This is a genomic window from Streptomyces sp. LaPpAH-108 (assembly GCF_000373625.1).
Classification (GTDB): Bacteria; Actinomycetota; Actinomycetes; order Streptomycetales; family Streptomycetaceae; genus Streptomyces.
On record NZ_KB891995.1, the window covers coordinates 625,642 to 682,366 of the forward strand.

Sequence of the window (56,725 nt, forward strand, 5' to 3'; positions counted from 1 at the left end):
CGGCCTCGCCCGCGGCTCCGGCATCCGCTCCCTGTCCGGGATGGCCGCGGTCTCGGGGGCCGGCGGCCGTTACCGGCGCCCCTTCCTCCAGCTCGACCGGCAGACCGCCCGCAAGGCCTGCCTGGTCCAGTCGCTGCCGGTCTGGGACGACCCGCACAACGCCGACCCGGCCTACACCCGCTCCCGGCTGCGCCACGAGGGCCTGCCCGCCCTGGAGAAGGCGCTCGGCAAGGGCGTCGTGGAAGCCCTCGCCCGCACCGCCCAGCTCTCCCGCGACGACGCCGACGCCCTGGACGCCTGGGCCGGTCAGGCCGAGTCCTCCGTACGCGACGCGGCGGGCCGCCTGGAGTGCGCCAAGCTCTACGCGCTGCCCCCCGCCGTGCGCCGCCGGGTGCTGCGCCGGGCGGCCATCGAGGCGGGCGCTCCGGCCGGTTCCCTCTTCGCCCGGCACATCGAGGAAGTCGACCGTCTGATCACCGGCTGGCGCGGTCAGGGAGCCATCAACCTGCCCGGCAAGGTCGTCGCCCAGCGTCAGGGTGGCAGACTGGTGATTCGGCAAGGCTGAGTTCCGGCCCCGGGAGCGATCCTCCCAGGCGGCCGGGGCCGCCGGCCGCCACAGTGCGGCCGTAAGTGCGGGACGACCGAAAGTGATGCGGGTGGACGCGAAAGACATGGGTGCGGACCTCAAGTCGGTGCTCATCACCAAGGAAGAGATCGACGCGAAGCTGGCCGAGCTGGCCGCGAAGATCGACGCGGAGTACGCGGGCAAGGACCTGCTCATCGTCGGTGTCCTCAAGGGCGCGGTGATGGTGATGGCGGACCTCGCCCGGGCGCTGTCCACCCCCGTCACCATGGACTGGATGGCCGTGTCCTCCTACGGGGCGGGCACCCAGTCCTCCGGAGTGGTCCGCATCCTCAAGGACCTCGACACCGACATCAAGGGCCGTCACGTCCTGATCGTCGAGGACATCATCGACTCCGGTCTGACCCTGTCCTGGCTGATCTCGAACCTCGGCTCGCGCGAGCCCGCCTCCCTCAAGGTGTGCACGCTGCTGCGCAAGCCGGAGGCGGCCAAGGTCGCGATCGACGTGGAGTGGGTCGGCTTCGACATCCCCAACGAGTTCGTCGTGGGCTACGGCCTCGACTACGCCGAGAAGTACCGCAACCTGCCGTTCGTCGGTACGCTCGCGCCCCACGTCTACGGCGGCTGACCCGAGCGGATCAGCTCGGCCGAAGATCGGGAACCCCGGCGGGGCTCGCGCCGTTGGAGCAAGGAGAGGCGGACCACAGTCCGTCCGTACCGCTCCGTGCGGCTGCGGGCGTCCATGCTGGGGTACCGTCAGAAGAACTGTCTTATCAAACTCACTATGGCAGGAGGGACGGGGCGACACCGCTCCGTATGGATGGACGTGAAGCGATACTTCCGTGGGCCGGTCATGTGGATCGTGCTGGCCGTCCTTGCCGTGGTCGTGTTGATGACGGTCGTCGGCCAGTCCGGCGGCTACAAGACGGTGGACACAGGCCAGGTCGTCGCCGCGATCAACGACAACAAGGTCCAGTCGGCCAAGGTCACCACCGGTGACGAACAGACCATCAAGGTCAACCTCAAGCCCGGCGTGAAGGTCGAGGGCAGCTCGAAGATCCAGGCGAGCTACATCGGCGACCAGGGCGTGGCGATCGCCCAGACCCTGCAGAACAAGTACCAGGACAAGCAGATCGCGGACGGGTACACCGTCTCGCCCTCGAAGCAGAACCCGTTCGTCGGCGTCCTGCTCTCGCTGCTGCCCTTCGTCCTGATCGTCGTCGTCTTCCTGTTCCTGATGAATCAGATGCAGGGCGGCGGCTCCCGGGTCATGAACTTCGGCAAGTCCAAGGCGAAGCTCATCACCAAGGACACGCCGAAGACGACCTTCTCCGACGTGGCGGGCTGCGACGAGGCCGTCGAAGAACTCCAGGAGATCAAGGAGTTCCTTCAGGAGCCGGCCAAGTTCCAGGCCGTCGGCGCCAAGATCCCCAAGGGCGTGCTGCTCTACGGCCGTCCCGGTACCGGCAAGACGCTGCTCGCGCGTGCCGTCGCCGGTGAGGCCGGGGTGCCGTTCTACTCGATCTCCGGCTCCGACTTCGTCGAGATGTTCGTCGGTGTGGGCGCCTCCCGCGTCCGCGACCTCTTCGAGCAGGCCAAGGCGAACGCCCCGGCGATCGTCTTCGTCGACGAGATCGACGCGGTCGGCCGCCACCGCGGCGCCGGCCTCGGCGGTGGTCACGACGAGCGCGAGCAGACCCTGAACCAGCTCCTGGTCGAGATGGACGGCTTCGACGTGAAGGGCGGCGTCATCCTGATCGCCGCCACGAACCGGCCCGACATCCTGGACCCGGCGCTGCTGCGTCCCGGTCGTTTCGACCGGCAGATCGCGGTCGACCCGCCGGACCTCCAGGGCCGCCTGGAGATCCTGAAGGTCCACCAGAAGGGCAAGCCGGTCGCGCCCGACGTCGACCTGGCCGCCGTCGCCCGCCGGACCCCCGGCATGACCGGCGCCGACCTGGCCAACGTGCTCAACGAGGCCGCCCTGCTCACCGCGCGCAGCGATCAGAAGCTGATCGACAACCAGGCGCTGGACGAGGCGATCGACCGTGTGGTCGCGGGCCCGCAGAAGCGGACCCGGATCATGTCGGACAAGGAGAAGAAGATCACCGCGTACCACGAGGGCGGTCACGCCCTGGTCGCGGCGGCCTCGCCGAACTCCGACCCCGTCCACAAGATCACCATCCTGTCCCGGGGCCGCGCCCTGGGCTACACGATGGTGCTCCCGGACGAGGACAAGTACTCGACCACGCGCAACGAGATGCTGGACCAGCTCGCCTACATGCTGGGCGGCCGGGCGGCGGAGGAACTGGTCTTCCACGACCCGACCACCGGCGCCGCGAACGACATCGAGAAGGCCACCAACGTGGCCCGCGCGATGGTCACCCAGTACGGCATGACCGAGCGGCTCGGCGCCATCAAGTTCGGCGGCGACAACAGCGAGCCGTTCCTGGGCCGTGAGATGGCTCACCAGCGCGACTACTCGGAAGAGGTCGCCGCGCTGGTGGACGAAGAGGTCAAGAAGCTCATCGAGACCGCGCACAACGAGGCGTGGGAGATCCTGGTCGAGAACCGCGACGTGCTCGACAACCTGGTCCTGGCCCTCCTGGAGAAGGAGACCCTGGGCAAGGAGGAGATCGCCGAGATCTTCGCCCCGATCCACAAGCGCCCGCCGCGGCCCGCGTGGACCGGTTCCTCCCGCCGTACGCCCTCCACCCGCCCGCCGGTGCTCTCCCCCAAGGAGCTGGCACTGACCAACGGTGCGAACGGCGCCACGGCCGCGATCAGCACGGTCAAGTCCACGGCCGCCGAGGCGGCCCCGGTCACGGAGCAGTCCCCCGAGGACCGCACCGACAGCTGACCCTTCGGCCAGCTGGCCGGAATGTATGCCGCGCCCCCCGGGTTCTAGCCTGGGGGGCGCGGCATTTCGCCATGTCCGCGCGGGCGAGACGTACAGGAACGAGGCAACAGATGACCGACCCCGTGACGCTGGCCGGAAACGGCCCCGTCGGCGAGTTCGACGAGAAGCGCGCCGAGAACGCGGTCCGCGAGCTGCTGATGGCGATCGGCGAGGACCCGGACCGCGAGGGCCTGCGGGAGACTCCGGGGCGGGTGGCGCGGGCGTACCGGGAGATCTTCGCGGGGCTGTGGCAGCAGCCCGAGGACGTGCTGACGACGACGTTCGACCTGGGGCACGACGAGATGGTCCTGGTGAAGGACATCGAGGTCTACAGCACCTGTGAGCACCATCTGGTCCCGTTCCGGGGCGTGGCCCACGTCGGGTACATCCCCTCGGTCTCCGGGAAGATCACGGGCCTGTCGAAGCTGGCCCGCCTGGTGGACGTCTACGCCCGCAGGCCCCAGGTGCAGGAACGGCTCACCACGCAGATCGCGGACTCCCTGATGGAGATACTGGAGCCCCGGGGCGTCATCGTGGTCGTGGAGTGCGAGCACATGTGCATGTCGATGCGGGGCATCCGCAAGCCGGGCGCGAAGACCATCACCTCGGCGGTACGCGGCCAGCTGCGGGACGCGGCGACCCGCAACGAGGCGATGAGCCTCATCATGGCGCGCTGAGCGCGCCGAGCGCGGAACGGATCAGGCGCCCCCCGGCCCGGTGTGCCGTCAGGCCACCGGGTGCGGGCGGCCGTTGTTCTCGTCGTCGTCCTCGGGGAGGCGGCAGACGCGCTCCAGGAAGATGGCCGCCGCTATGACGGCGATGCCCGCGAGGACCGCGAAACCGGCGTAGACGGCCTGGTCGCGGCGGGGCGGAAGGTCCAGCAGCTCCAGCAGGAAGACGCCCGTGCCGCCGTAGATGCCGCAGACCAGGGCGGCGACCAGGGCGCTGGCGTGGCCGAAGACCACCGCGCGGGCGGCCATCATCGGGTCGACCCCCTTGGCACCGGGACGGCGCTCGCGCTGGGCCTTGAAACGGCCGCGCAGCGAGAGCGCCGTGGCGAAGAGCACCACGGCGATCAGCGCCAGGACGATGGGGGCGGCCAGCGGCACGCCGGGCAGCGTCCCGAGCGAGTTCCACAGGCGGGCGCCCGCCCAGGACAGGACGCCGGCCGCGACGAACACGCCGGCCAGCACCCTGATGCGCAGCTGTTTCACGGTGTCCCTTCAGCTCCCCCCGGACCCGTCCCGGCCCGCGGTCGTCCTGACCTTAACGACTACTCGGGCAGTCGGAGTTCCAGATCCCCGCGCGGGGCGACGCCCTCCCGGGTGACGGCCGACAGCAGCTCGGCCACCGCGCCCCGGCCCGGCAGTTCGGCCGCGGGGTCCACGTCGTGCCAGGGGGCCAGGACGAAGGCCCGCTCGTGGGCGCGCGGGTGGGGGAGGGTCAGCTCGGGGTCGTCGGAGGTGACACCGGCGTACGAGACGATGTCCACGTCCAGGGTGCGCGGGCCCCAGCGCTCGTCGCGGACCCGGTGGAAGGCCTCCTCCACGGCGTGGGCCCGCTCCAGCAGGGAGGACGGGGGCAGCGTGGTCTTCAGCAGGACGACCGCGTTGAAGTACGCGGGCTGGCTGCCGGGCGCGACGCCCCACGGCTCCGTCTCGTACACCGGGGAGACGGCCTTCACCCGGACACCCGGGGTGTCCTCGAAGGCGTCCACGGCGGCCTGCAGGGTCTCCAGGCGGTTGCCCAGGTTGGCGCCGAGGGAGAGCACGGCCCACTGGGGGTTGTGCAGGGTCGAGTCGGCCTCGTCCACCTTCTGGACGACGGACGCGGGGACCGGCTGGACGGTCGGGTCGCTCTGCCCCTGGGCGAAAGGTCGGGTCATGCTCGGCTCCGGAGGATGGTGACGGTCACGTCGTCGAAGGGCACGGTGATCGGTGCGTCCGGCTTGTGGACGCACACCTCGACCTCCCGCACCGCGTCGTGCTTCAGGCAGGTCTGGGCGATCCGCTCGGCCAGCGTCTCGATCAGGTTCACCGGCTCGCCCTCGACCACGGCCACGACCTCCTCGGCCACCAGGCCGTAGTGCACGGTCTTCGCCAGGTCGTCGTCGGCCGCGGCCGGCCGGGTGTCCAGGCCGAGGACGAGGTCCACGAGGAAGGTCTGGCCCTCTTCGCGCTCCCTGGGGAACACGCCGTGGTGCCCACGGGCCTTCAGGCCGCGCAGCGCGACACGATCCACGCGAATCACTCCTGCAATCGTCGGGAACGGCCGGTCGGTGCCGCGGGCGGGCGGCGCACCGGCCTTGGACGAATCTACCTGCGGGCACCGACAGGGCCGGGCCACGGGGTGTCGGCCGGTGCCGGACCGGGATCGTTCACCGGGAGGGAACCCCGTGAATTCCGGCCGCGCCGCCGACTGGTGTGCGCACCTACCCGGGCCGGGGTGATTCCAACCACTCCCGCCGGGGTGTTCAGGCCAGGGTGCCGTCGTCGTCCGGGTGGGAGCCGTTGTCCTCGTCCTCGTCGTCGTCGGAACCCGCGAGCACCGGGGAGGCGTGGTGCGACCAGAGCTTCCAGCCCGCCGGGGTGCGCCGGAAGGCGTTGGTGGCGACGACCAGCTGGCCGACCAGCGGGCCCAGCTCCTCGCCCTCCTCAGGGGCCGGGCCCCCGCTGAGGATGTTCTCGGTGCAGGTGACCAGCGCCGTGTCGCCGGTGACGGAGACATGCACGTCGGTCAGGAAGAACTGGATGTAGTCGGTGTTCGCCATGATCAGCGCGTACGACCGAAGGACCTCGCCGCGCCCGGTCAGCACCGGCCAGCCCGGGTGCACGCAGGAGATCACGCCCGCGTCGGCGGGGTCGTGGTACTCCTCGTCCACGCCGAGGTCGGCGGGGGTGAGCCAGAGACCGGCCAGCTCCTCGAAGTCGCCGCGCTCCAGCGCCTCGTAGAAGGCGGTGTTGGCGGCCGAGACCTGTTCGACGTCCAGATGCGGCGCGCTCACCGCGCTCCTTCCGCCGACGTACCGGCCGACGTACCGGCTGCGGGGCCCCGCTCCCGGGCCGACTCGACCGCGCGGGCCACGCGCACCGCGTCGGCGGTGGCGCGCACCTCGTGCACCCGTACGGCCCAGGCGCCCGCCTGGGCGGCCAGCGCGGAGACCGCGGCGGTGGCCGCGTCGCGCTCGCGGGCGGGCGGGGTGACGCCGTCGGGCCCGGCCAGCACATGGCCGAGGAAGCGCTTGCGGGAGGCGGCCACGAGCAGCGGGTGGCCGAGCGCGCGCAGCCGGTCCAGGTGGGCGAGCAGGGCGAGGTCGTCGTCGGCGTCCTTGGAGAAGCCGAGGCCCGGGTCGACGACGATCCGGTCCGGGGCGACACCGGCCGCGAGGACGGCGTCCACCCGCGCGCGCAGCTCGTCCACGACCTCGGTGACGACGTCGGCGTACTGCCCCCGGACGTTGCCGCCCGCCAGCAGGCCGCGCCAGTGCATCACCACGAAAGGAGCCCCCGCGGCGGCGACCACCGGGAGCATCGCGGGGTCGGCGAGACCCCCGCTGACGTCGTTGACGAGCGCGGCGCCCGCCGCCAGGGACTGCTCGGCGACCGAGGCGCGCATGGTGTCCACGGAGACGACCACGCCCTCGGCGGCCAGCCCGCGCACCACGGGGATGACCCGGCGCAGCTCCTCCGCCTCGTCCACCCGGGTGGCGCCGGGCCGGGTGGACTCGCCGCCCACGTCGACCAGGTCGGCGCCCTCGGCCACCAGGTCGAGACCGTGCTTGACGGCGGTGGTCGTGTCGAACCAGCGGCCACCGTCGGAGAAGGAGTCGGGGGTCACGTTGACGACCCCCATGACCGCGCACCGGTCCCGTTCCGGCAGGCCCGCCACCCGGCCGCGTCCGCTGTGGTTGTTCATACGTTCAGCGTAGGCCCCGAAGGGGGCGGGGCCGTGTCAGGCGGCGCGTACGTCGTGTTCGACGGCGGCGTGCCCGCAGGGGCGCGGGGTGGTGGCCCGGCGTCCGCGCAGAAAGCGCGGCAGGGGCAGCGCGAGGTTGACGAAACCCTCCGCCTGCATGGCGGCGAAGCCGATGCGGGGCAGATCGCCGGAGGCGCGGTAGACCAGGAAGCGGGGCTCCCAGCGCGGCTGGAACTTGGCGTTGAACTTGTACAGCGACTCGATCTGGAACCAGCGCGAGAGGAACACCAGGAGCCCGCGCCAGGCGCGCAGCACCGGGCCCGCGCCGATCTTCTCGCCGCGCGCGAGGGCGGAGCGGAACATCGCGAAGTTGAGCGAGACCCGGGTGATGCCGAGGCGGGGCGCGGCCTGGAGGGCGGCGACGATGAGGAGTTCGTTCATGCCGGGGTCGGCGGAGCGGTCGCGGCGCATCAGGTCGAGCGAGGCGCCGTCGGGGCCCCAGGGCACGAAGTGCAGGATCGCCTTGAGGTCGCCGTAGGGTCCGGGCACCTCGTCCTGCTTGTGGGCGGTGGCGATCAGGCAGTCGCCGTCGGCGGGGTCGCCGATGCGGCCGAGCGCCATGGAGAAGCCGCGCTCGGTGTCGGTGCCGCGCCAGTCCTCCGCCGCGCGGCGGATCCGCTCCAGCTCGGCGTCGCCCAGGTCACGCACCCGCCGTACCCGGGTCTCGTAGCCGGCCCGCTCGATGCGCTTGACCATCTGGCGCACGTTGCGCATCGCGCGTCCGGCGAGCGAGAAATCCGCCACGTCGACCACCGCCTCGTCGCCCAGCTCCAGGGCGTCCAGGCCGGTCTCGCGGGTCCACACCTCGCCGCCCGTCTCCGAGCAGCCCATGACGGCCGGGGCCCAGGAGTGGGCCTTGGCGACGTCCATGAAGCGCTCGATGGCGCCGGGCCACGCCTCCACGTCGCCGATCGGGTCGCCGCTGGCCAGCATCACGCCGGAGACGACGCGGTAGGTGACGGCGGCCTTGCCGCTGGGGGAGAAGACGACGGCCTTGTCGCGGCGCAGCGCGAAGTGGCCGAGGGAGTCGCGGCGCCCGTGCCGCTCCAGGAGGGCGCGCAGCCTGCTCTCGTCCTCCTCGGTGAGGCGGGCGGCCGGGTGCTCGGGGCGGAAGGCGAGATAGCTGGTGGTGGCGGCGGTCAGCCAGCCGAGCGCGCCGAGCGAGAAGGCGACCGTCCAGGAGGTGCTGCCCTGGTAGTCCACCGGGCCCTCGAAGCCGAACAGGCCGTAGACGACGTGCGTCAGCCGGTCGGCCAGGCTCGGGTCGCCGATCGTGCGGCCGGGGTGGACGCTGACGATGACCAGTCCGAGGGCGAGGGAACCGGCGCCCATGAGCACGAGGTTGGCCAGCGCCCACCAGCGGCTGCGCGGGTCGGGCAGCGCGGCGAACTCACGGCGGTAGCAGAGCAGGACCGTGAAGAGCACCAGCGAGATGAACATGCCGATGAGCGAGTGCCGGTACAGGAACTGGGCGACCGCGCCCGCGGGCAGCAGCGCGACGGCGGCCCGCCAGGCCCGCCGCTTGCGCCGTTTGAGCCCGTGTCCGAGCAGCAGCAGAAGCACCCCCGCGCTGAGCGAGAGCGCCGCCGCGAACGGCCCGAAGGACCCGGGCAGCACCTCGGCCAGCGCGTGCATACGGCTGTGACGGAAGCGCGGGAACACGCCTGCGGCGATGTCCACGATCCCCACGAGGGCGCACGCCCGGCCCGTCAGGACGGGAACGGCCTCCGGACGCGGGCCGCGCGGAAAGCGCCGCGCCCGGTTCGGTCGGCCCGGAACCTGGCCTGACTTTTCCCCATCTATCCTGACAGACATCGCATCCCGTAGTTCTGCGAGAGACCTTGAAGCCCGGTGCCGATCGGGGCATCCGGTCACATTGCGCCTTCTAGGACGGTGTGCCGGTCTCAGAGGTTCACTCCTCTTCGGAAAGCCGGGTCAAAGGTCAAGGAAAGCCCCGGGCAAGACCGCGTGACGAAGCGTGGCGGCCGGGGCTGAAACGCGGACAGGAATTCAGCCCATGGGTCTCACGAGCAACAAACTGCTGCTGCTGGCGGTCGTGTTCGCCGTCGCGTTCTTCGGCGCGACACTGTGGCTGTGGCCCCGGCTGGCCCGGTCCACCTGGCGCACCCTCGTCGGCCGCGCCGGGCTCCTCCTGGCCACCCAGCTGGCGCTGATCTGCTCGCTCGGGCTCGCCGCCAACCAGGCGTTCGGCTTCTACGCGGGCTGGGCCGACCTGTTCGGCACGGAGACCGACCAGGGCATCGTGATCGACCAGTCCACCGACAGCTCCGCGGGCGGCCCGCTCCAGGTCGTCTCCACCTCGCGGGTGAAGGGCGGTTCGGGCTCGGACGCCGATCCGCAGACGGCGGGGCAGATCCAGAAGGTGGACATCGTCGGCCGCGTCTCCCACCTGGCCACCCCGGCGTACGTCTATCTGCCGCCCGAATACTTCCAGCCGCAGTACCGCACCCGCACCTTCCCCACCACCGTCGTGCTGACCGGCTACCCGGGTACGGCCCAGGCACTGATCTCCAAGCTGCACTATCCGCGCACCGCGCGGGAGCTGGCCAAGAACGGCCGGATGCAGCCGATGATCCTGGTGATGCTGCGCCCGACCCTCGCACCGCCGCGCGACACCGAGTGCGTGGACGTGCCGAACGGCCCGCAGACCGAGACCTTCTTCGCCACGGACCTGCCCGAGGCCGTGCTCGCCCACTACCGCGTGGGCAAGCGCCCCGGCAGCTGGGGCATCGTCGGCGACTCCACCGGCGGCTACTGCGCGCTGAAGCTGGCGATGCGTCACCCGGGCACCTACGCCGCCGCCGCCGGGCTCTCGGCGTACTACTCCGCGCCTCTCGACCCGACCACGGGCGACCTCTTCCACGGCGACCAGAACCTGCGCGATCACGCCGACCTGCACTGGCTGCTCAAGCACGAACCGGCGCCCGACACCTCGCTGCTGGTCACCAGCAGCCGGGTCGGCGAGCACAACTACAAGGACACCCTGAACTTCATCAAGGAGGTCCGGGCCACCGACCGGACCAGGATCTCCTCCATCATCCTGGACAGCGGCGGCCACAACTTCAACACCTGGCGACGGGAGATCCCGCCGGCCCTCCAGTGGCTCAGCGGACAGCTCACCGACCGCTGAAACCGGACAACCTGACACTCTGTGACGCGAGCGGTGTGGCCGGATTTTTAGGCCACCCGGGTCCACCAGCCGCCTACGCGCGGTAAGTTTCTGGCCATGCCACGTGGACGCCACCGTCATTCCCCGCCTCTGCACCGGCTGCTGCCCTCGACGGCGATCGCCGGGGTCTCCGTCGTCTGCGCGCTGGCCCCCTGGGTGTTCGCCGGTACGGGGGTGCTGCGGGCGCTGTCCGCCGTCGTCGCGGTGACGGCCGTCGCCGGTGCCGTCGTGATGCGCCGCTGGGACGCCCAGGCGGGCAAGCAGGTCGCCGACCTCACGCGCGCGCGGGCCAGCGACGAATGGCGTTTCGAGGAACGCGTCGCCGAACTGGAGACCGACCTCGAAGAGGCACGCGAGGTGCGCGCCAAGCTGGAGCGGCGGCTGCGGGCCAAGCGCGCCGAACTGGCCGGGCTGCGCAACGAACACGCCTCCCTGCTGCGCCGGTACGCCACGGCCGAGACCGAGCGCGCCAGCGCCCTGGAGGGCCGACGGCTCCTGGAGCTGGAGTCGGGCGACTCCGCCGACGCGCTCGCGCTGCCGCCGGGGACGGGGGCGGAGTCCGAAGAGGGCGCCGCTGCCGAGGAGCCGACGGAGCCTCAGGTTCAGGAGCGGGACGACGACGTGGTGGCGTCCCGTCCGGAGCCTGCCGCCTCGGTGTTCTCCGCCGAGGGCGCGGAGCTGTTCCGGCGGGCCGGTACGGCGCTGGCGCGGCTCGACCGGGACCGCGAGCGGGAGCGGGCGGCGGCCAAGTCCGAGTCCGCGAAGTCCACGGCCGCCCGGAGCGAGACGGCCAGGGCCGCGTCCATACCGGCCGAGACGGCGACGTCCGAGACCGTCGAGTCCGAGCCCGCGGACCCCGAGCCGGTCGACGCGGAGGCCGAGGCGGACAGCGCCTCGCAGGCGGACAGCGGTGAGGTGACCGGCGCGGCCGACACCGAGACCGGCGTCGAAGCCACCACCGAGACCGCCCCCGATCCCGACGCCGACACCCACACCCGCGCCGAGGCCACGCCCGAGCCCGCCGCCGAGGCGCCCGTCTCCGCGCGCCATGCCCGCCGCGCCGGCCACTTCACCGTGCCGACCGCCGTGGCCGTCGTCTCTCCCCAGCCCACCCGGCGCCCGGGCGTCGAGGGCGGGTTCGACTTCTTCGGCACCCAGAAGCAGACCGCGACGCCCGCCCTGGGCGCCGTGCAGAACGAGGACCTGGCGGACGTCGTCGGCCAGGAGGCGCTCGCGCTGCACAAGGCGGACGCGGAGTCCGGCTACAAGCCCGCCGTCGGTGAGGCCGGGCAGGTCATCGACCTGACCGCGCACGACGAGACGGAGCACATCGACGTACAGGGGCTGCGCAGCGTGGTCTCCTGACCGGCGCCGCAGCGTCCACGAGCCCGGCCCTCCCGACCAGGGAGCGCCGGGCTCGTCCGTTTCCGCCGCCCGCGCGCGCGTGAGGGAGACTGGGACCATGACAGCGACCCAGACCACGGTCGGGATCGGCGGCGCCGCCGAGAGCACCGACATGGTGCTCAACATCGGCCCCCAGCACCCGTCCACGCACGGTGTGCTCCGGCTGCGGCTCGTGCTGGACGGCGAGCGCATCCAGCGCGCGGAGCCGGTGATCGGCTATATGCACCGGGGCGCCGAGAAGCTTTTCGAGGCCCGCGACTACCGCCAGATCATCATGCTCGCCAACCGCCACGACTGGCTGTCGGCGTTCTCCAACGAGCTGGGCGTCGTCCTCGGGGTGGAGCGGATGCTCGGCATGGAGGTCCCCGAGCGCGCGGTGTGGACGCGCACGCTGCTCGCCGAGCTGAACCGGGTGCTCAACCATCTGATGTTCCTCGGCTCCTACCCGCTGGAGCTGGGCGGGATCACGCCCGTCTTCTACGCGTTCCGCGAGCGCGAGGTGCTGCAGAACGTCATGGAGGAGGTCTCCGGCGGCCGGATGCACTACATGTTCAACCGGGTCGGCGGCCTCAAGGAGGACCTGACCGACGGCTGGACCGGACGCGCGCGGGACGCGGTGGCCGCCGTGCGCTCCCGCATGGACGTCTTCGACGACCTGGTGCTCGGCAACGAGATCTTCCGGGGGCGCACCCGGGGCGTGGGCACGCTCGCACCCGAGGCCGTGCACGCCTACGGTGTGAGCGGACCCATCGCGCGCGCCTCCGGCGTGGACTTCGACCTGCGCCGCGACGAGCCGTACCTGGCCTACGGCGAACTCCAGGACACTCTCGAGGTCGTCACCCGCACCGAGGGCGACTGTCTCGCCCGCTTCGAGGTCCTGCTCGCGCAGACCCACAACGCCCTGGACCTCGCGGACGCCTGTCTTGACCGGCTCGCGGAACTGCCGCCGGGCCCGGTCAACCAGCGGCTGCCCAAGGTGCTCAAGGCACCCGAGGGTCACACCTACGCCTGGACCGAGAACCCGCTCGGCATCAACGGCTACTACCTGGTCAGCAAGGGCGAGAAGACGCCGTACCGGCTCAAGCTGCGCTCGGCGTCGTACAACAACATCCAGGTGCTCGGGGAGCTGCTGCCCGGGACGCTGGTGGCGGACATGGTGGCGATCCTGGGGTCGATGTTCTTCGTGGTGGGGGACATCGACAAGTAGGGCTCGCTAGAGGGGGGTTCCGTCCAGTCCGACCGGCTGGAGGAGCCAGCCGAAGTCGCCGAGGCCACCCGGCGCGGTGAGTTCGGCCGCCTCCCCGGCGCGCGCGAGGGCGCGGACGTATCCGGCGGGGTCCGTGGTGGCGAGTGCGAGCGGGGGGCGTACGCCGGTCACGTCCAGGGCGCGGAGGGCCGCGCGCTGGGTGAGCGGGCCGGGCGCCTCGGTGTTCGCCGCCGCCGCTCCGGCCGCCGCGCACGCGTCCAGCGCGACATGCGCCGTGATGTCGCACGTGCCGTCCGGCACCGGGGCCGTCTCCCGGCCCTCCCGGAAGCCGGTGAGGGTGCCGAACGGGGGGCGTGCGCCGAGCGCGTGGGTGTAGTCCACGGCCACCGCGAGCCCGCGCTCGACCCGGCGTACGGCCGCGGCCCAGGCGAGGTCACGGGGGAGCCCGATCTCCGCGCGGGCGCCCGGTTCGGCGGGCAGCGGCCACCAGCGGGCCAGCCAGTCGGCCGCCGGTCCCTCGAGCGGTTCCCCGAGCCGTTCGGTGCCGTCCGGGGCGACCAGGACGCGCCGGGGCACGCCCGCCGGGTCCGTCTCGGCCACGTCCACGGGGACGTTGTCCAGCCACTCGTTGGCGAAGAGCAGCCCGGTGAGCGCGTCCGGCAGCTCGTCCCGCCACTCGATCCGCCCGTCCAGGTCCGCCGGACGGTCCGCGAGTTCCACGGCGTACGCGCGCGTGCGGGCCGCCACCTCGGCGGGCAGGGCGGCGAGGACCCCCGTGACCAGCTCGCCGCGCCCCGCCCCGAGGTCCGCGAAGTCCAGCCGCTCCGGCCGCCCCAGCGCCTCGTCCACCCGGCACAGCAGCCGGGCCACCGCCGCCGCGAACAGCGCCGAGGCGTGCACGGAGGTGCGGAAGTGCCCGGCGGGGCCCTCGGGACGCCGGTAGAAGCCACCGGGGCCGTAGAGCGCGTCCTCGGTCGCCGCCCGCCAGCCGCGCCACACGTTCTCCGCGCCGGGTTCCTTCGTCACCGGGACAGCCTAGGTCCCCCCCCGGATCAGCCCTTCCGGAAGTCCCCGGCATGATCCTCGGCCCACCGCCCGAAGGTGCGGGCGGGAACACCGGTGATCTTCTCCACCGTGTCGGTGATCTCCGGGGCCACGCCGACGGTCGCGGCGAAGCTCTTCAGCAGGGACTGGACGAACTCCGGCGGGGCGTGCGGGAACAGCTCGGGCCCGGCCTGCTCGGGCGACACCTCCACGAAGGTCAGTTCGCGTCCGGTCGCCCGGCCGATCGCGGCGATCTGGTCGGTGTTGGTGGTCGCCTCCGGCCCGGTCAGGCGGTGTACGGCGCCTTCATGGCCGTCGTCGAGCAGCGCGCGTTCGGCCACGGCGGCGATGTCGTCCTCGTGGATCGGGGCGGTGAGCGCGTCGGCGAAGACCCCGCGCACGGTGTCGCCCTTGCGCAGCTGAGGCGCCCACTGGAGGGCGTTGGTGGCGAACGCGTTCGGGCGCAGGAACGTCCAGGCGAGGCCGCTGTCGCGGATCTGCCGCTCGGCCGTGGCGTGCAGGACGTGGATGGGGTGGCTCTCGTCGGCGCTCCCGCCGACGATGCCGGAGGAGAGCAGCACGACGTGCCGTACGCCCGCGGCCCGGGCGGCGGCGAGCAGGCCCGGGCGGTCGTCGCCCCCGGCCTGGACGTAGAGGAAGAGCCCGGTCACCCCGTCGAACGCGGCGCCCGGATCGTCCGGCCGGAAGCGGACCACCTCGGCGCCCTCGGGCAGCCCCGCGTTCTCCGGGTCGCGGGTCAGGGCCCGTACCGGTTCGCCCGCGGCGACGAGCCGTTCGACGAGGGCACGTCCGACGTTGCCGGTGGCGCCGGTCACTGCGATCACGATGGCCTCCTGGGGCTCGGGTGGAGCGTCCTTCCCTGGCCCGGCCGAGCCTAGGGGGACGGACCGGTGGCGGGCATCGGCCGGAAGGACCGGTGCGCCCTCCTGCCCTGGCCCTAGGGCCACGGCATCCACCTTGCGGCGTACACGTATCGCGTACGGATCGCCCCTCCGGCTGACCCCGGGTGCGTCCGCCCTACCTACTCTGGGTTACGTGCAGCGTCTCTATGACTTCCTCCGCCGCCACCCGACGTGGGTCGACTGCTTCTGGGCCGTCGTCCTGCTCGGGCTCTCCGGTGTGAGTGTCGTGAACATGGACGGCACCCCGAACCACCATGGCACCTACGCCGAGGCATGGGCCGTCTCCGTGGTCCTGTGCGCGGTCCTGGCCCTGCGCCGGCGCCTGCCCGAGATGATGCTCCTCGTGGTGCTCGCCACCGGAGTGGCCCAGCTGATCCTGGACGTCCAGCCGGTCGCCGCGGACTTCGCGATGCTGGTGATCACCTACACGGTCGCCGCGACGGGCGCCCGCTGGGCCTCGCGGCTCTCGCTCGGGGGCAGCCTGGTCGCGGCCTCGCTGGCGCAGCTGCGCTGGCCGAACGAGCACACCAGCGGGCTCGGGCAGATCGCGCTCGCCGTGTTCCAGACCGTGCCGTTCGCGCTCGCCTGGGTGCTGGGCGACTCGATGCGCACCCGGCGCGCGTACTTCGCCCAGCTGGAGGAGCGCGCGGCCCGGCTGGAGAAGGAGCGCGAGGCGCAGTCCAAGGTCGCGGTGGCCGCCGAGCGCGCCCGGATCGCGCGCGAGCTGCACGACGTGGTCGCGCACAACGTGTCCGTCATGGTGGTCCAGGCCGACGGCGCCGCCTACGTCCTGGACGCCGCCCCCGACCAGGCCAAGAAGGCCCTGGAGACGATCTCCTCCACCGGCCGCCAGGCCCTCGCCGAGATGCGCCGCCTGCTGGGCGTGCTGCGCACCGGTGAGCACCAGGAGAGCGGGGAGTACGTCCCCCAGCCCGACGTCGGCCAGATCGACGACCTGGTCGCGCAGTGCCGTGACTCCGGCCTCCCGGTGGACTTCAAGGTCGAGGGCACCCCGCGCCCGCTGCCCAGCGGGGTCGAGCTGACCGCGTACCGCATCGTGCAGGAGGCGCTGACCAACACGCGCAAGCACGGCGGCCCCGAGGCGGGCGCCAGCGTGCGGCTCGTCTACTTCGACGACGGGCTCGGCCTCCTGGTCGAGGACGACGGCAAGGGCGCCCCGCACGAGCTGTACGAGGAGGGCGGCGCCGACGGGCAGGGCCACGGGCTCATCGGGATGCGGGAGCGGATCGGCATGGTCGGCGGCACCCTGGACGCCGGACCCCGCCCCGGCGGCGGCTTCCGCATCAGTGCCCTGCTGCCGCTCAAACCGGCCAACTGATCCCCTCGTACGCCCCACTCCCCCCGCTACCGGAAGAGGACCCATGACGATCCGCGTGATGCTCGTCGACGACCAGGTGCTGCTGCGCACCGGGTTCCGGATGGTGCTCGCCGCCCAGCCGGACATGGAGGTCGTCGCGGAGGCGGGCGACGGCGTGGAGGCGCTTCAGGTGCTCGCCGCCACCGAGGTCGACGTGGTCCTCATGGACGTGCGGATGCCCAAGCTGGACGGCGTGGAGACGACCCGGCGGATCTGTCTGGAGCCCGACCCGCCGAAGGTGCTCATCCTGACCACGTTCGACCTGGACGAGTACGCCTTCTCCGGGCTCAAGGCGGGCGCCTCCGGCTTCATGCTCAAGGATGTGCCGCCGGGCGAGCTGCTGAGCGCGATCCGCGCGGTGCACAGCGGCGACGCGGTGGTGGCGCCGTCCACCACCCGGCGGCTGCTCGACCGCTTCGCGCCCATGCTGCCCGCCGCCGGACCGCAGCCCCGGCACAAGGAGCTGGGCCGGCTGACCGACCGCGAGCGCGAGGTCATGATCCTGGTCGCACAGGGGCTGTCGAACGGGGAGATCGCCGCGCGCCTGGTCCTGTCCGAGGCGACCGTGAAGACCCATGTGGGCCGCATCCTGACCAAGCTCGGGCTGCGGGACCGGGTGCAGGTGGTCGTGCTGGCGTACGAGACGGGGCTGGTGCGGGCGGGCGGGAACGGCTGAGGGGGCGCGGCCTGGCGGATCGTTGCGGCGAAGGATCGTTTCAGCGCAGGACGCCCTCCAGGAAGTCGCTGCCGAGGCGGGCCACCGCCGAGAGGTCCAGCTGGTGCCGTACGTACCGGCCGTGGCGGCAGCTGGTGATCAGCTCGGCCTTCTTCAGGACGGCCAGGTGGCGGGAGATCTCCGGCGCGGACATGCCGTGCGCGTCGGCCAGTTCGCTGGTGCTGTACGGGCCGCGGGCCAGATGGCGGCACAGCCGCAGCCGGGTCGGGTGGGCGAGCGCTTCCAGGCGGCGGGTGAGCTGTTCGACGGTGGGCGCCTGCGGGCGGGGCGCCTGGGCCGGGTAGATGATCACGGGCTGCCAGCCGTGGCGGTGCAGGACCAGGACGTGCGGCCAGCCGATGCCGGTCGGGACCAGGACCAGGCCGCCGTCACCGGTGGCGGTACGGCCCACCAGGAGCTTGTCGACGGTGACGGTGCGCGTCTCCTCGTCCACCGTGACCGCGTTGGACAGCGAGGAGAGCGCGTCGGCGGGGCCCTTGCGGTTCAGCAGCTCGGTGCGGTGCCGGGCGTCCGCCGCCAGCTGGGTCTGGGTGCGGGCCCACAGGTCCGCGAAGAACGCCTCCTCGCAGTCGAGCACCAGCCTGCGGAACCAGGCGCGGACGGCGGGCGGATCGTCCAGGATGCGCCGGGTGAACCGTTCCTGGCGTGTCCCGCGCGCGGCGGCCAGCTCCAGGGCGCGGCAGCGGGCCACCGGATCGGTGAGCGGGCTCGCCTCCGGGCGGCCGGGCCGGTAGGGCATGCAGCTGAACTCCGTCGCCGCCAGCACGAACTGGTCGTCCGTCAGCTGGTCCAGCAGCTCCAGCTCGTCGAGCAGCGTGGCCCCCGGGAGCGCGCGCCGCCCGGGAATCCCGGCGAACGGCCAGAAGATGTCCGCGATCGACGTCCGCCACAGGAACTCCGCCTCGCACAACCGGTCCGCCAGACACGCCTCGAGCCGCCCGCTCACCCCGGTCGCCCAGCCGTGCAGCTGCGGATGATGGCCCGTCTCGCTGAGGGCGTGCAGGGCCATCCCCAGCTCCGCCAGCGGGGACGGCACAGCGGTGATCCGCTCCGCGGCCAGCCCGTCGATGTCGATGGTCACGCTCATGACGTCCATGGTGCCGGTCGCCTCCGGCGGTCCGGCGATGGATTGACGCGGGCCGTCAATCGACGCGACACCCCTCGGTCCTGGCAGGCCGCCCGGTGAGGGGCCGCTGGCGCGCCGCGCTGACCGGGTGGTCGGGGCGCCGGTCCCGGACGTCGTAGGTCCAGGGGCGGGCCCAGAGCCTGGCTCAGTCCTTCAGTAGCCGTACCCGCTCCGCGAACTCCGTCACCGCCCGCTTCACGTCCTCCGGGGTCCAGATGAGGCCCGCTTCGGTGACCGTGACCTCGGTGGTCGTGAGGCCCGGGCCCGCTGTGTCCCAGGCGTTGGCGAAGAGCATCGTCCCCGTTTCCTCGGCCTGGCGGATCGCGGCTTCCGCGGCCGTGTCGGGGTCGTACGGGAGCCAGACCTGGAACTCGTGGGTGTGGGGTTCCTCGGGGTGGACGCGGGACCAGGGGAGGCCGGCGGTGGCGAGGGCTTCGCGGAGGGCGGTGGCGATCACGCGCGCGTGATGGACGTATTCCGGGAGGCGGGGGAGTTCACGGTCCAGGCCGACGAGGGCGGACAGGACGGTCGGGAACTGCTGGAAGACGGTGCCGCCGTAGCGGTGCCGCCAGGTGCGGGCCTCCTCGATCAGGCTCGTGGGACCGGCGAGGGCGGCGCCGCCGAAGCCGCCGAGGGACTTGTAGAACGACACGTAGACGCTGTCGGCCAGGCCCGCGATCTCCTCCAGCGGGCGGCCGAGACGGACCGTCGACTCCCACAGGCGCGCGCCGTCGAAGTGCACCACCGCGTCCCGTTCGCGCGCCGCCTCCACGGTCTCCGTCAGCTCCTCCCAGGTCGGCAGCAGGAACCCGGCGTCCCGCAGCGGGAGTTCGAGCATGAGGGTGCCGAAGGGCTCGGGGAACTCCGCGACCTCGGCGGCCGTGGGCTGCCGGTGTTCGGTCGTCAGGATCACCGGCCGCAGCCCCGCGACCTGGCTCAGCGCATGGCGTTCGTGCCGCTCGGGGTGGCCGAGGGCGTGCAGAGCGACGACGGGGTTGCCGGTGCGGGCCGCCCAGCAGCGCAGGGCCACCTGCTGGGCCATCGTCCCGGTCGGGAAGAACGCGGCGGCCTCCGTGCCGAGCAGCGCGGCCACCCGCTCCTCCAGGGCGGCCACGATCCGGTCGCCGTACAGGTCCGTGGGCTCGTCCAGGTCGTACACCCCGGGCGCCGCCTCCTGGAGGTGCGCGAGGCGTTCGCGGAGCGTGCCCCGCCAGCCCGCGCGCGAGAGCACCCGCCGCGCCCCGCGCAGCGCCGCCGCGCGCCGCTCCCGCAGCGAGGGCTCCTCCGAGGCACCCGGCCCCTCGCCCTGGAACCCGCCCGGCTCCCCGCCCCGGAACCCGTCCTGCGCCCCGTCCCGGAACCCGCCCCCGCCGCCCTGCCCCGCCGTATCCGTCATACGGCCGATGATGCCCCGCGCCCCCACCCCCGGGCACCGGAGTTTTCCCGCCCCCGCCGCCCACAGCCTGTGGACAACCTGAGCCGCTTCCCCGGATAGCGTTAACATGACGAGAAATCGTCCGGTACCCAGATGCGGACTGGAACGGGAAGGCCACCGTCGCGTGAGTACAGTCCACCAGCCAGACAGCAAGGACCGCCCCGCGCGGCTCACCGTGGGCGTCGTCGGCGCCGGACGCGTGGGCCCCGCGCTCGCCGCGTCCCTCCAGCTCGCCGGGCACACCCCGGTCGCCGTCTCGGGGGTCTCCGACGCCTCCCGCAGGCGCGCCGAGGCGATGCTCCCGGGCGTGCCGCTGGTGCCGCCCGCCGACGTCCTCGGCCGCGCCGACCTGGTGCTGCTGACCGTCCCCGACGACGCGCTGCCCGGCCTGGTCACCGGCCTGGCCGAGACCGGCGCCGTCCGCCCCGGCCAGCTCCTGGTGCACACCTCGGGCCGGTACGGCGTCTCCGTCCTGGAGCCCGCCCTGCGCGCGGGCGCGCTCCCGCTCGCGCTGCACCCGGCGATGACCTTCACCGGCACCCCCGTGGACGTACAGCGCCTGGCCGGCTGCTCCTTCGGCGTCACCGCGCCCGAGGAGCTGCGCCTTGCCGCGCAGGCCCTGGTCATCGAGATGGGCGGCGAGCCCGAGTGGATCGCCGAGGAGAACCGCCCGCTCTACCACGCGGCCCTCGCCCTCGGCGCGAACCACCTGATCACCCTGGTCGCCCAGTCCATGGAGCTGCTGCGCACCGCCGGTGTCGACGCCCCCGACCGGATGCTGGGCCCGCTGCTCGGCGCCGCCCTGGACAACGCGCTGCGCTCCGGCGACGCGGCCCTGACCGGCCCGGTCGCGCGCGGCGACGCCGGTACGGTCACCGCGCACCTCGACCAGCTGCGGAAGCACGCGCCGGACGCGGTGGAGGGCTACCTCGCGATGGCCCGCGCCACCGCCGACCGCGCCCTCGCCTCGGGCCTGCTCAAGGCCGAGCTGGCCGAGGACCTGCTGGGAGCGCTCGCCCCCACCGCCGACGGCCCCGGCGGAACGAACGGAACGAACGGCCCCGAGGGGAACGCCCGATGACCACCACCCTGCTGAGCACCGCCGACGAGCTGCACGCGCGCGTGCGGCGCGGCCGACGTGCCGTCGTGATGACCATGGGTGCCCTGCACGAGGGCCACGCCACGCTGATCCGCGCCGCGCGCGCGATCGCCGGGCCCGAGGGCGAGGTCGTCGTCACGGTCTTCGTCAACCCGCTCCAGTTCGGCGCGAACGAGGACCTGGACCGCTACCCGCGCACCCTGGAGGCCGACCTCGCGCTCGCCGGGCGCGCGGGCGCCGACGCGGTCTTCGCGCCCTCGGTGGACGAGGTCTACCCCGGCGGCGACCCCCAGGTCCGCATCACGGCGGGCCCCATGGGCGAGCGCCTGGAGGGTGCCACCCGCCCCGGCCACTTCGACGGCATGCTCACCGTCGTCGCCAAGCTGCTCCACCTCACCCGCCCCGACGTCGCCCTCTACGGCCAGAAGGACGCCCAGCAGCTCGCCCTCATCCGGCGCATGGTGCGCGACCTCAACTTCGGTGTGGAGATCGTCGGCGTGCCGACCGTGCGCGAGGAGGACGGGCTCGCCCTCTCCAGCCGCAACCGCTACCTCTCGCCCGAGGAGCGCGACACCGCCCTCACGCTCTCCCGCGCGCTGTTCGCGGGCCGCGACCGGCACGCCGCCCAGGAGGCGCTGCGCGCCCGCGCCCGCGAGGTGCCCTCCACCCAGGCGCGCGCCGAGGCGCTGAGCGCCATAGGCGAGTCCCGCGCGGCGGCCGACGCGCACGCCGTGGCCACCGCCGTACCCGGCGGTCCGGCCGCCGTCCGCGCCGCCGCCCGGCAGATCCTGGACGAGGGCGTCCACTTCGAACCACCGCTCGTCCTGGACTACCTCGCCCTGGTCGACCCCGCCGACTTCACCGAGATCGGCGACGGCTTCACCGGCGAGGCCGTCCTGGCCGTCGCCGCCCGGGTCGGCTCGACCCGGCTGATCGACAACATCCCTCTCACCTTCGGAACCCCCGGAGCCGCCTCGTGACCAGCACCGGTATACGACTGCACGCGCCCGCCCCCGGCTGGGCCATCCCGGCCGACGTGGTGGTCGTCGGCTCCGGCGTGGCCGGGCTGACCGCCGCCCTGCGCTGCGAGGCGGCGGGACTGACCACGGTCGTCGTCACCAAGGCCCGCCTGGACGACGGCTCGACCCGCTGGGCCCAGGGCGGCGTCGCCGCCGCGCTCGGCGAGGGCGACACGCCCGAGCAGCACCTGGACGACACCCTGGTCGCGGGCGCGGGCTTGTGCGACGAGGAGGCCGTACGCCTCCTGGTCACCGAGGGCCCAGGGGCCGTACGGCGGCTGATCTCGACCGGCGCCCGGTTCGACACCGACGACGCGGGCACCATCCAGCTCACCCGCGAGGGCGGCCACCACCGCCGCCGTATCGCGCACGCGGGCGGGGACGCCACCGGCGCCGAGATCTCCCGCGCGCTGGTCGACGCGGTCCGTACGCGCGGGCTGCGCACCATCGAGAACGCGCTCGTGCTCGACCTGCTCACCGACGCCGAGGGCCGCACCGCCGGGGTCACCCTGCACGTCATGGGCGAGGGCCAGCACGACGGCGTGGGCGCCGTGCACGCGCCCGCCGTGATCCTCGCGACCGGCGGCATGGGCCAGGTGTTCTCCGCGACCACCAACCCGGCCGTCTCCACCGGCGACGGCGTCGCGCTGGCCCTGCGCGCGGGCGCCGAGGTCAGCGACCTGGAGTTCGTCCAGTTCCACCCGACCGTGCTCTTCCTCGGCCCCGACGCCGAGGGCCAGCAGCCGCTGGTCTCCGAGGCCGTGCGCGGCGAGGGCGCCCACCTGGTCGACGCCGACGGCACGCGCTTCATGGCCGGGCAGCACGAGCTGGCCGAGCTGGCCCCGCGCGACATCGTCGCCAAGGGCATCACCCGGCGCATGCAGGAGACGGGCGCCGAGCACATGTACCTCGACGGCCGCCACTTCGGCGCCGAGATGTGGGAGCGGCGCTTCCCGACCATCCTGGCCGCCTGCCGCGCCCACGGCATCGACCCGGTCACCGAGCCGGTCCCGGTCGCCCCGGCCGCCCACTACGCCTCCGGCGGCGTCCGCACCGACGACCGGGGCCGTACGACGGTCCCCGGCCTGTACGCGTGCGGAGAGACCGCCTGCACCGGCGTCCACGGCGCCAACCGGCTCGCCTCCAACTCCCTGCTCGAAGGGCTCGTCTACGCCGAGCGCATCGCCGCCGACCTCGCGGCAGCTCACGCCGACGGCACCCTCACCGCGCGCGTGCCCGCCCCCGTGCCGTACGCCGAGCGGCCCGCGCACCCGCTGCTCGCCCCCGAGGCCCGGTACGCCGTCCAGCGGATCATGACCGAGGGCGCGGGCGTGCTGCGCTCGGCGGACTCGCTCGCGCGCGCCGCCGAGCGCCTGGAGCGGCTGCACGCCGAGGCGCGCGAGGCCCTGGAGACCGACGGCAAGACCCCCGAGCCCGGCGTGGACACCTGGGAGGCCACCAACCTCCTGAGCATCGCCCGGGTGCTGGTCGCCGCCGCGCGGCTGCGCGAGGAGACCCGGGGCTGCCACTGGCGCGAGGACCGCCCCGAGCGCGACGACGACCACTGGCGCCGCCACATCGTGGTGACGCTCCGCCCGGACCGTTCCCTGGCCGAGCGCGTCACCGAGACCGCAGACTTCCCCCCGACCCGGTGACACCGGCCCCAGGCCCGGCCACCCCGGCGCAGACCTGTCCCACCCGCACCCGTCCCCAGGAGCAGTGACGAACGTGAGCACCGAAGACCTTCCCCTCGCCCCCACCGGCGGCTGCGGTGACGGCTGCGCCTGCGGCGCGGGCGGCGAGGAGGACGAGGAGTACCTGGAGTGCGGGCTCGACCCCGCGCTCGCCGAACTGCTGGCCGCCGCCGGGCTCGACCCGGTCGAGGTCGAGGACATCGCCAACGTCGCGGTCCAGGAGGACCTGGCGGGCGGTGTCGACGTGACCACCGTCGCGACCATCCCCGAGGACGCGCGCGCCACCGGTGACTTCACCGCGCGCGAGACGGGCGTCGTGGCGGGCCTCAGGATCGCGGAGGCCGTGCTCTCCGTGGTCTGCGAGGACGAGTTCGAGGTCGAGCGGCACGTCGAGGACGGCGACCTGGTCGAGGCCGGGCAGAAGCTGCTCACCGTCACCGCCCGCACCCGCGACCTGCTCACCGCCGAGCGCAGCGCGCTGAACATCCTCGGCCGCCTCTCCGGCATCGCCACCGCCACGCGCGCGTGGGCCGACCTGCTGGAGGGCAGCCGCACCCGGGTCCGCGACACCCGCAAGACCACCCCGGGCCTGCGCTCCCTGGAGAAGTACGCGGTGCGCTGCGGCGGCGGCGTCAACCACCGCATGTCGCTGTCCGACGCGGCCCTCGTCAAGGACAACCACGTGGTCGCCGCGGGCGGCGTCGCCGAGGCGTTCAAGGCCGTACGGGAGGCGTTCCCGGACGTGCCCGTCGAGGTCGAGGTGGACACCCTGCACCAGCTGCGCGAGGTCGTGGACGCGGGCGCCGACCTGATCCTGCTGGACAACTTCACGCCGGGGGAGTGCGAGGAGGCCGTCGCGCTCGTCGGCGGGCGTGCCCAGCTGGAGGCGTCGGGCCGGCTCACGCTGGAGAACGCGCGCGCGTACGCCGAGACCGGGGTGGACTTCCTGGCCGTCGGCGCCCTCACCCACTCCGCGCCGGTCCTGGACATCGGCCTGGACCTGCGCGCGGCGGAGTGACGGGATGCTGCTCACGATCGACGTCGGCAACACCCACACCGTCCTCGGTCTCTTCGACGGCGAGGACATCGTCGAGCACTGGCGGGTGTCCACCGACCCGCGCCGCACGGCCGACGAGCTGGCGGTGCTGCTGCGCGGGCTGATGGGCAGCCACCCGCTGCTCGGCAGCGGCCTGGGCGACGGCATCACCGGCATCGCGATCTGCGCCACCGTCCCGTCGGTGCTGCACGAGCTGCGCGAGGTCACCCGGCGCTACTACGGCGACGTGCCCTCGGTCCTGGTCGAGCCCGGCGTCAAGACGGGCGTGCCGGTGCAGTTCGACAACCCCAAGGAGGTCGGTGCCGACCGGATCATCAACACGGTCGCCGCGAACGAGCTGTACGGCGGCCCGGCGATCGTCGTCGACTTCGGCACGGCGACCACCTTCGACGCGGTCTCCGCGCGCGGGGAGTACGTCGGCGGGGTGATCGCGCCCGGCATCGAGATCTCGGTGGAGGCCCTGGGCGTCAAGGCGGCCCAGCTGCGCAAGATCGAGGTGGCCCGGCCGCGCAACGTGATCGGCAAGAGCACCGTGGAGGCCATGCAGTCCGGCATCGTCTACGGCTTCGCGGGCCAGGTCGACGGCGTCGTCACCCGGATGGCCCGCGAACTGGCCGACGATCCGGACGACGTCACGGTGATCGCCACGGGCGGGCTCGCGCCCATGGTGCTCGGCGAGTCCTCGGTGATCGACGAGCACGAGCCCTGGCTGACGCTGATCGGGCTGCGGCTGGTCTACGAGCGCAACATCCCGCGCAGGTGAGGGGGCCGGCGCCGGATGCGGCGCCGGCCGGAGGAAACCGGGCACGACACGCGTCGACACAACGCTGTGTTTCGTCACTTTTGTCCGATTAGAGCTACCGTCGCCCCATGCCCACGCCATACGGATCTCGCGGCGGCATGGCGTTCGGCGCGGAGGAGCTGCGCGTGCTCCGCCGTGCCCTCGCCCTCGCCCTCCACCCCGGAACCGCCTCGGCCGAGGACGTCCAGGACTGTTTCCGCCTCGCCGAGTCGCTCGACGAGGCCCTGGACGAAGCGGCCCGGCTGCGCGCCTTCCTGCTGGCCGACCTCGGCCGCTACCGAGCGGCCCTCCCGGCCACGGCGACCGGCTACCTCTCCCTCCTGGCGGAAGCCCTCGACACCGGCCACCGCCCCACCCCCGACGACCTGGCCGCCCTGAAGGCCCTCAGCGGCAACCCCCAGGCCGCCACCCTCCTGGCCCACTGCCGAGGAGTCCCGAACCAGCAACAGGGCCCGGCGGCGGGGGTACGGGCCCCGGGCGCGCCGCCCACTTCCGAGGACACGACTCCGACGGCGCCGCCCTCCACACCCCCGAGCCCGAAAACCCCAGCGCTCCCGGCTCCGGCGGCCCCGGCTTGCGCGGGCGCGCCGGAGCCGGGAACGTCCGCCGCAGACCCCTCCCTGGCGGCCCAGGCTCCCGTGGGTACGGCTTCGGCGGTGCTGTCCTCCACGCCCCCGAGCCCAGAAGCCCCGGCGCTCCCGGCTTCTGCGGGTGCGGGAGGGCCAGGAGCCTCCGCCACTGGCCCGGTCCCGGTCGTCCCGGCTCCTGCCCCGCCCCTCGCGGTTCCCGCCGCCCTGGTGGCGTCCTCCGCGCTCGCGGCGCCCGCCGCCCCGGTTCCCGGGGTTCCGGCCGCCGCGATCCTGGCCTCGGAGCTTCCGGCCGCCGCGCTCGTGCCCGCCGTGATCGAGCTGCCCGTCTCGCGGACGCGGCTGCTGGCGCTGCCCGGCGGCGCGGCCGAGCCGGGCAAGCCGGGACGTAAGCCCGGGGCCCCCGCGCCCGAGCGCCCGGCCACGGAACCCGAACAGCCGAAGCGGCCGGTCCCGACACCCGGCGAGGTCTTCCCGCCCCGCAAGCCCACGACACCCCCGGACCCGACGTCCGAGCAGCTCGCGGCGGGCTGACCCGCACCCCACCGCTGCCCCCGGAGGACACCCTCCGGGGGCAGCGGTGCCCCCGCCCCGTACGGCCCGCCCCGGCTGGCTACTCTGGTCGCATGGATTACGTCTCCGCGCTCGTTCCCCCGGTCGTCATGGCCGCGTTGTTCATCGGTGTGGTCCGGGTGATCGTGAAGACCCAGGGCGGCGCCGCCAAGAGCAAGGAAGACGCCGCGGTGGACGCGGCACTGGCCCGCGCGGAGAACACCCGCCAGGCCGCCCCGGACGCCTGACCCGCGCGTCACACGTCACACTCCCTCCCCCGCGCCGTAGGCACGCGCTGCCGGGCAGCGGGGAAAGACGCCGTCGGCTCACGCCGAGGCTGCCCTCAAGGCCGCCCCGGACGCCTGACCCGCGTCACACCCTCTCCCCGCGCCGCAGGCACACTCGCGCCGCACCCGCCCGAGTCGCCGCCGCACACGGCCCCCTCCCCGCGCCGCAGGCACGCGCTGCCAGGCAGGAGGGGAAGGCGCCGTCGGCTCACGCCGAGGCTGCCCTCAAGGCCGCCCCGGACGCCCGACCCGCGCCACCCCGCCCGAGTCACCGCGCCGCATCCCCGCCAAGGCGCCGCAGGCATTCGCGTACCTTTTGCGCCCGTTTCCCACCCAAACGCACGTCCCGCACGCCATTGGCGGGATCTCCCACTATTGTTCTGAGCGTGCCTCGCCCATTGGGAGAACTCGAAGACGCAGTCATGACGCGGGTGTGGAAGTGGAACCGCCCGGTGACCGTTCGAGAAGTCCTGGAAGACCTCCAGCGGGAACGCTCCATCGCGTACACCACGGTCATGACCGTTTTGGACAATCTCCATCAGAAGGGCTGGGTGCGCCGCGAGGCGGAAGGCCGCGCCTATCGATACGAGGCCGTCTCCACCCGCCCCGCCTACGCCGCCGCGCTCATGAACGACGCCTGGTCCCAGAGCGACAACCCCGCAGCCGCTCTCGTCGCCTTCTTCGGCATGATGAGCGAGGAACAACGCCAGGCACTCAGTGACGCCATCCGTATCGTCCAGGGACCGGAAACACGCGAACCCAGGGAAGCTCCCCGAGAGGAGAACCCCGGTTCGGCGGAGGACACCGACGGGCGATAGCGTCCGCTCATGTCAGCAGAGCGCCCCGAAGTCCCCGGGAAAGCCACCGGCCCCGGGAAAGCGGTCACCGTCCGCCGCGCCCGGACCAGCGATGTTCCCGCTGTACGCCGACTCCTCGACCTCTACGCGGACGAGCGCATCCTGCTCGACAAAGCCACGGTCACGCTTTACGAGGACATCCAGGAGTTCTGGGTCGCGGAACGCGACGACAACGCCGAGGTCGTCGGCTGCGGCGCCCTGCACGTCATGTGGGAAGACCTCGCGGAAGTCCGCACTCTCGCCGTCCAGCCCGGCCTGAAGGGCTCGGGAGTGGGCCACCGCGTGCTGGAGAAGTTGCTCCAGACCGCGCGCCGGCTCGGTGTTCGCCGCGTTTTCTGTCTGACCTTCGAAGTCGACTTCTTCACCAAGCACGGCTTCACCGAGATCGGTGAGACTCCCGTCGACACCGATGTGTACGCGGAGCTGATGCGCTCCTATGACGAGGGTGTCGCCGAGTTCCTCGGTCTCGAACGAGTGAAACCGAACACCTTGGGCAACAGCCGGATGCTTCTGCATCTGTGATCGCCATTGCCCCGGTTCCCTATGTCCGAAACGCGCACGTTTCCGGACGGGCCCGCCTCCGTACCCCTCTCCCCGAGGGTTTGTGTTTTTCCGGCAAAAGCGGTTTGCTTTCCGGCGTACTGCAGCACTGCATATAACAGGGGCGGCTAAACGGCAGCGCCGCGCACCTCCCCGCACTCACGTTATCGATGAAAGGAAATCCCGTGGCACAGAAGGTTCAGGTCCTTCTTGTCGACGACCTCGACGGCGGCGAGGCGGACGAGACGGTGACGTTCGCGCTGGACGGCAAGACTTACGAGATCGATCTGACGACCGCCAATGCGGACAAGCTGCGCGACCTTCTCGGTCCGTATGTCCAGGGTGGCCGTCGTACCGGTGGCCGTTCCTCCGCGGGCCGCGGAAAGTCCCGCGCCTCTTCCGGTGGCAACCAGGACACCGCGGCGATCCGCGCCTGGGCCAAGGAGAACGGCTACGACGTGAACGACCGGGGCCGCGTCCCCGCCTCCATCCGTGAGGCGTACGAGAAGGCCAACGGCTGATCCGCCCGTCACAGGCCCGACGGCCGACGGCTCGACGGCCAGGGGCCCGACAGCTGGTGGCCCGACGGCCGGGCCCGCGCGCGGCCGTCCGGCCCGGCGCCCGCGCGCCGCAGCCGGACGCGGTGGCACTCCGCCGCGACCGTGCCCACGAGCCGTACGAGATCGGGAGCGCCCCCGGTGCCTCCCACGGCGGGCAGCGCCGGCAGCGCGGTCTCGGCCCGGCGGCCCGGACCGGGGGGCCGCAGCCACACGGCGGTCCCCCGCGTCGCGTCGGGCCGCCGCCGCGTCCCCTCGGGGGCGGGTCCGGGCGGCACCGGTGCCGTCATGAGGCCGCCCGCGCCCAGCGCCCGCAGATCCGGCGCCAGCGGCCCCCACTCCAGCCACTCGAGGAGCCCCGGCAGCTCCTCCGCCGCGCCCGCGGCCACCAGGAACAGCATCCGGTCGCCGCAGCGGGCCACCGGTGAGTACGGCCCCAGATGCCGCAGCGCGGCAGCGCCCGCCTCGGCCGGTACGTCCAGCGCGTCGAACCGCACCCCCGTCAGCAGCCGCAGCGGCCTGCCGGGAGCCGTCGGCCAGCCCAGCACCCCCTCGTACCAGTGGCGGTCCGCACCGGGCGCCGCACCCCTCGCGGGGCCGGAGCCGGGGGACGGACGCCGGGGGCCGGGAATCGCGGACGCGGGAAGCACCGAGGACATGTCCGGAGCAACCCCGCAGCGCGCCCGCTGGTTACGCTGGGCAGCCGGATGATCCCGCAGCGTCTGCCGAAGGGGAGTGCGCGGGAGCGCACGGTGGCACAAGGTTGTTCGCCCATAGCGGAGGGATGGGGCGTGCGCGGCATGGACTGTCGGTCCCTGCGGGTAAGACATGCCTAGTGGGAGGGGGCGACACGCAGAACGGGGCGTCTCACGTTCGCCAACGGCGTACTGGCGACTGGGGTAACTGCCTGGCCTGCGGGAACATCGTCTCGCACCATCGGGTTGGAGCAGATGTCGGCGTCAGGGGTCAGGAGGCCATCGACGGTGTCGGCAGTTGGAATGAGCGGTCCCCGCTTGCGGGACTAAGCTGCGGAAGGACAGGGAGGGGAAGTTCCCCCCACTGCCTGACCGCTCTGAGGAGCGATTAACGATGTTCGAGAGGTTCACCGACCGCGCGCGGCGGGTTGTCGTCCTGGCTCAGGAAGAAGCCCGGATGCTCAACCACAACTACATCGGCACCGAGCACATCCTCCTGGGTCTCATCCACGAGGGTGAAGGTGTCGCCGCTAAGGCCCTGGAGAGCCTCGGCATTTCGCTTGAGGCGGTCCGCCAGCAGGTGGAGGAGATCATCGGGCAGGGCCAGCAGGCCCCGTCCGGGCACATCCCCTTCACCCCCCGTGCCAAGAAGGTCCTGGAGCTGTCGCTCCGCGAGGCCCTTCAGCTGGGCCACAACTACATCGGCACGGAGCACATCCTGCTCGGCCTGATCCGTGAGGGCGAGGGCGTCGCTGCCCAGGTCCTGGTCAAGCTGGGCGCAGACCTCAACCGGGTGCGGCAGCAGGTCATCCAGCTGCTCTCCGGTTACCAGGGCGGCAAGGAGGCGGCCACCGCGGGCGGTCCGGCCGAGGGCACGCCCTCGACCTCCCTCGTCCTGGACCAGTTCGGCCGGAACCTCACCCAGGCTGCTCGTGAGACCAAGCTCGACCCGGTGATCGGGCGCGAGAAGGAGATCGAGCGGGTCATGCAGGTGCTGTCCCGCCGCACCAAGAACAACCCGGTGCTGATCGGTGAGCCCGGCGTCGGCAAGACCGCCGTCGTCGAGGGCCTCGCCCAGGCCATCGTCAAGGGCGAGGTGCCCGAGACCCTCAAGGACAAGCACCTCTACACCCTGGACCTCGGTGCCCTGGTCGCCGGCTCGCGCTACCGCGGTGACTTCGAGGAGCGCCTGAAGAAGGTGCTCAAGGAGATCCGCACCCGCGGCGACATCATCCTGTTCATCGACGAGCTGCACACGCTGGTCGGTGCGGGCGCCGCCGAGGGCGCGATCGACGCCGCCTCCATCCTCAAGCCGATGCTGGCCCGTGGTGAGCTGCAGACCATCGGTGCGACCACGCTGGACGAGTACCGCAAGCACCTGGAGAAGGACGCGGCCCTGGAGCGCCGTTTCCAGCCCATCCAGGTCGCGGAGCCGTCGCTGCCGCACACGATCGAGATCCTCAAGGGTCTGCGCGACCGGTACGAGGCGCACCACCGCGTCTCGATCACCGACGAGGCGCTGGTCCAGGCCGCCACCCTGGCCGACCGGTACATCTCGGACCGCTTCCTGCCGGACAAGGCGATCGACCTGATCGACGAGGCCGGATCGAGGATGCGCATCCGCCGGATGACCGCGCCGCCGGACCTGCGCGAGTTCGACGAGAAGATCGCCGGTGTCCGCCGGGACAAGGAGTCCGCGATCGACTCGCAGGACTTCGAGAAGGCCGCCTCCCTGCGCGACAAGGAGAAGCAGCTCCTGGCCGCCAAGGCCAAGCGCGAGAAGGAGTGGAAGGCCGGCGACATGGACGTCGTCGCCGAGGTCGACGGCGAGCTGATCGCCGAGGTCCTCGCGACCGCCACCGGCATCCCGGTCTTCAAGCTGACCGAGGAGGAGTCCTCGCGTCTGCTGCGCATGGAGGACGAGCTGCACAAGCGCGTCATCGGCCAGGTCGACGCCGTCAAGGCGCTGTCGAAGGCGATCCGTCGTACGCGTGCCGGTCTGAAGGACCCGAAGCGTCCCGGTGGCTCGTTCATCTTCGCCGGTCCGTCCGGTGTCGGTAAGACCGAGCTGTCCAAGGCGCTCGCCGAGTTCCTCTTCGGTGACGAGGACGCGCTGATCTCCCTCGACATGTCGGAGTTCAGCGAGAAGCACACGGTCTCGCGGCTCTTCGGTTCGCCCCCCGGCTACGTGGGCTACGAGGAGGGCGGCCAGCTCACCGAGAAGGTGCGCCGCAAGCCGTTCTCCGTGGTCCTCTTCGACGAGGTCGAGAAGGCCCACCCGGACATCTTCAACTCGCTGCTGCAGATCCTGGAGGACGGTCGCCTGACCGACTCCCAGGGCCGGGTCGTGGACTTCAAGAACACGGTCATCATCATGACGACCAACCTCGGCACGCGGGACATCTCCAAGGGCTTCAACCTGGGCTTCGCCGCCTCCGGCGACACGAAGACCAACTACGAGCGCATGAAGAACAAGGTCTCGGACGAGCTGAAGCAGCACTTCCGTCCCGAGTTCCTCAACCGCGTCGACGACGTGGTCGTCTTCCCGCAGCTGACCCAGGCCGACATCCTCCGGATCGTCGACCTGATGATCAGCAAGGTCGACGAGCGCCTGAAGGACCGGGACATGGGCATCGAGCTCTCCCAGTCCGCCAAGGAGCTGCTCTCCAAGAAGGGCTACGACCCGGTGCTGGGCGCGCGTCCACTGCGTCGCACGATCCAGCGCGAGGTCGAGGACACCCTCTCGGAGAAGATCCTCTTCGGCGAGCTGCGCCCCGGCCACATCGTGGTCGTGGACACGGAGGGCGAAGGCGAGAACCAGACCTTCACCTTCCGAGGCGAGGAAAAGGCTGCCCTCCCGGACGCCCCGCCGATCGAGCAGGCGGCCGGTGGAGCGGGCCCGAACCTGAGCAAGGAGGCGTGACCCTCCGGGGGCTCGCCTGAAAAACCCCGAAAGGGCCGGTGCTTTTCGAGCACCGGCCCTTTCGGCGTTCGTCAGAAGGGGAGGTTGCGGGCGTGTGTGGTCGTTATCCCGATGCCTGGGAAGTCCTGGCCGTACGCGCTCCGATCCAGTGCTACGGCGCCCGAAGCCGTGAGATCCACACTCTTCAGGTTCGGACACAGCCTGCCCAGGGCGGACAGATCCTCATCGCCTCGGACGTCGAACACCTCCAGCGTCTGGATGCCTGACAGCTCAAGGGCGCCCGCCCACTGTTCAGCGGCCTGCGCGGGGAGGGCCAGCGCGGTGAGAGCCGGGTGCGAGGCGAGTTCGGACCAGTCTTCGGCATCGAACGAAACGACTCCGCAGAACAGCCGCAGACGCTGGAGGGTCGGCCATTGAGAGAGCCCGTGGAGACTGCCGGCCGGTAACGCATCGCCGGGCAGGTTCAGTGAGGTCAGTGGGGCATCACGAGGCAGATTCCGCAGACCTGCGGCCAGTTCGCTCGGTAGCGAGAGACTTCGCAAGGTAGTGAGTCGGGCCAGTCCCGAGATCTCGCCCAGGCCGTGCAGATACAAGCCGGTAAGCCCCAGATGCGCCAGCGGGGAAAGGTCGGCTACTCCCGGACAACCTGTCAGGCTGATGTGATCGAGTGATCCCAGGGTGGCGAATGGCCGGAGATCCCGAATCAGCGGATTCTCTGACACGTCGATTCTGCGCACCCCCTCCGGAAGCGCCCGGATGATGTCTGTCAGGTGGTGCGGCCCCGCGAATGCCAGCTGAGCCTGCGGGTCGAGCCGGGGAAGAGCGCACAAGGTTTCCGGAGAGGTCACCTTGACGAGAAAATCCTCGGTGTCCAGGTGAGCAAGCACTTCGGCGGCGTACCCGATCGGGTCGAAGCGGTCCCAGGCCCGCGTCAGGTGGAATCGCACCCAAAAGGAAGGATGGTCGACGTACCGCTTCAGCAGCGGCACGGCCGCGTCCGTGCCGACCAGGGCTGCCGTGACGGTCACCGCCTCGGCCTCCCTGTCCGACAGTCCCTCGGGCCCCGGCAGCAGTTCCAGGACCAGGGGGCCCGCGAGGGCCAGTTCCTTGGCTTCTTCCAGCGTCCGGGGCGGCAGCAAGTTTCTCGCCAGGTTCTGGACCGTGAGGCGTATCGAAGGGTCCAGTTCCGTCGCGTGCTCCAGGCAGGCCATCGCGAGCAGATGGGCCCGCTTGTCCGGGTTCGACGCCAGCAGGCTCAGCAGTTCCGCCCGTTCCCGGGGGCGTGCCTGGGCCACGGCCATGCGGATCACGTCGGACCACTGGTCGTCGCAGGCGTGCTCGGCGAGGAGGCCGAAGTCGCCCGCTTCGACGGCGGCGCGGGCGCCGAGGAAGTCCTGGAAGGTGCGGTGGACGAAGTGGAGGGTGTCGGGGGCGGGGGTGAGGAGCAGTCCGGTGCGGACCAGGAAGTGGCGCAGGACCGAGGCAGCGTCTCCGAGCGCCGACGCTGCCGGTACCGCCGGAAGTGTCTCGGCGATGATGCTCTCCGCCCGGTCCCGGTCCAGTTCCGTGCGCCCGTTGCGGATCAGCCAGTAGGCGAGTCGTTGCAGGAGCTGGAGCTGGGGTTCCTCGCTCAGCTCGGGCACGGCCATGTCCCGTTCGCGGTCGCGGCGGGTGAGCAGCATGGAGAGCGCGGACTCGTACAGTTCCTTGCGGCCGTGCGGGAGATAGCCGCGCCGGTCGCGGTGCAGGGCGCAGATGAGGCCGCACATCAGCGGGTTGGTGGCGAGGCGGCCCAGGTCGGGCTTGGTGCGTACCGCGTCCAGCAGCTGGTCCCGGTACGCGGCGAGCAGCTGGTCCTCCTCCGGTACGCCCGTCTCGGCGGCCCGGTGCCAGCGGCGGATGAAGGAGGCGACGTCCGAGGGGCTCATCGCGGAGAGGACCAGCTCCGTGAACCCGTCCTCGGCCAGCCACTCGTCGCCCACGGCCGAGGGCCGGGAGGTGACGAGCCAGTGGTTGCCGGGAAACGTGTCCGCGAGATCGCGCAGCCACGCACGGGCGCGCTCCCGCTCGGGTTCCGGCACCTCGTCGAGGCCGTCGATCAGGACGAGGCCGCGCCCGGCGGTCAGCACGCGGTGCTCCCAGCCGTCCGGCTGCGCCCCGTCGAGCGGACAGCCCACCGCGCCGAGGAACCGCGCCGGGGCGGGCAGGCGGTCCCCGTGCCGGGTGAGGGTGCGCAGCGGGAGGACGAAGGGGACGCGGCCCGAGAGGTGGGCCATGCGGCCGGTCGGCCCGGTCGCGGCCGACACGGTGAGCCACTGGACCAGCGTGGTCTTGCCCGAGCCCGCGACGCCGCGCAGCAGGACCCGGTCGTGACCGGCCAGTGCCTCGTCGGCGGGAACGCGGACCGGTTCGGCGGGCGCCGTGCCGAAGGCCGGGCCGAGCGGTTCGCTGTCGTGCCGGACCGCCTCCAGGCTCAGATAGGCGGAGTCCAGCGGCCAGCGCCCCGGTGAATTGGTGAGGTCGATGCCGTAGATCGTGAGCTTGCCGTGCTTCGTGGCCAGGTGCGCCAGGTACCAGGTCTCGAAGGCGCGGTCCTGGGTGTCCTGCCCGCGGGTCCGGGTCAGCAGCTCCTCCACCCCGGCGGCCGTTCTGGTCTGGGCGCGGCTCTGTTCGACGACGGTGCGGGGGACAAAGGTGGAGCGGCGGCTGAAGAATTCCAGGATCTGGCCGCAGGCCCACGTGGTGGCGCCCGTCAGGAACAGCCCGGCGTCCCCGGACAGCCCGTCCGGCCCGGGGGCCGCCCGCCCCAGCCGCTCGGCCAGTGCGCGCTCGTCCAGCCCGGCGCTCTGGACCAGGTCCATGTCGATGTCGCCGAGGGCGAGCAGCCTGCGGGTCAGCGCCTCGGTGACGGCTGTCCGCTCGTCGCGGGCGAAGGGCGGCTCGCCGGGTGGGTCCAGCGCCGCGTCGACCAGGTGCGTGGCGAGCCTGCGTAATTCCTTCTCGCCCAGTCCCCGCTTCTCACCGTGGAGGGAGACCCGGTCGCTCAGCCGTACCGGCTTCGGGACCAGCCCAGCGCCCGGGCCGTCGGACGGGAAGAGCTTCTTCAGCAAGGAGACCAGGAGACCGGACGCGAGTTTGCCGCCGATGGCCGTGGGCTCCATCCGCCACCCCCGTATGCGCATGACACCGGACGTACGGATGGAGCCTAGCCAGGGTTTTCGGCCCCTGTCAGGAGAGCCGGCCGTCGTAGTCCGGCAGTTTGAAGGTCTTCTCGGCGTGGCCGCCCGTGAGGTCGGAGGGGCTGTTGCCGATGTTGGCGATGATCGTGTAGCCGTGGGACTCGATGTCGGCGCGCTGGGCGGTCTTGTAGGCGGCGACGTCCTTGAAGAGGTCGGCGAGGCCGCGGACGCGGAGGCCGGTGACGTCGTAGCCGTCGTGTTCGAGGTTGTACTGGGTGGGGAGGTAGAGGAGGCCGGGGCGGGCGGTGACGAAGAAGAGGGCCACGTCGTGGTCCTGGGCGTAGCGGGCGACGTTCAGGACGGGCTTGTTGGCGGGCTGCGGGTAGCTGAAGCCGAAGTCGGTCTCCAGCGTGGTGTTGTCGATGTCGAAGACGATCGCCTGGCGCTCCCCGGAGGGGGCGGCGGCGACGCGGTCCTGGAGGTAGGGGAGCGCCTGGTCCATGACGGCCGCGCAGTCGCGCTGCCAGGTGGCGTAGTCGACGGCGGCGGCAGCGGCCGTCCTGGGAGTGGCCTCGGCGGCCTGGGCGGGGGCGGCCAGGGCGGTGAGCGCGGCCAGGCAGACGGCGGTGGTGGCGGTCCGGCGTGCCCAGGGGCGTCTGGTCATCGGTGGGGGGTTCCTCTCGCGTCCGTACGGGGCAGGAGCAGGCCCCGGAGAGCGGAAATGTCAGGGACATGCTCTGCGAAGCGGGTGGCGCGAGGGGAACCGTAGGGTTACCGGGGGGTAGGTGGCCAGAGGCGCGGGTCACATTTGATGGGTCGGCGAATAGCGCCGTCGGTGACATGGCGCACAGGCGAAATGTCCGTTACTACACCAGATAGTGGGAAAGCTTATCCGAGCAAAATAGGACATTCGTTCCGGAACTCTGGGTGATACCGCGATGTCGGCGCGGTCGGCGTCCGGGGTGGAGGGTTCTGTCAAGAGTTGGGTGTTTTTGGCAGGTTCTACTATCCCCTGCCGTAGTGAGGGGGGTTTGAGCGCGAATGGAATGCCGGGTTACCAATGTGTGGTCCCGCCCGGCGAATCGGTGAAACATCCGTGTGCCGGGTGGCTCTCTGTCCCCCGAGTTCACGAGGTATAGATGTTCAAGCGTTCCACGTCTCGTTCTGCCCGTACGTCCCTCCGCAGCCGCGTGGCCGTCATGGCCGCCGGAGTCGGCGCCGCGGCCGTGCTGGGTGGCGGGGTCGCGAGCGCCGCGACCGCCCCCGCGACCTCCTGGGTCGACCCGGTGCAGCACTACAAGCTCTCGGCCGGGTTCGCCCAGGCCGGCAGCCACTGGGCCCACAAGCACAGCGGTCAGGACTTCGCGGTGCCCACCGGCACCAGTGTCCTCGCGGCGCACGGCGGCACGGTCGTCAAGGCCGGTCCGAACGGTGCCGGTGACGGTCCCGCCTACGGCAACGCCGTCGTCATCAAGCACGGCAACGGCCTGTACTCGCAGTACGCCCACCTGTCCCGCATCGACGTGCGCGTCGGTCAGGTCGTCAAGACCGGTCAGCACATAGCCCTCTCGGGCAGCACCGGCAACTCCACCGGCCCGCACCTGCACTTCGAGATCCGTACGACGCCGAACTACGGCTCCGCCGTCAACCCGGTCGTCTTCCTGCGCGCTCACGGCGTCCACGTCTGAGCCACCCGTGTCCCGTACGGGACGTGACGTGACGGCGCCCTGGCATCAGGGCGCCGTGTTCACTGCCTGCCGCGGGCGCCCTCGTGCGCCTGCGTCACCAGGTCCACGGCGACCTCGAGAACGGCCTGGCGCTTCTTCTCGGCGTCGCCCTCCAGGTCCTGCATCACGAACATCCCCGCGTGCAGCGTGAACAGCGCGCTGATGCAGCGGACCTGGTCGGTGAGCTGGGCCTCGGGGTCGATGATGATGTCCCTGAGGCGGCGCATCCGGTCCTTGAAGGTCTCGCCGATGCGCAGTTCCCGTACCGTCGCCTGGTTCTCCTGCATGAACCGGAAGAGCGGTTCCGCTCCGGCCAGCGCCTCGCTGTAGCGCCGGACGATCTCCTGCTTGGTCTCCAGGGTGTGCGGCTGCCCCTGTCCCCACTCGATCAGGTCCTCGATCGGTTGCGTCAGATCCCGGAAGAGGCTGACGGTGATCTCTTCCTTCGTCTTGAAGTGGTAGTACAGGGCCGCTTTGGTCACGTCGAGACGCTCCGCGATCTCGCGCAGAGACGTCTTCTCGTAGCCCTGCTCCGCGAAGAGCTCGAGTGCCACGTCCTGGATGCGCTGGCGGGTGTTGCCGCGGCGCTGCTGCTTGGTGCCGTCGTCCATCGTGCCACCCATCCTCGTACTCCTCGCGCTCCCGGGAAACTTACTTGACGCCCGGCTAGTAAACTGGCTACCTTCAGTGTAGTGAACTAGCCGGGCGGCAAGTAAGTACCTGTCGCAAGGGAGTGGGAGAGATGGCGGACACACAGACGGTCCCCGCGGACCAGGGGAAACCCGCGGAGCCGGAAAAGCAGCCGAAGAGCGTACGCGTCGTTCTGATGGCCCTCATGATCGCGATGATGCTCGCGATGCTGGACAACATGATCGTGGGCACCGCGATGCCGACGATCGTCGGCGACCTCGGCGGCCTGGAGCACCTGTCCTGGGTGGTCACCGGCTACACGCTCGCGACCGCGGCCTCCACCCCCGTCTGGGGCAAGGTCGGCGACATGTTCGGGCGCAAGGGCGCCTTCCTCACCTCGATCGTGATCTTCCTGATCGGTTCGGCGTTGAGCGGCATGGCCCAGGACATGGGCCAGCTCATCGGCTTCCGTGCCATCCAGGGTCTCGGCGCCGGTGGTCTGATGGTCGGCGTCATGGCGATCATCGGTGACCTGATCCCGCCCCGTGAGCGCGGCAAGTACCAGGGCATGATGGCCGGTGTCATGGCGCTCGCCATGATCGGCGGCCCGCTGGTCGGCGGCACCATCACCGACAACTGGGGATGGCGCTGGACCTTCTACATCAACCTGCCGCTCGGCGCGGTCGCGCTCGCGCTGGTCACCGCCGTGCTGCACCTGCCGAAGAAGCGGGCCAAGGCCGGCATCGACTACCTCGGTGTCGTGCTGCTGACCGTCGGCATCACCGCCATCGTGCTCGTCACCACCTGGGGCGGCACGCAGTACGCGTGGACCTCCGCGCGCATCATGGAGCTGATCGCGCTCGGCGTCGTGTCGCTGATCGGGTTCGTGTTCTGGCAGACCAAGGCCGCCGAGCCGGTGCTGCCGCTGCACATCTTCAAGAGCCGCAACTTCACCCTGATGGCCGTCATCGGCTTCATCACCGGCTTCGTGATGTTCGGCGCCACCCTCTTCCTGCCGCTCTACCAGCAGTCCGTGCAGGGCGCCTCCGCGACCAACTCCGGCCTGCTGCTCCTGCCGATGCTGGGCGCGATGCTCGTGACCTCCATGGTCGCGGGCCGGGTCACCACGGGCAGCGGCCGTTACAAGGCGTTCCCGGTCGCGGGCGGCGTCCTGATGATCGTCGGCCTCTACTTGATGTCGACCATGGACGTCGACACGACCCGGGTGACCTCCGGCATCTACATGGCCGTGGTCGGCGCGGGCATGGGCTGCCTGATGCAGGTCACCATGCTGGTCGCGCAGAACAGCGTGGAGATGAAGGACATGGGCGTCGCCTCGTCCTCCGCCACCCTGTTCCGTACGCTCGGTTCCTCGTTCGGCGTGGCGGTCATGGGCGCGCTGTTCAACAACCGGGTGAACGACACCATGGCCGAGCGCGGCGGTGCGATGGCCCGGAAGATCACCGAGAAGTCCGCACAGCTGGACGCGGCGCACCTGCGCCTGCTCCCGGCCCCGGTGCAGGACGCGTACAAGCACGCGGTCTCCGCCGGTATCCACTCCGCGTTCCTGCTCGGTGCGGTGGTCGCGGTCGTGGTCCTGATCGGCGCCCTGTTCGTCAAGGAGGTCCCGCTGCGCGGCGGCCCCCAGAAGCCGGAGACGGACAGCCCGGAGACCACTCCGGTCGCCGTCGCCGAAGCGGTCTGACCCACCGCGGCACAGACCGAAGGCCCCCGGCGCGTGTCCGCCCCGGGGGCCTTCGCCGTACCCGGGCACTGTCAGTGCCCCGTGCCACCATCGGCCGCATGGACAAAGTGCGCCGTATGCGCCTGGCCAAGGACGCCATGGACCGGGGCTGGGCCGATCCCGGCCTCGACCTGAGCGCGGTCGCGGCACACGCCGGGTACTCGCGGTTCCATTTCCTGCGCGCCTTCAAGGACGTCTACGGCGAGACACCCGGGCAGTACCTGACCCACCGGCGCATCGAGCGGGCGCAGGACCTGCTGCGCACCGCCGGCCTGTCGGTGACCGAGATCTGCCATCTGGTCGGGTTCAGCAGCCTGGGCACCTTCTCCACCCGGTTCAAGGCGCGGACCGGCCTGACCCCCAGCGAGTACCGGACCCGGCACGGGGGACGCGGGGCCGCCCTCATACCCGGGTGCTACGCCATGCTCTGGGCGGGCGGGTTCAGAAACGGCCCCGGCACGGCCCGGACGGACAGCGCAATTCCGGAGAAGCGCGGCGAGGACCCCACTCCTTACGGTGACTGAGCAGGAACCGATCACCGCGAACAGCAGGAGCACGTCATGATCAAGGGACTCAAGATCGCGACCGTCTGGGTACTCGACCAGGACCGGGCGAAGGAGTTCTACACCGAGAAGCTCGGTCTCGAAGTCCGTACGGACCTGACGATGGGCGAGGGCGGCATGCGCTGGCTCACCGTCGGCTCCCCCGAGCAGCCCGATGTCGAACTGACGCTGATGGTGCCCCGGCCACCGGCGATGGACCCCGAGTCCGCCGAGATGGTGAAGAAGCTCGTGGCCAAGGGGGTGCTCGGAGCCGGTGTGCTGACCACCGACGACATCCACGGCGACTACAAGAGGCTCAAGGACCGCGGCGTGGAGTTCGTGCAGGAGCCGCAGGAGCGCCCGTACGGCACGGAGGCGCTGCTGCGCGACGACTCAGGGAACTGGTTCTCGTTCACGCAGCCCCGCGCGGAAGGACTGGACCTGGACAAGGACTGGGCCTGCTGACCGGCCACCGGACTCAGCCGGTGCCCCCGGAGGGGGGCAGCGCCGGATGGCTTCCCGTGTTCGTCGGTGCGTGTTCCGGGAGCCACAGGACCGCGACCGCGCCCTCGGCCGGGACGCCCGGTGGCGCGCCCGGGGGGCGTACGTTGCGGAAGGTGAGGCGGGCGCCCAGGACCCGGGCCTGTCCCGCCGCGATGGTCAGGCCCAGCCCGTGTCCCTGCCCGGCGCGGTCCTCGCTGCCAGTGCGGAAGCGGCGCGGGCCCTCGGCCAGCAGCTCCTCCGGGAACCCGGGGCCGTGGTCGCGGACGCGGATCACCCGGCCCTCGACGGTCACCTCGATGGGCGGCCTGCCGTGCCGGGCGGCGTTGGCGAGCAGGTTGAACAGCACCCGCTCAAGGCGCCGGGGGTCCGTGGTGACCTCCGACTCGTGCACCACGCGTACGACGATGTCCGGGTCCTTGGCGGCCACCCGCCGCGCGACGAACTCGCCCAGCAGAAGGTCCTGCAGCTCGGCCCGCTCGGAGGCGCCGTCCAGGCGGGCCACCTCGAGGACGTCCTCCACCAGGGTGCGCATGGCCTTGGCGCGGTCCAGGACCAGCTCCGTGGGGCGCCCCGGCGGCAGCAGCTCGGCGGCGGTCAGCAGCCCGGTCACCGGGGTGCGCAGCTCGTGCGCGATGTCGGCGGTGACCCGCCGCTCGGCCTCCAGGCGCTGCTTGAGCGCGTCCGCCATGGCGTCCACCGCGCGCGCCAGGTCGTCGGTCTCGTCCCGTACGACCCCGCCGATGGCCTCCCGCACCCGCACGTCCGTCTCGCCCTTGGCGACCTGCCCCGCCGCGGCAGCCGCCTTGCGCAGCCGACGGGAGAGCTGCCCGCCGATCAGCACGCCGAGCGCGCTGCCGCCGAGCACCACCGCGATGGAGCCGATGACCAGCGCCTGGTCGAGATCGGTGAGGACGTCGGTCGAGCGGTCCGGGAAGGAGCTGTGCAGCGACAGCACATGGCCGCCCTTGACCGGCACCGCCGCCCAGATGTCCGGCTCCCCGCTGCCCTGGTCGCTGACGTAACTGGCCCGGCGCCCCTCCTCCACCTTGTCCCGCAGCACACCCGGCAGCTGCGGGTCGTCGATCTTGATGTTGGGGAAGTTGGGGCGCCCGGACAGCTCGTAGTTGCGCTGGGCGATCTGCACCCGCTGGTTGGCGAGGTCACGGGCGTTGTCCAGCATCGAGACCCGGGCCGCGTTGTGCACGACCAGGCTGAGCCCGATCGCCACCAGGCCCGCGACCAGCGCGATCGCCGCGCTCAGCTTCCACCGCAGCCCCGTTCTGAGGCCCACCCCCGCCATGCGCCGCACCGGGCGCCGGATGAATCCCGGCATGTCGGCTCCGCTCAGGCCCGCAGCTTGTAGCCGAAGCCGCGGACCGTCTCGATCCGGTCCTGGCCGATCTTCTGCCGCAGCCGCTGCACATGCACGTCCACGACCCGGGTGTCCCCGCCCCAGCCGTACTCCCACACCCGTTCAAGCAGCTTGTCGCGGGAGAGCACGGTGCCCGGCGCGCCGGAGAACTCGAGCAGCAGCCGCATCTCGGTCGGGGTGAGCGCCACCGGCTGCCCGGCCCGGCGCACCTCCATGCCCTCGGTGTCGACCTCCAGGTCCCCGAAGGCCAGTATTCCGTCGGAATGAGCCTCCGCCCCCGAGCCGTCCGCCGTGTGCCCGGCGTGCCCGAAGCGGCGCAGCACCGCCCGGATCCGGGCCACCAGCACCGCCCCGTCGAACGGCTTGGTCACATAGTCGTCGGCGCCCGCCTCCAGGCCGAGCACCACGTCGATGGAGTCGGCCCGCGCCGAGAGCATGATCACCGGCACCGTCGACTCGTCCCGGATACGGCGGCACAGGCTCACCCCGTCCAGGCCCGGCACCATGACGTCAAGGAGCGCGATGTCCGGCCGGTCGGACCGGAACGCCGCAAGACCGGACAGCCCGTCCGGCATGGCGGTCACCGCGAAGCCGTCCCGCTCCAGGGCGAGCTGGGTGGCCTCACGGATGACGTCGTCGTCCTCGACGAACAGGACGTGGGTCTGCTCTGGCATCCGGATGCTCTCCGTCTCGTGGTCGGCGGCTCGTGGTCGGCTCGGGGGGCGTCAGTTGTCCGGGACGGGGCTGGGCTGTCCGCCGACCGTGCCGCTGTAGTCGGTGTGGACCGGCTTGCCCTGCACGAACCGGCCGGTCTTCCACCGGTACGGGATCACGTCCTCGCCGGACGGGCTGGAGATGGGGTCGCCCTTGCGGTACACCTGCTTGGTCACGCTCAGCACACCCTGGTCGATCTCCGCGTAGACCGGCGACTCCTCGGTCCGGAAGACGTTCTTGTACGAGCCGCTGTCGTCCCGGTACACATACGATCCGATCCCGACCGCGTCCGCGCAGGTCAGCACGTTGATCACCACGTCGTCCCGGTCGCCGCCGGTCAGATCGCCGTAGGAGACGTCCACCGGGTAGTCGTCCCCGCCGCACGGCTTCAGCTCTTTCTTCACCGCCGCGGAGACCCCCGGATCGGCCTTCAGCAGGCGCACCGCGTCCACCCGTTTGTACGTACCGGCCGGGCTCGGCGTCGGGGAGGCGGCCCCGGCCACCGCCGAGGCGTGCGCCGGGCCCTCGTCCCGCGCGCCGGTGCCCCCGGTGCCGCACGCGGCGGCGAAAAGGGCGACGGCGGTGAGCGCGGCCGCAGCCGTGATCACCGCCTGTGAACTCCGTCGGGCCCCCCCGGACCCGCCGCCGCTCAGGCCGCGCAACGCTCCCGCTCCTCACGCTCCAGCGCGCGTGCGTCCAGATCGCGGGCCTCCAGCTCCTCGCGGAGCCGGGCGAGCGCCCGGTGCAGCGTGCTCTTGACCGTGCCCGCCGACATGCCGAGGGCCGCGGCCGTCTCCTCCGTGGACATCTGCTCCCAGTGTCGCAGCACCACGACACTGCGCTGCTTGGGAGCCAGCACCTTCATGATGTCCATCAGCAGGGAGCGGTCCGCGTACTGGTCGGTGGCGTCGTCCACGCACGCGTCCGGCAGCTGCTCGGTGGGGATCTCCTCCAGCTTGCGCGCCCGCCACCACTCGGTCCGCGTGTTGATCATGACCCGGCGCAGATAGGCGTCCGCGAGCCGCTTGTCCGCGATGCCCTCCCAGCGGCCGTACGTCCGCACCAGCGCCGTCTGGAGCAGGTCCTGGGCGTCCACGGGGTCCGGCACCAGCCGGCGCGCACTGCGCAGCAGCGCGTCCTGCCGGGTGCGTACGTACTCCTCGAACTCGAGCACCTCGCCCTGCGCCATGATCGACCGCCTCCGTCTCCCCGTCACGCTGCCCGGGCTGCCGCCCGGCTCTTGCGGCCCGGTGGTCCGCCGGGCACGGGAGAAACCTACGGAGCTGTTGTCACGGGGCTGTGCGGAGCAGCCTGCGACCGGGACTCGGCTGTCCGTCGGTTGTGTAACGGAAGTAGGCCCGGGGTAAGGAGGACGGTCATTTTGCCCCGGTTCGCGGGGGTTTGCCGGTCCGGCCGTTCCGTGACACGGACCCGGACCCTGTGACGTTCCGGTGCGTCAGCTCAGCGGCAGCCGGTACAGACCGCCCGCCAGCGGCTCCACGAGCCCGTCCGTCACGAGCCCGTCCAGCGCGCGGGCCCGCTGCACCGGCTCGTGCCACACCCGGTCCAGCGCCGCCTGCGGCACCGGCACATGCGCCTCCCGCAGCACCGCGAGCAGCTTCCCGCGCACCTGGCGGTCCGTACCGGCGTACGTCTGCCCGCGCCTCGGCGGCCCGTCGTGCTCCGGCTTGCCCGCCAGCCGCCAGGCGCACTGGTCCGAGAGCGGGCAGCTTCCGCAGCCCTCGTTCTTCGCCGTGCACACCAGCGCGCCCAGCTCCATGGACGCGGCGGCCCAGCGCGCGGCCGTCTTCTCGTCCTCGGGCAGCAGCTCACGGGCCAGGCGCCGCTCGGCCGCCGTGGTCGCGTTCGGCGGGTACTGCACGCCCGTCACCGCGCGCGCGAAGACCCGGCGCACATTGGTGTCCAGCACGGCGTGCCGCTGGCCGTAGGCGAAGGAGGCCACGGCGGCGGCCGTGTACTCGCCGATGCCGGGCAGCGCGAGGAGCTGGGCGTGGTCGGTGGGTACGTCGCCGCCGTGCCGCTCCGTTATGGCGACGGCCGCGCCGTGCAGCCGGAGCGCGCGGCGCGGATAGCCGAGCCGCCCCCAGGCGCGCACCGCCTCGCCGGGCGCCTCCTCGGCCAGGTCGGCCGGGCGCGGCCAGCGGGCCAGCCACTGCTCGTAGACGGGCAGCACCCGGTTCACCGGGGTCTGCTGCAGCATGAACTCGCTGACCATCACGCCCCACGGCCCCGCCTCCGGGCGGCGCCAGGGCAGGTCGCGGGCGTGGAGGTCGAACCAGGCGATCACGGGGGTGTGCAGCTTCTCAGTCATGACCCTTCGATCCTGCCACGGCTCGCGCGGTCATCATCGGTGACCGTGCGCACACGGAGCGTCGGATCGCCCGCAAGAGGCCGATCCCTGACGGCAGTTGCCGGGATGATGATCCGGAAAAGTTGGCATCGGGGCGGCGGGGGACGCCGTCCGGCGGGGTGATCTCTCGTAGAGTTCGCTCGTGGGATCTCTGCGCAATCCGATCGGGCCGCTTCCCTCGTCCATCTACTGGCGACGGAGGGTCGTACTGGTGTCCGTGGTCGCCGTGTTGGCGCTCCTGGTCACCTGGATCGTCACGTCCGGCGGCGGTGGCGGCAAGAAGAACGCCGACGGCTCCAACGGCAAGAATCCCGCGTCCACGATCACCCCCGGACCCTCCTCCTCGGGCCCCGCGATCAGCCAACACCCCGGCGGGCGCGACGAGTCGAGCGGCGGCGCGGGCTCCGGCGACGACGAGGGCGCCGACTCCGGCACGGGTTCCGGCGGCGGCTCCGGCTCGGACGACGGCGACGGTTCCGGCGACGGCTCGGGCACCGGCGGCGCGGGCTCCGGCTCGGGCTCGGTCGGTACGGGCTCCGGGTCCGGCGGCGGATCCGGTACGGCCGAGACGATCCCCGCGTCCTCCTCGCTGCCCGACTGCGCCCCCGGCGCGGTCACCCTCAGCCTGCGCAGCGTCCACAACTCCTACTCGCCCGACCAGACCCCGACCTTCGAACTGGTCGTCAAGAACACCGGCTCCGCCGCCTGCAAGACCGACCTCGGCCCCCAGCACACGATCCTGACGATCACCCCGGCCGACGGCGACGACCCCTTCTGGTCCTCGGACGACTGCCCGAAGAACGCGGCGGCCCGCTTCTACAAGGTCCCGGCCGGCGACAGCATCACCTACACCCTGAAGTGGGACCGAGCCCAGACCACCGACAAGTGCGAAACCCCCCACCCCGACAAGGCCAAGCCAGGCACCTACCTCCTGGAAGCCAGGACCCCGGGCTTCAAGAAGACCCAGACGTCGTTCGTGTTGTCGGCGGACTAGGGGTACGTGCAGCCAGGGATGTAGGGGGTTCTTGTCAGCAAGGGGCGACAGAAACTCCCTGGGGGCGCGGGGAACTGCGCGACCAGCCCCAACGGACCCGCACCCGAAAACGAACCGCCGAAACCCTAGACGTACCGCTCGAGAATCGAAGACTCGGCCAGCCGGGACAAACCCTCCCGCACACTACGAGCCCGAGCCTCCCCCACCCCGTCCACAGCCTGAAGATCATCCACGCTGGCAGCGAGCAACTTCTGCAGCCCCCCAAAATGCTCCACCAGCCGATCAATGATCGCACCGGGCAACCGAGGAACCTTCGCCAACAACCGAAATCCCCGAGGCGAAACAGAGGAGTCCAGCGACTCAGGAGACGCGGTGTACCCCAACCCCCGCGCAACCGTCCCCAGTTCCAGCAGCTCCGCATGGCTCAGCGCGTCCAGCTCGGACAACGCCTCCTCCACCGTCCGCGACCGCTTAGCCGTCGGCTCGGGCACATAGTCCCGCACGACCAGCTCGCGATCCGGCTCGACCCCCGCGATCAACTCCTCCAGCTGCAGCGCGAGAAGACGCCCGTCCGTGCCCAACTCGACCACGTACTCGGCGATTTCCGTGGCGATCCGCCGGACCATCTCCAGGCGCTGCGCGACCGCGGACACGTCCCGGACGGTGACCAGGTCCTCGATCTCCAGCGCGGACAGCGTGCCCGCGACCTCGTCCAGGCGGAGCTTGTACCGCTCAAGCGTGGCAAGGGCCTGGTTCGCGCGGGAGAGGATCGCGGCCGAGTCCTCCAGGACCCGGCGCTGACCGTCGACGTAGAGCGCGATCAGGCGCATCGACTGGGAGACGGAGACGACCGGGAAGCCGACCTGCTTGGAGACGCGGTCGGCGGTGCGGTGCCGGGTGCCGGTCTCCTCGGTCGGGATCGTGGGGTCCGGGACCAGCTGGACCCCGGCGCGCAGGATCTTGGAGAGGTCCGAGGAGAGCACGATGCCGCCGTCGAGCTTGCACAGCTCGCGCAGCCGGGTCGCGGTGAACTCCACGTCAAGGACGAAACCGCCGGTGCACATCGCCTCGACCGTCTTGTCCCAGCCGAGCAGGATCAGACCGCCGGTGTTGCCGCGCAGGACCCGTTCCAGACCGTCGCGCAGGGCCGTACCAGGTGCCACGGCGCTCAGCGAGGCGCGCATCAGGCCATCGGGACCGGCACTCCCACCGGACTTTCCGGGAGCTGCTGCCCGGTCGTTGGCTGCCACTGCACTCCTCCGGTCGCAGGTTCTGACGCGCTCCCGTCCGACGCGCGTTTCGTACGGACGGGCGAGACCTGCACAAAGTCTACCGGCGCTCCTCCGCCTCCCGAGGGGCCTCCCGGCGACGCGAGCGGGGCAGCACCCGCAGCGCGTCGCCCATGTCCGCCACCTCCAGGACCTTCATCCCGGCCGGGATCTTGCCGGGATCGCCGGGGACCAGCGCGTGCGTGAAGCCCAGCCGGTGCGCCTCCGCGAGCCTGCGCTGGACGCCCGTGACCCGTCTGACCTCACCGGCGAGGCCGACCTCGCCGATCGCCACGAGGTTCTTCGGCAGCGGGGTGTCACTGGCGGCCGAGGCCAGCGCGAGCGCGATCGCGAGGTCGGCGGCGGGCTCGGAGAGCTTCACCCCGCCCACGGTCGCGGAGTAGATGTCCCGCTTGCCGAGCGCGCTGATCCGGCCGCGCTGCTCCAGGACCGCCAGCATCATCGACACCCGGGAGGTCTCCAGGCCCGAGGTGGTCCGGCGCGGGGAGGGGATCTGCGAGTCCACGGTCAGCGCCTGCACCTCGGCCACCAGCGGGCGGCGGCCCTCCAGGGTCACGGTCAGACAGGTGCCCGGCACCGGCTCGGCGCGGCGGGTCAGGAACAGGCCGCTCGGGTCGGCGAGCCCGGTGATGCCCTCGTCGTGCAGCTCGAAGCAGCCGACCTCGTCCGTCGCGCCGTACCGGTTCTTGACGCCCCGGACCAGGCGCAGGCGCGCGTGCCGGTCGCCCTCGAAGCTCAGGACGACGTCCACCAGGTGCTCCAGGAGGCGCGGGCCCGCGATCGCGCCGTCCTTGGTGACATGGCCGACGAGCAGCGTGGACATGCCGCGTTCCTTGGAGGCGCGGATCAGGGCGCCGGCCACCTCGCGGACCTGGGCCATGCCGCCGGGGGCGCCGTCGATCTCCGGGGAGGCGACCGTCTGCACCGAGTCCAGGATCAGCAGGGAGGGCTTGACCGCGTCCAAGTGGCCGAGAACGGCGGACAGATCGGTCTCCGCGGCGAGATACAGATGGTCGTCCAGGGCGCCGATGCGGTCCGCGCGCAGCCTCACCTGGCTCGCGGACTCCTCACCGGTGACGTAGAGCGTCTTGTGCTCCTCGCTCGCCGACTTGGCCGCCACGTCCAGCAGCAGGGTCGACTTGCCGACGCCGGGCTCGCCCGCGAGCAGCACGACCGCGCCGGGCACGAGTCCGCCGCCGAGCACCCGGTCCAGCTCGGGCACGCCGGTGGTGCGGGCGGTGGCCTGGCGGCCGTCGACCTGGCCGATGGGCAGCGCGGAGCTGGTGACCCGGCCGGGGGCCGTCGTGCGCACCGCGGGCGTGCCGTACTCCTCGACCGTCCCCCATGCCTGGCACTCGGGGCAGCGGCCGAGCCACTTGGCCGTCTGCCAGCCGCACTCGGTGCAGCGGTAGGACGGACGGTCCTTGGTGGTCTTGGTACGGGCAGCCATGCGCACACCGTAGTCGGCCCCACTGACAACGGACCCGGGCCCGCCTTTTCGGAGGGTGGCCTCCCGTCGCCCAGGGGCGCACACGGGGCGTCCGGGTGCACGCGGGAGGCCCGGGGGTGATCCGGGAGCGGTCCGGATGCTCCGGTCGGGAGCCGCCGGGCGGAGCATCCGTGTCCCCTTAGCGGAGCATCCGTGTCCCCTTATGAGGGATCGTTTCACCCGTACGGATTAAAAGTGCTCAAGGTGCAAGAAGGGGCACTCCGCGGGCGCCTACGGTCGCACAGGTGAGGAGCAGCAGTCCGGAGACCACGACCCGCACCACCGGCGCACACCGGGCGCACCGGGAGGCGCGTGACCGAGCCGCCGCGCGGAACATCGCCCGGCGGCCCTCGGCGTGCCACGAGCCGTACCTGGATGGTCTGTTCACCTACTGTCTCTCGGTGCTCTGCGACCACGACGCGGCCACCGCCGCCCTCGGCGAAGTCCTCGCGCTGGCCGAGCGGCGCGGCCCGCGCGTCCCGAGGACCACCGCCGACCGCAGGGCCTGGCTGTACGCGCTGGCCCGCTGGGCCTGTCTGCGCGGCCTCGCCGAGGCCCGCCGCACCCGGCAGGCCACCCACGCGGCGGGCCGCCCGGCCCACGGCGCCGAACCCGCCGAGCCCGCCGCGCCCCAGCCCTCCCCGGAGGTCCAGGAGCGCCGCCGCCGCGAACTCGCCCTGCTCGCCTGGCCGGAGGCGGCCGGGACGACACCCGAGCAGCGCGAGGCCCTGGAGCTGGCCGTGCGGCACCGGCTCGCCGCCCCCGAGGTCGCCGCCGTGCTCGGCCTGGAGCCCGCCGCCGCCCGCGATCTGCTCTCCTCCGCCGCCTGCGAGGTCGAGCGCACCCGCGCCGCGCTCGCCGTGGTCGAGACCGGCGGCTGCCCGAGCGTGGCCCATCTCACCGGCGACAGCCGTCTCGTCCTCAGCGCGGCCCTGCGCCGCGAGCTGGTCCGGCACGTCGACGACTGCCCGCGCTGCCGCCGCACCGCCGAGCGCGCCGTGCCCGGCCGCTGGCCCGGCGCCACGGTCACCCCCGCGGAGCTGCCCGTCCTCCAGGCGCCCCGCGCCGCCCTGCACGCGGCGCTCGCGGGCCATCCCCGCGCGCGGGGAGCCGCCGTACCGCGCTTCGACCGGCGCGGCTTCCCCATGGACCCCAAGGACCGCGCGGCCCGCCGCGACCGGCTCCGCGCGCGTGCCGTCACCACCACCGTGGTCGCCACCGTCGTCGCCGCCCCCGTCCTCGCCCTGTGGGCCGCCTACCGCAGCGCCCCCACCGCCGACGACGGCCGCCCCACCACCGCGCCCGGCGCGAGCGGCCCCGACGCGCTCGACGGCGACCGCCCGGGGGCGTACGAGAACGCGGGCAACGCGAGCGTGAGGCCCGAGCCCCGGCCCGGCGGCTCGGCCGATCCGGACGTCTCCGTCGAGGTGGTCAGCGTCTCCGGCGCGGGCGAGAAGGGCGCCGGACAGCTCACCATCGGCGCGGCCACCGAGGGCGACACCACGCTGATCACCCTGCGCGCCTCCGGCTCGGGCCCGGTCCACTGGTCCGCCGCCACCCGGCAGCCCTGGCTCTACCTCAGCCGCTCCTCGGGCACCCTCGCGCCCGGCGACACGCTCACGGTCCGGGTGTACGTGGACCACCTGCGCGAACCCGCCGGGCACTGGCGCGCCCGGGTCGCCGTCGCCCCGGCGGGCGCGGTCGTCACCATCACCGGGTACGGCAGGGCCCGTACGACCCCGCCCGCGACCTCGGCCCCGCCCAGCAGCACGCCCCCGGCCTCCCCGACCCCGCCGCCCACGGACCCGCCCACCAGCGAGCCCCCGCCGAGCGAGAGCCCGAGCCCGGACCCGTCGGACCCGCCGACCTCGCCGCCGCCGACGCAGACACCGCCGCCGACGGAGGAGGACCCGTCGCTCCCGGAGGACGACTGAGCGGGGGCTCACCGGGGTGATGGGGGTCCGCTCAGCCGGACTTGATCAACAGGGTGCGCTCAGCCCGACTCGCCCGGCCGCGCCGGGTCCGCCGGGTGCGGGGCCACCAGCGGCAGCCGCGAGGCCAGCCGCTGCTCGCACAGCTCGACCAGCCGGTCGTAGCCCGCCTTGCCCATCAGCTCGGTCAGCTCGGCCCGGTAGGAGACGTAGACCGGGTCGCCCGCGCCGTGCGCCGAGGTGGCCGAGGTGCACCACCAGTGCAGATCGTGGCCGCCCGGACCCCAGCCCCGGCGGTCGTACTCCCCGATGGACACCTGGAGGACCCGGGTGTCGTCCGGGCGGTCGATCCACTCGTACGTCCGCCGGATCGGCAGCTGCCAGCACACGTCCGGCTTGGTCTCCAGCGGCTCGCGGCCCTCCTTCAGGGCCAGGATGTGCAGCGAGCAGCCCGCGCCGCCCTCGAAGCCGGGGCGGTTCTGGAAGATGCAGGAGCCCTGGAAGGGGCGGGTCTGCCGGGAGCCCTCGTCGTCCTCGGCGACCCAGCCGCCGCGCAGCCCCTCGTCGTGGTGCTGCCAGATGTCCGGGGTCAGCCGGGCCACGTGCTCCGCGACCCGCTTCTCGTCGTCCTCGTCGGAGAAGTGCGCGCCCAGCGAGCAGCAGCCGTCGGCCGCGCGGCCCGCCTGGATGCCCTGGCAGCCGCTGCCGAAGATGCAGTTCCAGCGCGAGGTCAGCCAGGTCAGATCGCAGCGGAAGACCTGCTCGTCGTCCGCCGGGTCGGGAAACTCCACCCACGCCCGCGCGAAGTCGAGCCCCTGCTCGTCGTCCACGGGTGCGTCCTTGCGCGCCTTGGACACTTTGTCCGCCTTGTCGCGCTTGGCGGCCTTCTCGTCCTTCGCCTTTTTCGTCTTTGGCACGGGTCCAGGGTAAGTGGACGGAACCCCTGATCGGGGCCGTCGGGAGGGGTAATGGCAGTAGCGTTCCGTACATGAGACTCGGTGTCCTGGACGTGGGTTCGAACACGGTGCATCTGCTGGTCGTGGACGCGCATCCCGGCGCGCGCCCGCTGCCCGCGCATTCGCACAAGGCCGACCTCCGGCTGGCCCAGCTGCTCGACGGGGACGGGGCGATCGGGGCCGAGGGGATCGACCGGCTCGTGGCGGTCGTACGGGAGGCGCTGGAGGCCGCCGAGGACAAGGGCGTGGAGGACCTGCTGCCCTTCGCGACCTCCGCGGTGCGCGACGCCCGCAACGCCGACGACGTGCTCGCCCGGGTCGAGGCCGAGACCGGCGTACGGCTCCAGGTGCTCAGCGGCGCGGAAGAGGCGCGGCTGACCTTCCTCGCGGTGCGCCGCTGGTTCGGCTGGTCCGCCGGAAAGCTGCTGGTTCTCGACATCGGCGGCGGCTCCCTGGAGATCGCCTACGGCCTGGACGAGGAGCCGGACGCGGCCGTCTCCCTGCCGCTCGGTGCGGGCCGCCTGACCGCGGGCTGGCTGCCGGGCGACCCGCCCGACCCGGACTCGGTACGCGCCCTGCGCCGTCACGTCCGTACGGAGATCGCCCGCACGGTCGGGGAGTTCGTCCGCCACGGCGCCCCCGATCACGTGGTCGCCACCTCCAAGACCTTCAAGCAGCTGGCCCGCCTCGCGGGCGCCGCACGCGACGCCGACGGCCTCTACGTACAGCGGGAACTCAAGCGCGAGTCCCTCGAAGCCTGGGTGCCGCGCCTGGCCGCCATGACCGCCGACCAGCGCGCCGAACTCCCCGGCGTCTCCGACTCCCGCTCCGGCCAGCTCCTCGCGGGCGCCCTGGTCGCCGAGGGCGCGATGGACCTCTTCGGCGTGGAAAGCCTGGAAATCTGCCCCTGGGCCCTACGCGAGGGCGTGATCCTCCGCCGACTGGACCACATGGACGCGGGGTGAGGGTCGGCTGCGCCGGGCTTACGGGGGTCGGCTGCGCTGAGCCGGGCCTGCCGGGTGAGGCTCGGCCGGGAGCCGGGAGCCGGGAGCCGGGAGCCGGGAGCCGGGAGCCGGGAGCCGGGAGCCGGTGTCGGTCGGGCTGCGCCTGGGAGGGCGTGTGCCGTATGGCGCCTGCAGGGTGAAGTCCGCCGCCGTGTGCTGTGCCCCCTGGCCGCCGGTGCCGCCCGGCGCCCCCGGCGGGGTGGGCCGTCCGCCCCGGCCCGGGGGAGGAGATGCCGGCCCTGCCGCCCCACCCCGGAGTGCCCGGCGATCCGCCGTCATCGCTCCCGCCGTGTCCTGGGGCCGCCGCCCCCCTGGCACCCGTCGACCGGCCCTCCGCTGTCGCGTCCGACGGCGCCTACCGGACCGTACTGCCGGGTCGCCCGCCCACCCTGGCAGCCGCGAGCCCTCGCCCCGGCCCTGGCACCCGGCGATCCCGTCTCCCCAGGCCCTGGTCCCGGGTCGCCCGCCATTTCGGCGTCTCCGACCCAGTCCCGCTCCCCGGCCGCCCACCAGCCCCGTACCCCTCCCGTCCCGGGGACGCCCCGCACCCCCCGTACCCCACCCCGTAAGGTGTCCCCGTGGCTGAACCAAGGGACGTGAAGGTCGCCCTGTCGACGGCCTCCGTTTATCCGGAGTCGACGGCTACGGCCTTCGAGATGGCCGGGCGGCTGGGGTACGACGGGGTCGAGGTCATGGTGTGGACCGATCCCGTCAGCCAGGACATCGAGGCGCTGCGCAGGCTCTCCGACCACCACGGTGTGCCGATCCTCGCCGTGCACGCGCCCTGTCTGCTGATCACCCAGCGGGTCTGGTCCACCGATCCGTGGACCAAGCTGCGCCGGGCGCGGTCGGCCGCCGAGAAGCTGGGCGCCTCCACCGTCGTCGTCCACCCGCCCTTCCGCTGGCAGCGGCAGTACGCCCGCGAGTTCGTCGAGGGAATCTGGCGCATGGCCGACGAGACGGACGTACGGTTCGCCGTCGAGAACATGTACCCCTGGCGCTACCGCGACCGCGAGATGCTGGCCTACGCCCCCGAGTGGGACGTCACCAAGGACGACTACCGGCACTTCACGATCGACCTCAGCCACACCGCCACCGCCCGCACCAGCGCGCTCGACATGCTCGACCGCATGGGCGACCGGCTCGGCCAGGTCCACCTCGCCGACGGGCGCGGCTCCGCCAAGGACGAGCACCTGGTGCCCGGCCGCGGCACCCAGCCCTGCGCGGAGGTCCTGGACCGGCTGACCAGGACCGGCTTCGACGGCCATGTCGTCCTGGAGGTCAACACCCGCCGCGCGATGTCCAGCGCCGAGCGCGAGGCGGACCTCGCCGAGGCCCTGGAGTTCACCCGCCGCCACCTCGCGGCCGACGCCCGGGTGCCCCGGCCGTGAGCGACGGCACCGGGCGCCGCCGGGGCCGTCCCCCGCGCACCGAGTCCGGCGACACCCGCGACCGCATCCTCGCCGCGGCCCGCGAGGAGTTCTCCGAGCGCGGCTACGAGAAGACCTCCGTACGCGGCATCGCCAAGGCCGCCGGGGTCGACTCTGCCCTGGTCCACCACTACTTCGGCACCAAGGAGCAGATCTTCGAGGCGGCCGTCACCGTCTCCTTCGCGCCCGCCTTCGCCGCCCCGGACGCTCTCGCGGACGGCCCGCTGGAGACGGTGGGGGAGCGGCTCACCCGCTTCGTCTTCGGCATCTGGGAGAACCCCGCGACCCGCGCCCCGCTGCTCGCCATCGTCCGCTCCGCCGTGAACAACGAGGGCGCCGCCGCCGTCTTCCGCCGCCTGGTCGCCGCCCAGCTGCTGGGCCGTATCGCGGACCGCTTCGGCGGTCCCGACGCCGAGCTGCGCGCCGAACTGGCCGCCGCCCAGCTGGTCGGCACGGCCATGCTGCGGTACGTGATCAAGGTGGAGCCGCTGGCCTCGGCGGACGTGGAGCGGATCGTGGCCCGGCTGGCACCGGTGGTGCAGGGGCATCTCACGGGCACGTGAGCGGCCACCGAGCCCGCCGTGCGACGAGGCCCCCGCAAGACACCCGTCCCGCATTCCGGACACATCGTCCCGAGAGCTGGATGACCGGCGTACGCTCGGCAGCAGTCAGAAGCCTCTCTGACCGTCATTCTCCGAAGGAGCGAGCGACGATGCCCGAGCTGAGGTCCCGCACAGTCACCCACGGCCGCAACATGGCGGGCGCCCGCGCCCTTATGCGCGCCTCGGGTGTACCCGGTGCGGACATCGGCCGGAAGCCGATCATCGCGGTGGCCAACTCCTTCACCGAGTTCGTCCCGGGTCACACTCACCTCCAGCCGGTCGGCCGGATCGTCAGCGAGGCGATCCGGGCGGCGGGCGGCATCCCGCGCGAGTTCAACACCATCGCCGTGGACGACGGCATCGCCATGGGCCACGGCGGCATGCTCTACTCCCTGCCCTCCCGCGACCTGATCGCGGACTCGGTGGAGTACATGGTCGAGGCCCACTGCGCCGACGCCCTGATCTGCATCTCCAACTGCGACAAGATCACCCCGGGCATGCTGATGGCCGCCCTGCGCCTGAACATCCCGACGGTCTTCGTCTCCGGCGGCCCCATGGAGTCCGGCCGCGCCACCCTGGTCGACGGCACGGTGCGCACCCTGGACCTGGTCGACGCGATCTCCGACGCGGTCAACGACAAGATCTCCGACGAGGACATCCTCCGCATCGAGGAGAACGCCTGCCCGACCTGCGGCAGCTGTTCCGGCATGTTCACCGCCAACTCGATGAACTGCCTGACCGAGGCCATCGGCCTCTCCCTGCCGGGCAACGGCTCGGTCCTCGCCACGCACACCGCCCGCAAGGCGCTGTACGAGGACGCGGCCCGCACGGTCATGGACATCACCCGCCGCTACTACGAGCAGGACGACGAGACGGTCCTGCCCCGCTCGATCGCCTCCTTCCAGGCGTTCGAGAACGCCATGGCGCTGGACATCGCCATGGGCGGCTCCACCAACACGATCCTGCACCTGCTCGCCGCCGCCCAGGAGGCGGGCGTCCCCTTCGGTCTTGAGCAGATCGACGCCGTCTCCCGCCGCGTCCCGTGCCTGGCCAAGGTCGCGCCCAACGTCGCCAAGAACCGCACGTACTACATGGAGGACGTGCACCGCGCGGGCGGCATCCCCGCCCTCCTCGGCGAACTGCACCGCGCCGGACTGCTCAACGAGGACGTGCACGCGGTGCACAGCCCGTCCCTGGCCGACTGGCTCAAGACCTGGGACGTGCGCGGCGGTTCGCCCTCCCCGGAGGCGGTCGAGCTGTGGCACGCGGCGCCCGGCTGCGTGCGCTCCGCCGAGGCGTTCTCCCAGTCCGAGCGCTGGGCGGAGCTGGACGACGACGCCGAGGGCGGCTGCATCCGCTCCGCCGAGCACGCCTACTCCAAGGACGGCGGCCTCGCGGTCCTCAAGGGCAACCTGGCCGTCGACGGCTGCGTGGTGAAGACCGCGGGCGTCGACGAGTCGGTGTGGACCTTCGAGGGCCCGGCCGTGGTCTGCGAGTCCCAGGAGGAGGCCGTCCAGCGCATCCTCACCCAGGAGGTCAAGGACGGCGACGTGGTCGTCATCCGCTACGAGGGCCCCAAGGGCGGCCCCGGCATGCAGGAGATGCTCTACCCGACCTCGTACCTCAAAGGCCGCGGCCTCGGCAAAACCTGCGCCCTGATCACCGACGGCCGTTTCTC

Annotated in this window: 52 protein-coding genes (2 of these 52 running past the window's edge); 30 read left to right on the forward strand and 22 right to left on the reverse strand. The window is 72.2% G+C overall.

The window, feature by feature from the left end:
• The 4 genes from tilS to folE all read left to right on the forward strand — a co-directional run.
• On the forward strand, positions 1-565 hold the 3' portion of the coding sequence (gene tilS, locus B079_RS0121945) for a tRNA lysidine(34) synthetase TilS (protein WP_018547990.1). The gene continues 506 nt to the left of window position 1, outside the view; only the last 565 of its 1,071 coding nucleotides appear in the window; its start codon lies off the left edge, out of view; it ends in the stop codon at positions 563-565.
• An 85-nt stretch (positions 566-650) separates the two neighbouring features.
• Complete coding sequence (gene hpt, locus B079_RS0121950; RefSeq protein WP_018547991.1) at positions 651-1,211, forward strand: hypoxanthine phosphoribosyltransferase; 561 nt, start codon at positions 651-653, stop codon at positions 1,209-1,211.
• A 192-nt stretch (positions 1,212-1,403) separates the two neighbouring features.
• Positions 1,404-3,443 (forward strand): ATP-dependent zinc metalloprotease FtsH, encoded by a 2,040-nt coding sequence (ftsH, locus tag B079_RS0121955; protein WP_018547992.1) that lies wholly within the window; start codon positions 1,404-1,406, stop codon positions 3,441-3,443.
• 110 nt (positions 3,444-3,553) lie between these two features.
• Positions 3,554-4,159, forward strand: a complete 606-nt coding sequence (gene folE, locus B079_RS0121960; RefSeq protein WP_018547993.1) for a GTP cyclohydrolase I FolE — start codon at positions 3,554-3,556, stop codon at positions 4,157-4,159.
• 48 nt (positions 4,160-4,207) lie between these two features.
• On the opposite strand, the gene B079_RS0121965 is transcribed toward folE, so the two are convergent.
• The 6 genes from B079_RS0121965 to B079_RS0121990 form a co-directional block, all read right to left on the reverse strand.
• Positions 4,208-4,696, reverse strand: coding sequence for a DUF3180 domain-containing protein (locus B079_RS0121965; RefSeq protein WP_018547994.1), 489 nt, complete (start codon positions 4,694-4,696; stop codon positions 4,208-4,210).
• 59 nt (positions 4,697-4,755) lie between these two features.
• Positions 4,756-5,367, reverse strand: a complete 612-nt coding sequence (gene folK / locus B079_RS0121970) for a 2-amino-4-hydroxy-6-hydroxymethyldihydropteridine diphosphokinase (protein ID WP_018547995.1) — start codon at positions 5,365-5,367, stop codon at positions 4,756-4,758.
• The gene (folB, locus tag B079_RS0121975; RefSeq protein ID WP_018547996.1) at positions 5,364-5,723 is read right to left on the reverse strand and encodes a dihydroneopterin aldolase; all 360 of its coding nucleotides are present in this window, start codon (positions 5,721-5,723) and stop codon (positions 5,364-5,366) included. Before folB ends, folK begins: the two co-directional genes overlap by 4 nt.
• A 232-nt stretch (positions 5,724-5,955) precedes the next feature.
• Positions 5,956-6,486, reverse strand: coding sequence for a nuclear transport factor 2 family protein (locus tag B079_RS0121980; RefSeq protein WP_018547997.1), 531 nt, complete (start codon positions 6,484-6,486; stop codon positions 5,956-5,958).
• Complete coding sequence (gene folP, locus B079_RS0121985; protein WP_018547998.1) at positions 6,483-7,397, reverse strand: dihydropteroate synthase; 915 nt, start codon at positions 7,395-7,397, stop codon at positions 6,483-6,485. Before folP ends, B079_RS0121980 begins: the two co-directional genes overlap by 4 nt.
• Before the next feature lie 36 nt (positions 7,398-7,433).
• A complete protein-coding gene (locus B079_RS0121990) occupies positions 7,434-9,272 on the reverse strand; it encodes a phosphatidylglycerol lysyltransferase domain-containing protein (protein WP_078496039.1) in 1,839 nt (612 codons plus the stop codon).
• Between the two features lie 202 nt (positions 9,273-9,474).
• Here B079_RS0121990 and B079_RS0121995 point away from each other — a divergent pair, with 202 nt between their 5' ends.
• The 3 genes from B079_RS0121995 to B079_RS0122005 all read left to right on the forward strand — a co-directional run bounded on the left by B079_RS0121995 (position 9,475) and on the right by B079_RS0122005 (position 13,258).
• Entirely contained in the window at positions 9,475-10,608 is a 1,134-nt protein-coding gene (locus tag B079_RS0121995) for an alpha/beta hydrolase (protein WP_018548000.1), read from the forward strand.
• A gap of 96 nt (positions 10,609-10,704) precedes the next feature.
• Positions 10,705-12,012: a hypothetical protein gene (locus tag B079_RS0122000; protein WP_018548001.1), complete on the forward strand. Its 1,308-nt coding sequence runs from the start codon at positions 10,705-10,707 to the stop codon at positions 12,010-12,012.
• A 97-nt stretch (positions 12,013-12,109) separates the two neighbouring features.
• The gene (locus tag B079_RS0122005; RefSeq protein ID WP_018548002.1) at positions 12,110-13,258 is read left to right on the forward strand and encodes an NADH-quinone oxidoreductase subunit D; all 1,149 of its coding nucleotides are present in this window, start codon (positions 12,110-12,112) and stop codon (positions 13,256-13,258) included.
• Between the two features lie 6 nt (positions 13,259-13,264).
• Here B079_RS0122005 and B079_RS0122010 read toward each other — a convergent pair whose 3' ends face one another.
• Positions 13,265-14,284: an SAM-dependent methyltransferase gene (locus B079_RS0122010; RefSeq protein ID WP_018548003.1), complete on the reverse strand. Its 1,020-nt coding sequence runs from the start codon at positions 14,282-14,284 to the stop codon at positions 13,265-13,267.
• 26 nt (positions 14,285-14,310) lie between these two features.
• Complete coding sequence (locus tag B079_RS0122015; protein ID WP_018548004.1) at positions 14,311-15,147, reverse strand: NAD(P)H-binding protein; 837 nt, start codon at positions 15,145-15,147, stop codon at positions 14,311-14,313.
• Positions 15,148-15,358: 211 nt separating this feature from the next.
• Here B079_RS0122015 and B079_RS0122020 point away from each other — a divergent pair, with 211 nt between their 5' ends.
• Both B079_RS0122020 and B079_RS0122025 read left to right on the forward strand, forming a co-directional pair.
• Positions 15,359-16,564 carry a sensor histidine kinase gene (locus B079_RS0122020; RefSeq protein ID WP_018548005.1) on the forward strand — a complete coding sequence of 402 codons (1,206 nt, stop codon included), beginning with the start codon at positions 15,359-15,361 and terminating at the stop codon, positions 16,562-16,564.
• Between the two features lie 43 nt (positions 16,565-16,607).
• Complete coding sequence (locus B079_RS0122025) at positions 16,608-17,279, forward strand: response regulator (protein ID WP_018548006.1); 672 nt, start codon at positions 16,608-16,610, stop codon at positions 17,277-17,279.
• Between the two features lie 40 nt (positions 17,280-17,319).
• On the opposite strand, the gene B079_RS0122030 is transcribed toward B079_RS0122025, so the two are convergent.
• A complete protein-coding gene (locus B079_RS0122030; protein WP_026248932.1) occupies positions 17,320-18,426 on the reverse strand; it encodes a DUF5937 family protein in 1,107 nt (368 codons plus the stop codon).
• 184 nt (positions 18,427-18,610) lie between these two features.
• On the reverse strand, positions 18,611-19,861 hold the full coding sequence (locus tag B079_RS0122035) for a threonine aldolase family protein (RefSeq protein WP_078496056.1): 1,251 nt from the start codon (positions 19,859-19,861) through the stop codon (positions 18,611-18,613).
• Positions 19,862-20,024: 163 nt separating this feature from the next.
• On the opposite strand from B079_RS0122035, the gene B079_RS0122040 reads away from it, so the two are divergent.
• The 10 genes from B079_RS0122040 (at position 20,025) to B079_RS0122085 (ending at position 28,915) form a co-directional block, all read left to right on the forward strand.
• On the forward strand, positions 20,025-20,981 hold the full coding sequence (locus B079_RS0122040) for a Rossmann-like and DUF2520 domain-containing protein (RefSeq protein ID WP_026248933.1): 957 nt from the start codon (positions 20,025-20,027) through the stop codon (positions 20,979-20,981).
• Positions 20,978-21,979: a pantoate--beta-alanine ligase gene (panC, locus tag B079_RS0122045; RefSeq protein ID WP_018548010.1), complete on the forward strand. Its 1,002-nt coding sequence runs from the start codon at positions 20,978-20,980 to the stop codon at positions 21,977-21,979. Before B079_RS0122040 ends, panC begins: the two co-directional genes overlap by 4 nt.
• Entirely contained in the window at positions 21,976-23,673 is a 1,698-nt protein-coding gene (locus B079_RS0122050) for an L-aspartate oxidase (RefSeq protein WP_018548011.1), read from the forward strand. Before panC ends, B079_RS0122050 begins: the two co-directional genes overlap by 4 nt.
• 73 nt (positions 23,674-23,746) lie before the next feature.
• The gene (gene nadC / locus B079_RS0122055; RefSeq protein ID WP_026248934.1) at positions 23,747-24,730 is read left to right on the forward strand and encodes a carboxylating nicotinate-nucleotide diphosphorylase; all 984 of its coding nucleotides are present in this window, start codon (positions 23,747-23,749) and stop codon (positions 24,728-24,730) included.
• Positions 24,731-24,734: 4 nt separating this feature from the next.
• Positions 24,735-25,532 carry a type III pantothenate kinase gene (locus B079_RS0122060; protein WP_018548013.1) on the forward strand — a complete coding sequence of 266 codons (798 nt, stop codon included), beginning with the start codon at positions 24,735-24,737 and terminating at the stop codon, positions 25,530-25,532.
• 107 nt (positions 25,533-25,639) lie between these two features.
• A complete protein-coding gene (locus tag B079_RS36615) occupies positions 25,640-26,692 on the forward strand; it encodes a hypothetical protein (protein ID WP_420705783.1) in 1,053 nt (350 codons plus the stop codon).
• Positions 26,693-26,784: 92 nt separating this feature from the next.
• The gene (locus B079_RS35555) at positions 26,785-26,958 is read left to right on the forward strand and encodes a hypothetical protein (RefSeq protein ID WP_026248935.1); all 174 of its coding nucleotides are present in this window, start codon (positions 26,785-26,787) and stop codon (positions 26,956-26,958) included.
• 461 nt (positions 26,959-27,419) lie between these two features.
• Positions 27,420-27,815, forward strand: coding sequence for a BlaI/MecI/CopY family transcriptional regulator (locus B079_RS0122075; RefSeq protein WP_026248936.1), 396 nt, complete (start codon positions 27,420-27,422; stop codon positions 27,813-27,815).
• 9 nt (positions 27,816-27,824) lie between these two features.
• On the forward strand, positions 27,825-28,376 hold the full coding sequence (locus B079_RS0122080; protein ID WP_018548017.1) for an amino-acid N-acetyltransferase: 552 nt from the start codon (positions 27,825-27,827) through the stop codon (positions 28,374-28,376).
• A gap of 203 nt (positions 28,377-28,579) precedes the next feature.
• On the forward strand, positions 28,580-28,915 hold the full coding sequence (locus B079_RS0122085; protein ID WP_018548018.1) for a histone-like nucleoid-structuring protein Lsr2: 336 nt from the start codon (positions 28,580-28,582) through the stop codon (positions 28,913-28,915).
• Positions 28,916-28,923: 8 nt separating this feature from the next.
• On the opposite strand, the gene B079_RS0122090 is transcribed toward B079_RS0122085, so the two are convergent.
• Positions 28,924-29,610 (reverse strand): SCO3374 family protein, encoded by a 687-nt coding sequence (locus B079_RS0122090; RefSeq protein ID WP_078496041.1) that lies wholly within the window; start codon positions 29,608-29,610, stop codon positions 28,924-28,926.
• 430 nt (positions 29,611-30,040) lie between these two features.
• On the opposite strand from B079_RS0122090, the gene B079_RS0122095 reads away from it, so the two are divergent.
• Complete coding sequence (locus B079_RS0122095; RefSeq protein ID WP_018548020.1) at positions 30,041-32,569, forward strand: ATP-dependent Clp protease ATP-binding subunit; 2,529 nt, start codon at positions 30,041-30,043, stop codon at positions 32,567-32,569.
• Between the two features lie 71 nt (positions 32,570-32,640).
• Here the strand turns inward: B079_RS0122095 and B079_RS0122100 are convergent, their stop codons facing one another.
• A complete protein-coding gene (locus tag B079_RS0122100; protein WP_018548021.1) occupies positions 32,641-35,730 on the reverse strand; it encodes an NACHT domain-containing protein in 3,090 nt (1,029 codons plus the stop codon).
• Between the two features lie 67 nt (positions 35,731-35,797).
• A complete protein-coding gene (locus B079_RS0122105; RefSeq protein WP_018548022.1) occupies positions 35,798-36,412 on the reverse strand; it encodes an HAD family acid phosphatase in 615 nt (204 codons plus the stop codon).
• A 475-nt stretch (positions 36,413-36,887) separates the two neighbouring features.
• Between B079_RS0122105 and B079_RS0122110 the strand changes: the two genes are divergently transcribed.
• Positions 36,888-37,436, forward strand: coding sequence for a M23 family metallopeptidase (locus tag B079_RS0122110; RefSeq protein ID WP_026248937.1), 549 nt, complete (start codon positions 36,888-36,890; stop codon positions 37,434-37,436).
• 59 nt (positions 37,437-37,495) lie between these two features.
• Here B079_RS0122110 and B079_RS0122115 read toward each other — a convergent pair whose 3' ends face one another.
• Positions 37,496-38,098: a TetR/AcrR family transcriptional regulator gene (locus B079_RS0122115; RefSeq protein ID WP_018548024.1), complete on the reverse strand. Its 603-nt coding sequence runs from the start codon at positions 38,096-38,098 to the stop codon at positions 37,496-37,498.
• A 119-nt stretch (positions 38,099-38,217) separates the two neighbouring features.
• Here B079_RS0122115 and B079_RS0122120 point away from each other — a divergent pair, with 119 nt between their 5' ends.
• The 3 genes from B079_RS0122120 to B079_RS0122130 all read left to right on the forward strand — a co-directional run bounded on the left by B079_RS0122120 (position 38,218) and on the right by B079_RS0122130 (position 40,856).
• Positions 38,218-39,810 carry an MDR family MFS transporter gene (locus B079_RS0122120; protein WP_018548025.1) on the forward strand — a complete coding sequence of 531 codons (1,593 nt, stop codon included), beginning with the start codon at positions 38,218-38,220 and terminating at the stop codon, positions 39,808-39,810.
• A gap of 98 nt (positions 39,811-39,908) precedes the next feature.
• Complete coding sequence (locus tag B079_RS32575; RefSeq protein WP_037801722.1) at positions 39,909-40,373, forward strand: helix-turn-helix transcriptional regulator; 465 nt, start codon at positions 39,909-39,911, stop codon at positions 40,371-40,373.
• Positions 40,374-40,409: 36 nt separating this feature from the next.
• On the forward strand, positions 40,410-40,856 hold the full coding sequence (locus B079_RS0122130) for a VOC family protein (RefSeq protein ID WP_018548027.1): 447 nt from the start codon (positions 40,410-40,412) through the stop codon (positions 40,854-40,856).
• A gap of 13 nt (positions 40,857-40,869) precedes the next feature.
• Here B079_RS0122130 and cseC read toward each other — a convergent pair whose 3' ends face one another.
• The 5 genes from cseC to B079_RS0122155 form a co-directional block, all read right to left on the reverse strand.
• Positions 40,870-42,228: a two-component system sensor histidine kinase CseC gene (cseC, locus tag B079_RS0122135; RefSeq protein ID WP_018548028.1), complete on the reverse strand. Its 1,359-nt coding sequence runs from the start codon at positions 42,226-42,228 to the stop codon at positions 40,870-40,872.
• Between the two features lie 11 nt (positions 42,229-42,239).
• Positions 42,240-42,941: a two-component system response regulator CseB gene (cseB, locus tag B079_RS0122140; protein ID WP_018548029.1), complete on the reverse strand. Its 702-nt coding sequence runs from the start codon at positions 42,939-42,941 to the stop codon at positions 42,240-42,242.
• A gap of 51 nt (positions 42,942-42,992) precedes the next feature.
• Positions 42,993-43,589, reverse strand: coding sequence for a hypothetical protein (locus B079_RS0122145; RefSeq protein ID WP_018548030.1), 597 nt, complete (start codon positions 43,587-43,589; stop codon positions 42,993-42,995).
• Positions 43,590-43,630: 41 nt separating this feature from the next.
• A complete protein-coding gene (locus tag B079_RS0122150; protein ID WP_018548031.1) occupies positions 43,631-44,170 on the reverse strand; it encodes a SigE family RNA polymerase sigma factor in 540 nt (179 codons plus the stop codon).
• A 267-nt stretch (positions 44,171-44,437) separates the two neighbouring features.
• Complete coding sequence (locus B079_RS0122155) at positions 44,438-45,313, reverse strand: A/G-specific adenine glycosylase (RefSeq protein WP_018548032.1); 876 nt, start codon at positions 45,311-45,313, stop codon at positions 44,438-44,440.
• 181 nt (positions 45,314-45,494) lie between these two features.
• Between B079_RS0122155 and B079_RS0122160 the strand changes: the two genes are divergently transcribed.
• Positions 45,495-46,346 carry a hypothetical protein gene (locus B079_RS0122160; RefSeq protein ID WP_199779948.1) on the forward strand — a complete coding sequence of 284 codons (852 nt, stop codon included), beginning with the start codon at positions 45,495-45,497 and terminating at the stop codon, positions 46,344-46,346.
• Positions 46,347-46,471: 125 nt separating this feature from the next.
• On the opposite strand, the gene disA is transcribed toward B079_RS0122160, so the two are convergent.
• Entirely contained in the window at positions 46,472-47,596 is a 1,125-nt protein-coding gene (gene disA / locus B079_RS0122165) for a DNA integrity scanning diadenylate cyclase DisA (RefSeq protein WP_026248940.1), read from the reverse strand.
• A 79-nt stretch (positions 47,597-47,675) separates the two neighbouring features.
• Positions 47,676-49,085 (reverse strand): DNA repair protein RadA, encoded by a 1,410-nt coding sequence (radA, locus tag B079_RS0122170; protein WP_018548035.1) that lies wholly within the window; start codon positions 49,083-49,085, stop codon positions 47,676-47,678.
• Between the two features lie 284 nt (positions 49,086-49,369).
• On the opposite strand from radA, the gene B079_RS0122175 reads away from it, so the two are divergent.
• Entirely contained in the window at positions 49,370-51,058 is a 1,689-nt protein-coding gene (locus tag B079_RS0122175) for a BACON domain-containing protein (RefSeq protein ID WP_018548036.1), read from the forward strand.
• Between the two features lie 59 nt (positions 51,059-51,117).
• Here the strand turns inward: B079_RS0122175 and B079_RS0122180 are convergent, their stop codons facing one another.
• Positions 51,118-51,972, reverse strand: coding sequence for a hypothetical protein (locus B079_RS0122180; RefSeq protein WP_018548037.1), 855 nt, complete (start codon positions 51,970-51,972; stop codon positions 51,118-51,120).
• 71 nt (positions 51,973-52,043) lie between these two features.
• Here B079_RS0122180 and B079_RS0122185 point away from each other — a divergent pair, with 71 nt between their 5' ends.
• From B079_RS0122185 to ilvD, 4 genes are all read left to right on the forward strand, one after another.
• Positions 52,044-52,976 (forward strand): Ppx/GppA phosphatase family protein, encoded by a 933-nt coding sequence (locus B079_RS0122185; protein ID WP_018548038.1) that lies wholly within the window; start codon positions 52,044-52,046, stop codon positions 52,974-52,976.
• A 635-nt stretch (positions 52,977-53,611) separates the two neighbouring features.
• Positions 53,612-54,406 carry a TIM barrel protein gene (locus tag B079_RS0122190; RefSeq protein ID WP_018548039.1) on the forward strand — a complete coding sequence of 265 codons (795 nt, stop codon included), beginning with the start codon at positions 53,612-53,614 and terminating at the stop codon, positions 54,404-54,406.
• Positions 54,403-55,008: a TetR/AcrR family transcriptional regulator gene (locus B079_RS0122195; protein WP_018548040.1), complete on the forward strand. Its 606-nt coding sequence runs from the start codon at positions 54,403-54,405 to the stop codon at positions 55,006-55,008. Before B079_RS0122190 ends, B079_RS0122195 begins: the two co-directional genes overlap by 4 nt.
• Before the next feature lie 149 nt (positions 55,009-55,157).
• Positions 55,158-56,725 carry the 5' portion of a dihydroxy-acid dehydratase gene (gene ilvD / locus B079_RS0122200; RefSeq protein WP_018548041.1) on the forward strand. Its footprint extends 286 nt past the window's final position, so only the first 1,568 of its 1,854 coding nucleotides appear in the window; it begins with the start codon at positions 55,158-55,160; its stop codon lies beyond the right edge, outside the window.

Excerpts from the sequence above, each read along its gene's own strand:
- B079_RS0122155 (WP_018548032.1), bottom strand. The coding sequence starts at position 45,313 with ATGACTGAGAAGCTGCACACCCCCGTGATCGCCTGGTTCGACCTCCAC.
- B079_RS0122105 (WP_018548022.1), bottom strand. The coding sequence starts at position 36,412 with ATGACCAGACGCCCCTGGGCACGCCGGACCGCCACCACCGCCGTCTGC.
- folP (WP_018547998.1), bottom strand. The coding sequence starts at position 7,397 with ATGAACAACCACAGCGGACGCGGCCGGGTGGCGGGCCTGCCGGAACGG.
- B079_RS0122150 (WP_018548031.1), bottom strand. The coding sequence starts at position 44,170 with ATGGCGCAGGGCGAGGTGCTCGAGTTCGAGGAGTACGTACGCACCCGG.
- B079_RS0122080 (WP_018548017.1), top strand. The coding sequence starts at position 27,825 with ATGTCAGCAGAGCGCCCCGAAGTCCCCGGGAAAGCCACCGGCCCCGGG.
- B079_RS0122075 (WP_026248936.1), top strand. The coding sequence starts at position 27,420 with ATGACGCGGGTGTGGAAGTGGAACCGCCCGGTGACCGTTCGAGAAGTC.
- cseC (WP_018548028.1), bottom strand. The coding sequence starts at position 42,228 with ATGCCGGGATTCATCCGGCGCCCGGTGCGGCGCATGGCGGGGGTGGGC.
- B079_RS0122095 (WP_018548020.1), top strand. The coding sequence starts at position 30,041 with ATGTTCGAGAGGTTCACCGACCGCGCGCGGCGGGTTGTCGTCCTGGCT.
- B079_RS36615 (WP_420705783.1), top strand. The coding sequence starts at position 25,640 with ATGCCCACGCCATACGGATCTCGCGGCGGCATGGCGTTCGGCGCGGAG.
- B079_RS0122030 (WP_026248932.1), bottom strand. The coding sequence starts at position 18,426 with ATGAGCGTGACCATCGACATCGACGGGCTGGCCGCGGAGCGGATCACC.
- B079_RS0122110 (WP_026248937.1), top strand. The coding sequence starts at position 36,888 with ATGTTCAAGCGTTCCACGTCTCGTTCTGCCCGTACGTCCCTCCGCAGC.
- B079_RS0122060 (WP_018548013.1), top strand. The coding sequence starts at position 24,735 with ATGCTGCTCACGATCGACGTCGGCAACACCCACACCGTCCTCGGTCTC.
- B079_RS0122000 (WP_018548001.1), top strand. The coding sequence starts at position 10,705 with ATGCCACGTGGACGCCACCGTCATTCCCCGCCTCTGCACCGGCTGCTG.
- folE (WP_018547993.1), top strand. The coding sequence starts at position 3,554 with ATGACCGACCCCGTGACGCTGGCCGGAAACGGCCCCGTCGGCGAGTTC.
- B079_RS0122035 (WP_078496056.1), bottom strand. The coding sequence starts at position 19,861 with ATGACGGATACGGCGGGGCAGGGCGGCGGGGGCGGGTTCCGGGACGGG.
- B079_RS0122120 (WP_018548025.1), top strand. The coding sequence starts at position 38,218 with ATGGCGGACACACAGACGGTCCCCGCGGACCAGGGGAAACCCGCGGAG.
- B079_RS0122185 (WP_018548038.1), top strand. The coding sequence starts at position 52,044 with ATGAGACTCGGTGTCCTGGACGTGGGTTCGAACACGGTGCATCTGCTG.
- cseB (WP_018548029.1), bottom strand. The coding sequence starts at position 42,941 with ATGCCAGAGCAGACCCACGTCCTGTTCGTCGAGGACGACGACGTCATC.
- B079_RS0122025 (WP_018548006.1), top strand. The coding sequence starts at position 16,608 with ATGACGATCCGCGTGATGCTCGTCGACGACCAGGTGCTGCTGCGCACC.
- B079_RS0122130 (WP_018548027.1), top strand. The coding sequence starts at position 40,410 with ATGATCAAGGGACTCAAGATCGCGACCGTCTGGGTACTCGACCAGGAC.
- B079_RS0121990 (WP_078496039.1), bottom strand. The coding sequence starts at position 9,272 with ATGTCTGTCAGGATAGATGGGGAAAAGTCAGGCCAGGTTCCGGGCCGA.
- panC (WP_018548010.1), top strand. The coding sequence starts at position 20,978 with ATGACCACCACCCTGCTGAGCACCGCCGACGAGCTGCACGCGCGCGTG.
- B079_RS35555 (WP_026248935.1), top strand. The coding sequence starts at position 26,785 with ATGGATTACGTCTCCGCGCTCGTTCCCCCGGTCGTCATGGCCGCGTTG.
- B079_RS0122115 (WP_018548024.1), bottom strand. The coding sequence starts at position 38,098 with ATGGGTGGCACGATGGACGACGGCACCAAGCAGCAGCGCCGCGGCAAC.
- B079_RS0122090 (WP_078496041.1), bottom strand. The coding sequence starts at position 29,610 with ATGTCCTCGGTGCTTCCCGCGTCCGCGATTCCCGGCCCCCGGCGTCCG.
- B079_RS0122100 (WP_018548021.1), bottom strand. The coding sequence starts at position 35,730 with ATGGAGCCCACGGCCATCGGCGGCAAACTCGCGTCCGGTCTCCTGGTC.
- radA (WP_018548035.1), bottom strand. The coding sequence starts at position 49,085 with ATGGCTGCCCGTACCAAGACCACCAAGGACCGTCCGTCCTACCGCTGC.
- B079_RS0121995 (WP_018548000.1), top strand. The coding sequence starts at position 9,475 with ATGGGTCTCACGAGCAACAAACTGCTGCTGCTGGCGGTCGTGTTCGCC.
- B079_RS0122005 (WP_018548002.1), top strand. The coding sequence starts at position 12,110 with ATGACAGCGACCCAGACCACGGTCGGGATCGGCGGCGCCGCCGAGAGC.
- folK (WP_018547995.1), bottom strand. The coding sequence starts at position 5,367 with ATGACCCGACCTTTCGCCCAGGGGCAGAGCGACCCGACCGTCCAGCCG.
- ftsH (WP_018547992.1), top strand. The coding sequence starts at position 1,404 with ATGGACGTGAAGCGATACTTCCGTGGGCCGGTCATGTGGATCGTGCTG.
- hpt (WP_018547991.1), top strand. The coding sequence starts at position 651 with ATGCGGGTGGACGCGAAAGACATGGGTGCGGACCTCAAGTCGGTGCTC.
- B079_RS32575 (WP_037801722.1), top strand. The coding sequence starts at position 39,909 with ATGGACAAAGTGCGCCGTATGCGCCTGGCCAAGGACGCCATGGACCGG.